This window comes from Pseudoalteromonas sp. 20-92 (assembly GCF_030847595.1).
Taxonomy (GTDB): domain Bacteria; phylum Pseudomonadota; class Gammaproteobacteria; order Enterobacterales; family Alteromonadaceae; genus Pseudoalteromonas; species Pseudoalteromonas fuliginea.
This window is the reverse complement of record NZ_JANJGQ010000009.1, coordinates 57,672-115,342: the sequence shown is the minus strand read 5'-3', so window position 1 is coordinate 115,342 and position 57,671 is coordinate 57,672. Positions and strand designations below refer to the sequence as shown.

Below are 57,671 nucleotides of genomic sequence, written 5' to 3'. Positions count from 1 at the left end.
TCCGTAAGTAATGGCTCAATAGAAACACCTTCGTGCTGGCGAATAGTAATAAAGCTATCCACAATTTTATTCCAGCTATTACTCAAGTTTTGCTGCCAATCACTTACGTCACCACTTAAAGCATTCTCATCTATTGCAGCTGCTTCTTCAGGTAAATTAACCGCATTAAAAACTAAATTATCAACGTTATTAAGTGCACTGTTTAGCTGTAAATAAATAGCTTCTGTTGCTATTGGTTTGAGGCTATCAAGTGTTTGTATGTCTTGCATAATAGCTTGGCGAACTTCAACTGTTCCTGGGTGCTCACTAAGTAATCCATCTAAGCGTTTTAAAACAGCACTAGTTCCTTGGTAATCTTTTTCAGCCCATAGCTTAAACTCAGCCATACGTTGTAAACTGGTTACTTCTTGTGGGTTTAGAGACGAGCCTTGTTGCTGCGCCTTTTGCAAAGCTGCTTTCAATTCTTGCTGATTTTGAGCTGCACTTTCACTGAGGGCTGTGGCAATTTTTTTCTCACTATTAAACAGCGCTTGCTGTAAATTAGATTGCGCCGATTTAAGTGCTTGCAGCTCTTGAACGAGTAACTTATTTTGCTCGCTTAACTCATTAACGGCTAGGTTTTGCGCCTTACCAGCATTTAGTTTTTGATAAAACTCGTATCCAACACCAGAGGCCACAATTAACGAAATCAAAAGCGCAAGTGCTGCAACCTTACTTACCTTTTGTTTATTTTTGTCTGCCGTATTTTTTGTAGCTGCAGGCTCTTGCTTTGTTGATTTAGCTGAGGCTGTGTTAGCTGTTGTTGGTGTGGCTTTTTCTGCCGTAACTGGCTTTGACTGTTCGCTCATGTTGCTACCTTGCTGATTTATGCAGGTAAACATAGCATCATCGCTAGCCCCTGCTGCAATATGTATATTAGCCAAGCTTACTTGTTGCAGCTTTAAATAAGCGGCTATCCGCTCGCTGGCAACATAAAATTGGCACTGTTGTAACCATTGTAGTTGGTGTGCAGCAAGGCTCTTAAATATAGCATCAACTGCAGCATTACTTGTTATGACTATACCGTGTACATTCTGGCTTTTCCAGTGGTCTGTCCAGTTAGGGGGAATACTCTCTGTGGGTTCACGTTTGTACACAACACAATTATTTAAAAAAGCACCGCGCTCTTTGAGCGTTTTAGCTAACTCAGGGCGGCCACCTTGCCCCTTAACTAACACTATATTGCTGCCATCAACCTCTGCGAGTGATTTAAGCGCAAGCAACCCTTCTGAATCATACTGTTTTGGTAATGCTGCGCGTACACCAAATTGCTCATATATAATGTCGGCTGTTTGTTGCCCAACCGCATAAAATTGAGCTTTAGTATTTATATCGGGTTTTAATTGCGAAAGTGCACTAACTGCATCTTGCGATATAAATATTATTTTATCTGCATTTAACAGCGGACTAAGTTCAGTGCTAGAGGGTGTTAAATACGTTATTTTTAATACCGGAAACAAAGACGCCTGATAACCCGCCTGCTCAAGTTGCTGAGCAAGGGCTGCGCCTTTTCCTTCGGGCCGAGTTATCAGAATATGTGTCATTTATGCGTCTCTATAAACTTCAGCTAATATTTTATCTGCACCTTGAGCTAGTAATTTTTTAGCAAGCTCAATACCTAATTTTTCTGCGTCATTTACATGACCTGTTACTTCGTCACGTAAAATTTCACTGCCATCCACAGCGCCAACTAAACCACGTAAATGTACTTGCTCGCCATCAACTAATGCATAAGCACCAATAGGAACTTGGCAGCCACCTTCTAAATAGCGGTTCATAGAGCGCTCTGCGTTTACGCGAATACGTGTTTGTGTATGCTCAAGTGGTGCAAGTAATGCTTTTGTTACTTCATCATCAATACGACACTCAATACCTACAGCACCTTGACCATTTGCTGGTAATGACACTTCTGGCTCAATGTAATCAGCAATACGCGACTCCATTTCTAAGCGAATAAGCCCCGCTGCCGCTAAAATAATAGCATCGTATTGGCCGTCATCTAATTTACCTAAACGCGTATTTACATTGCCGCGTAAATCACGAATATCTAAATCAGGGCGAAGCGCTTTAATTTGACACTGACGACGTAAGCTCGAAGTACCAACAATAGCGCCCTGTGGTAACTCGCCTAAATTAGCAAAGTTATTTGATACAAACGCATCACGCGGATCCTCACGCTCACAAATAGTATGTAGTTCCAATCCTTCTGGGAACTCTACTGGCACGTCTTTCATAGAATGCACGGCAATATCAGCGCGACCATCTAACATAGCTTGCTCTAGCTCTTTAACAAATAAGCCTTTACCGCCAATTTTAGCCAATGGCGTATCTAAAATTATATCCCCTTGCGTCGACATAGGGACTAATTCTACGCACACATCTGCATGAAAACGCTCAAGCTCTGCTTTCACAAATTCGGCCTGCCAAAGTGCTAAGGCGCTTTTACGCGTTGCGATACGTACTAATTTTGTTTTTTCTGTCATAAGGGTATCCAATTAATTACTGCGTTTAGCTAGTTTTAGTCTGCTAAAATTCTAAATTCTTTTTGAGCTATCAAGTTACCTTGCCCATCAACGACATCTACACGCCAGTGACCTGTTTGCGTGGCCATAATATTTTTCGTTGAGTATGTTCTGTAGCGAGTAGAGGTTACATTGAGCGAAATTTCAGCCATCGTAGTGCCCTCAAAAGACCACACATGCTTTACCTGCTGACCTTGTAAGCCTTTAAGTTCACTAAAAAATGATAATGACTCCTCAAACTGACTTAAACGAATGTCAGCAGCAAACACATTAGTAGGCTCACGTCGGCTTACTTTTCGAGTAAGTACTGCACGGCTAATTTTACCCGTGTCTATTTGCGCGCCCAATGCCACACTTGCAACTTGCGCGGTAGGCGAAAAACCTTCAGTGCCACTCAATGCGCCATCATCGTTTTCTAGCTCTAAGAGTAAGTCGCTCTGATTGGCTAGCTCAGCTTCATTTTGAGCTTCTGCGATTTCTTCTTGTACTTCATTATCAATATTTGAGTTTAACTCTATATTAATGCTTTCGCTTTGATCAGTAACAATATCGTTGTTAGCTAATAAAATCGTATTATTATTTACAAGTTCGACTTCGCCTAGTGTTTTACTTGAGATGTTTTTTTGATTTTCGTTTTGCGCAGCTGACAACGGTTCGATACTCGTCTGCGTTATCTCCACAGACTCATCAGGGATATTGTTTACCGATAATTCTGGCTCAACATCCGTTACTTCATCGCTTGTCTGGTTCTCTGCGTTATTACTAAAACTTAAAAAGTGCTCTTGCTCATTTGGATGCTCGCCTTGTTCTGCACTGACTGACGTTGTTAAACCATACACAACAGCTGCAGAGGTCATTAATACCAACATAGCAATACTCACAATACGACGCCAATTCCACTCGTAGCTTACCGTTGGTAAGCTCTCTTGTAGTTCGCGTTTAACATTTGCTTTAATAACTATTTTTTGACTCATATTGACCTCAGCGATTCCAAAATTAACTTAAACGAGCAACCAACCATTGGCGAATAGCTTGCAGTTCTTCTGCGCAAACTTGATGAGCCATCGGATATTCTTGCCAGCTTACATCCATGTTATGTGCTGTTAATACTTCAAACGCACTTTTACCTGCGCTATAAGGTACAACATTATCTTGACTACCATGCGCCATAAATACATTTAAATCGGTATGTTTTGCTTCATCAGCAAATTTTTGTGGCACACACATATAAGTAGAAAGCGCCATAACACCGCCAAGCTTTTGCTCAAAGCGCGGCGCTAAATGCAGCGACACAACACCACCTTGAGAAAAACCAGCTAAAATAATTTTATTAGCAGGTATGCCATTTGCTATTTCTGTGTTGATTAATTCTTCTACTTTAGCAGCCGAATCTCTCACACCTTGCTCATCAGCGCGTTTATCTAACTCTATAGATTTAATATCGTACCAAGAGCGCATTTCCATACCACCATTTATGGTGACCGGTTGCACTGGCGCATGCGGAAAAATAAACCGTATACCAAGCTCGCTTGGTAGGTTTAATTGCGGTGCTACTGGTGCAAAACCATCACCAGAGTCGCCTAAGCCATGTAACCAAATAACGGTCGCTTTGTGCTCACCTTGGGCTGGGTATTCTACAAATTCTAAACTCATAGTGTTGATTGCCATTTAACTTCTTGGCCAGCTTGGCGCGTTGACGCTTCATTAATAAATGCCCAAAATTCAGCGCCAGAGCGATTATCAATCCATAACCCATCGCGCATTTCAAAATGATGTCCGTTAAACTTAGTTGCAACCCATACTTGATGAAGAGGTGCTTGCTTATTGATCACTATTTTACTTTTATCAGGAAAAATAATTTCTAAAATACCTTGTGCCGATTCGTAGTCTAAATCAGCTTCGCAATCATCAACCTGCTCTTCAATAGTGAACATAAGAGCTTCGGCTAATTGGTGATATTCGTGTTCAGTCATTGTTATTTCCTTTGCAGGCGAGCCGCCTAATATTGGGTACGTTTTAGCTTTAAAAATGTGCAGCTAGTGTAACAGGAATAAAATCATCCGCGAATAGCTGCATTTTTTAGATATTCTGTTACTCTGCGATTATAAAGCCAGCAACCGTATTAATCTAATGAAAGCGACACATACCTTACAATTAAAAAGACTATTAATAAGCACTGTACTGTTAAGCGCCTTAGCTGGCTGCGGACAAAGCGGTCCGTTATATTTACCAGAGCCACAAACAGAGCAAAACCAACCTCAAAATACAGCTCAGCCAGCCACTACCGCAGAGCAAGCCAAAGCACAGCAAAGTCAGGAGCAATAAATGGATTATTTTAATTACAAAAACAACCAATTATTTGCCGAAGACGTCAGTGTGGCAAGCATAGCGCAGCAATACGGTACGCCATGTTATGTTTACTCGCGTGCTACATTTGAGCGCCATTACTTAGCGTTTGCTAACGCCACTAAAAATCACAAAAGCCTAGTATGTTACGCTGTAAAAGCAAACTCAAATATTGCCGTACTTAATATATTAGCGCGCTTAGGTTCGGGTTTCGATATTGTATCCAAAGGCGAACTTGCGCGTGTAATTAAAGCAGGTGGCGACGCCTCTAAAGTGGTTTTTTCAGGCGTGGCTAAAACGTCTGACGAAATAGCGTATGCATTAAAGCTGGGTATTAAATGTTTTAACGTTGAATCTGCCTCTGAGCTTGAACGTATTTCTGAAGTGGCTTGCGAGCTTAACCTAGAAGCGCCTATTTCTATTCGCGTAAACCCCGATATAGATGCAAAAACACATCCGTATATTTCTACCGGTTTAAAAGAGAATAAATTTGGTATTGATATTCAAACAGCAGTGAGTGTTTATCAACAAGCAGCGGCTTTACCTGGTTTAAAAGTAATTGGTGTCGATTGTCATATTGGCTCTCAATTAACGCAAGTCAGACCTTTTTTAGAAGCCCTTGATAAACTAATGGCGCTTATTGATGAGCTAAAAACTAACGGTATTGAGCTAACTCATTTAGATATTGGTGGCGGTTTAGGCGTACCGTACAACAACGAGCAACCACCGCACCCAAGTGAATATGCAGCGCAAGTTACCGAGCGCTTAGCTAATTACAAACACCTTGAACTAATTTTTGAACCAGGGCGCGCTATTGCAGCTAACGCAGGTATTTTAGTTACTCAAGTTGAATTTATTAAACAAAACCAAGACAAATTTTTTGCCATTGTCGATGCTGGTATGAACGATATGCTTCGCCCTGCGCTTTATCAAGCGTGGCAAAAAATCATTCCGGTATCCGTGCGCGATGACGAAACACCTACTCACAACTTTGATATTGTGGGGCCGGTGTGCGAAACCGGCGACTTTTTAGGAAAAGACCGCGAACTTGCCCTAAAACAAGGCGATTTACTCGCACAAAGAAGTGCGGGGGCATATGGCTTTACCATGAGCTCAAACTACAACTCGCGCCCGCGTGTTGCAGAAATAATGGTAGATGGTCAGCAGCAGCATCTTATTCGCGAACGCGAAACTATTGAAAGCCTTTATCAAGGTGAGAAAGTTTTACCATAAACGTTTTTGTCTACTAGCTGCTCTGTGGCATGATTAGCACAGAGCAAAACCGAATTAGAGCGCTATGTTAGTTAATTTTTCCAAAATGCACGGCTTAGGCAACGACTTTGTTGTGATTGATAACATTACACAAAATGTTTTTTTGTCGCGAGATCAAATCAAAAAACTGGCAGATCGCCATTTTGGCATTGGCTTTGACCAATTACTGATGGTTGAAGCGCCGTACTCTCCCGATCTCGACTTTCATTATCGAATTTTTAATGCCGACGGTACCGAAGTAGAGCAATGCGGCAACGGCGCACGCTGTTTTGCCCGTTTTGTACGTATGAAAGGCCTTACTAACAAGCACAAAATTAGTGTATCGACCAAGTCGGGCAACTTAACGCTCTACATAGAAAAAGACGGTCAAGTAACGGTTAACATGGGCCATCCTAATTTTGAGCCAAGTAAAATCCCTTTAAAAGCCAGCAAGCGTGAGCTTACTTATATTATTAGAACGCAAGAGCACACGGTATTTAGTGGCGCGGTATCTATGGGTAATCCGCATTGTGTGCTGGAAGTTGACGATATCACTACCGCCCAAGTTGATATATTGGGTCCATTGCTTGAAAACCATGAACGCTTTCCGCAAAAAGCGAACATTGGCTTTATGCAGGTTGTATCGCAAGAGCACATTAAATTAAGAGTTTGGGAGCGCGGCGTTAACGAAACCCTAGCGTGTGGAACTGGCGCGTGTGCAGCAATGGTTATTGGTCATATTCAAAATAAATTATCAACAACCGTTCAAGTCGATTTGCCAGGTGGAAGTTTGCAAGTGCGCTGGAGTGGCGAAGGTCACCCAGTACGTATGACAGGCCCAGCAGAGCATGTATTCGATGGACAAGTCGCGCTATGACCGAGCTAAATAAAGAGCAAGTTATTGATTACTTGCAGCAACACCCTGATTTTTTAATTCAGCATCCAGAACTACTAGTCCAACTTGAACTGCAGCAGCAAACTCAAGGTGCAACATCGCTAGTACATATTCAACAACGCCAGCTACGCGAGCGTAATACGCTTTTAAAAAACCAAATAGAGACCATGAGCCAACACGCTACTCAAAACGAGTTTGTTTATCGCTTATTTAGTCAATGTCATCGCCAGCTTTGGAGTAACTACGACTTCAATACATTAGCAAGTAACTTACAAAATATTATTTGCACAAACCCAACAATAAGCAATTGTAAATTATTAAAGTACAACAAAAATTATGATGAACTGATTGCTCACCGCCTAACTAATTCAAGCCATTATTTAGGCCGCATAGATCAACAAGAAAGCCTGTTGTTATTTAATGAAACAACACAATCAACGGCTATTTACTTAATTGGAGAGGCTGTAAACCCAATCGCCATATTGGCTTTTGGTAGCAATAATGCTAACCATTTTGAGCCCACACAAGATAATTTATTTGCTCTCGATTTTGTACGTTCATTACAACTACGTTTACTTGAACTAGCATGAGTGAAGACCCGCCTAACATTACCCAATTAAGCGACAATTGGCGCACACCCATAATGCTATTTAGCGACTATTTAAAGTTTGAAAAACAATATTCAGCGCACACAGTTAATCAATACGTAAGCCAGCTTAGCTTTGCAGCTCTTTATTTTAACAAATTATGTGATGACTGGTTTGGCGTGCAAGGCGAGCATATTCGTCGCTACAGCATGGCACTGCGTTCAAAACAATTAAGTGGCCGTACTATTAGCTTAAAGCTCAGCTGCATTCGCAGTTTGTATAAGTTTTTAAAAGCAAAAAACATTGCCGAGCAATCGCATTACCATAATCCGGCAGTGGGTATAAAAGGCCCTAAGTTTGCAAAGCTTTTACCTAAAAACCTCGATGTAGATCAAATGGCACGCTTGCTCGAAATACCCGACGACGAACCTCTCGCTATTAGAGATAAAGCAATGATGGAGTTGATGTATTCATCAGGGCTGCGTATAAGCGAGTTAGTTGGCGCTAACATGCAAGATATTAGCGCTGCCAATGGCGAAATTTTAGTGCGTGGTAAAGGCAATAAAGAGCGGTTAATTCCGGTGGGTAAAAAAGCGTTAGACGCATTAAAAAAATGGCTCACAATACGCCCTCAGTTTACAAAGCCCGATGAAATAGCCGTTTTTTTAAGTAGCCAAAAAAATCGTATTTCGATTCGCCAAGTACGCCTGCGTATGCAAGAGTGGGGAATAAAACAAGGCATTAGCTCGCAGGTTCATCCGCATAAGCTGCGCCACTCGTTCGCGTCACATATTTTAGAATCATCTGGTGATTTACGCGCTGTGCAAGAATTACTAGGGCACAGCAGTTTGTCGGCTACACAAGTGTATACACATTTAGATTTTCAACATTTAGCCAAGGTGTACGACAACACTCACCCTCGTGCAAAAAAACGAACTGATTAGGTAAATAAAAATGATCCGATTTAATCGTGCTATTAAGCCATTTTCTGTCATGAGCTTTGATTTAGACGACACTCTTTACAACAATCACCCCATTATAAAAGCAGCGGTTAAAGCGCAGCAAGATTATTTAAATGCGCTCCCTAGCTACTTAGCCCAAGGCCCAAAATACTGGCAACAATGCCGCAATGAGGCCGTAGTACAGTTACCTGAACTTGCTAATAACGTCACTAAATGGCGCCAACATACATTGCGCTTAGCCCTTTCTAAACTAGATTTGAATGAGGAAGAGGTAGAGCATCATGCCGATGCTGCCTACAAAGCCTTTGCCGATGCGCGCAGTAAAATAGTGGTAACCGATGACGTACTAAAGCTGCTAGATAACTTAGCCCAGCACTTTACGCTGGTTGCTATAACTAATGGTAATGTTGAAATTGAACGCTTTAACTTACACAATAAATTTTCGCTCGTGTTACAAGCCGGTATGCACGGTAAAGCAAAACCTCACAACACCTTATTTGATAAAGCCGCCGAGCACTTAAACGTTGCTAAAAGTGAAATTTTACACATTGGCGATAGCCTAGATACCGACGTACAAGGCGCAAATAATGCCGGTTGCCAATCGGTATGGTTAAACGATCAAGACGCCAATTATGCTTATAAAGGGCTAGCTGATATTGAAATAGCCAATATTCATGCCCTAACGCACTTTATTAAATAATACCAATTGCATTAAATAAGAGGTCACAATGAGCCACTATACCAAGCCAATTACCTTGTTATTAATTGGCTCACTTAGCCTTAACGCTTATTTATTGTGGCCGCAGCCCGCGCCAACCAAAGTACAAAAAACGCAAGGTACTGAAAAAAGCATATCGCCTAAACAGCAAAATACGCTATTAAATACGGCAAAGCAGCAGTTTAAAAAACACCAATTTGAAGCCGCACTTAGTAGCTATCAACAACTCAAAAGCAGCAATCCAGAAATCGCAATAAACCTTTATTCATCGTGGCTAGTGCAGCTTAAAACATGGCTAAATAGCAATTTATTACTCAGCGAATCATTTCTCAATGCGCTATTAAATAACAACCCTTATAACGTAGAGTTACTTAATTTACAGGTTGAGTATTTAAAAAATAGCGAGCAAACACAAAATGCCATTATTGCTTTATTTGAGCTTAATTCATTACTGCCTGCTGATCAGCAAAGTAACGTAAATACACGTTTAAATACGCTCACTCAAAACGAATTACACACATTAACTGAGCAACAAAATTGGCAAGCTATTATTGAGCAAACACAAATTTGGCTCGACTATAAAAGCGATAACGCACCGTTTTTATATCCGCTTGCGTATGCCTACTATCAGCAAGGCGATTTAATTAGCGCACAAGCAACCCTTGATCGAATGCCAAACCAGCACAATCTGAAAAGCCAAGTGCAAACACTGCAAGCTATGATCAATAAAGCACAATCGCAAGACGACTTCGTTGCTTTAACGCCTTACGGCGCGCACTACTTAATAAACACCGAAATAAATAATAATCTATCGACCGAATTAATGATTGATACAGGCGCAAGCATAACCTCGCTACCTACTAGTATAATTGAGCAAATTTCGCCACAACCCTTATATTTAGGCGATGTAACGGTCAACACAGCTAATGGTCAAATTGTTGTAAAGCGTTATCAAATTGAATCGTTTAGAGTGGGCTCGCAAATTATTTATGGTTTTGAAGTGTTGAGCATTGAAAACACACGTGGGCAAGGTTTGCTAGGAATGAACTTTTTATCGCGATTTAAATTCAATATAAATCAGCAAACAGATGAGCTAGAGTTGAGCGCTAAATAATTAAAAATCCAAAGGTAACACATGACACTAAATAACTATTTAAAAGCACTTGCTGAAAACCCAAAAAGTATTCAATTTACCGATACAATGGCGGTGATAGAAGCAAATTACGACTTTACTGCATGTGGCTTTAATAACCATGGATTACTTAGCGCTGCGAGTGAGAACAACGGCTCGTGTAAAATTTTTGCGTTTGCTAAATTAAACGATTTAAGTAAACAAAATACGTTGGATTGTTTTGGTAAGTTTTACCGAGAAGACGTACTGCAAAACCCTAAAGGGGATGATCACCTAAATATTCGCACCTTTATGTTAGCACCAGAGACAACACCTTTTTTAGGTATTACCTTTGAAGGCGAGCCACTAAAAGAAAAATAGCCAGCAAAAATTAAAGTGGCTTTTCCATAAAGTAACGCGTACCTGAGCGTGGGTAATTATTAAGTTGATACTTAACACTATAACCGCGCTTTTCGTAAAAAGGTTTTGCTTGAAAATCAAGTGTGTCAAGCTGAGCAGTTGTTGCTCCTAGCTCAATAGCAGCTTGCTCAAGTGCCGTTAGCAATTTATCTGCAAGCCCTTTACCTCGCGCAATATCGCTACACCAAAGCCAGTTAATCATTAGCCAATTACCAAACACACACCCACTAATACCGGCAACAAGCTCGCCTTGCTCATCAGTAAATTTATAGCCTAGTGGCAGCCTTTGCACATCAAAATGCTGGGCGTTAAATTCAACCATTTGCGCGCGAAGCGCTACGTTTAACGCATCAGTATTATCTGCTGTTAATTGATACATTTATCGCCCTTAAAAAGCAGATACTAGCAAACTAGCTCAATCAAAACAGATTATTTTTTCCAAATGGGACTTCAAGCATATTACTGGCTGTTTTTTCGGGTTGACCGCACATTTCATCGTAAGCACTTGTATGGCGTAGCATCATTTGTACATAGGCTATTTTTTCAAAACGCTTTTGAATATGCAGTGGGCTTAGTGCTTTTATAAACTCACCATTTTCCTCTGTCACATAGTATTCGACATTATTTATAATTACAGAGACTTGGTATAATGCCATTTCAAGAGAATGCGCAACCACCTTTTGTAATGGCTCATGTTTTTTTAATTCTGAGAATTTCATACCCATAACAACCACCTTTTTTAAAAGTAACCTCATAGATACGCAGCTTTGCTATAATCGCGATCAAATTTTTATTAGCCGCTGGCATCACACGTTATGAGCACAAAAATCCGACTCGCTAAATATATTGCCCATGCAGGTATTTGTTCTCGTAAACAGGCATCGCGTTTAATTGATGAAGGTGTGGTGACTGTAAATAATCGCCCAGCGAATCATATTGATCACGTTGACGAGCAAGACACGATAATAGTGAACGAAAAAGAAATTAAAGGCGCGGCCGATTTAGTTTATTTTGCGTATCACAAGCCGGTAGGCATTGACTGCAAATTAAATATTGATGACCCTGCCAGCCTTATTCACCACTTGCCTACACTTACCCGTGTTTACCCTATTGGTCGATTAGATAAAGACTCTCGTGGTTTGCTTATTTTGACCAACGATGGGGATTTTTGTAACCAACTAATACATCCTGATTTCCACCAGCCTAAACATTATTTAGTCACCGTAAATAAGCCTTTAGACGATGCTTTTTGTGACAAAATGGCAGCAGGCGTACCCGTTGATAAACACATAACCCTGCCTTGTGAAGTAAATAAAATAGCCAGTAATCAGTTTAGTATTGTTTTAAAACAAGGGCTAAACAGGCAAATACGTAAAATGGCGCATTACTGCGGATACAAAGTTATTGATTTATATAGATCGCAATTTAGTGACCTCACCCTTTCAAAACTAAACCTACCTGAAAACCAATATATACAAATTAATAAAACCGACATTTCAAAAATCTAATACCAAGTCACTTAACTACATATCAAAAAGTTAAAAATAAACTTGCAATTATAGATTACAGGTGTAGTCTTTAATTAAGGATTACATTTGTAGGCAATAGCATGATTGAGTTATCAAAAGCAGAGTTTGACGTGCTCGACGCACTTTGGATTAACTACCCCGCCACCGCGAGCCAAATAATTGAGCGCTTAAGCGACGATAAGCAATGGCACGAAAAAACCATTAAAACCCTGCTAGGTCGACTAGTAAAAAAAGGCGCACTTACATTTGAAAAAGAAGGTCGCCAGTATATTTATACTCCCTGTATGGAGCGCGCCGACTACACCCTAAAAGAAAGCCAAAACTTTGTTGAGCGATTTTTTAGTGGGCGTATTGCGCCACTTGTGAGTGGATTTGCTAAATCGGAGCAGCTTTCTCAGCAAGATATAAACGAGCTTAAAAAAGTTATAGATGACTGGGAAAAAAACCAAAAGTAAGGGATTAACATGGTTATTCAAACAGGGTTTAATTGGTTGATTGAGCAGCAACTACTATTAAGTATTTTGTTTTGTGGATTTATTTTACTCGAGCGATTTGCTTTAAAAGCCCTTGGCTCGCGATTTGTATATAAATTAGCATGGCTATTACCTGCAGCATTGGTTATTGCTAATTTACCAAACGCAATTAAACCACTGCAAAACAGTAATATTAGTCACTACTTAATCACCCCCAACCAACCTTTTACAAACGAGGTAGGTATTAGCTGGGCGCTCATGTATGCACTTATTACTGCTGGGTTATTAATAGCTAGCTTTATTACGCATACCCGCTTTGTTAAAAGCCTGCAGTTAACTGAGTTAACCCAATTTGAAGGCACTCTTACCGCTGATGTTAAAACTTACACCAGTCAACATGTAGCCACGCCAATGGTGATCGGGATTTTAAACAGCAAGCTAGTGTTACCGAGTAACTATAATGCGCAATTCGATAAAGCCACATTAGCGCTTATTTTAGAGCACGAAAACGTACACATTAAACGCAAAGACAACCTAACAAACGCACTTATATTACTGCCTACTATTTTACTTTGGTTTAACCCACTAGCTTGGGCTTGTTACGCAAGCATGCGCCGTCTACAAGAGCTGACTTGTGATGAACGGGTACTTGCCAATAAAACCACACAACAACACATTTTATACAGCAAAGCCTTAATAAGCTGTGCGGCAAATGCGCCCACAGGACTTATGGCTTATTCACACTACGGAGATAAAAAAACGATGTTACAACGACTTACTAATATAAAACACAGCGGAAAACATTCAAAGTTTGCTAAAGGTGGCTTATTACTTGTAGCAGCAAGTATGCTAAGTGGATTGGCGATTGCAAAGCAACCAGAGGCAATGACTAAAGAGGATCACATTTCACCGACAATGCGTATTGAACCCCTTTATCCGAAACAAGCAGCTCAACAAGGCATCAGTGGCTCAGTGGTATTAAAGTACGATATAACTCCCAATGGTGAAACCGCTAATGTTTCTGTTGTTAGTGCAAAGCCTGAAGCCATATTTGACCGTGAAGCTAAAAAGGCGCTAAGACAGTGGCAATATAAACCCTCATCAATGGGTTATCAAAACGTACTTGTACAGCTCGATTTTGCAATAAACAATGAAGTTGCTAATACCGATTTAATAGAGCGAATTAAAGTATCGCACTAACTTTATTAGATTTTTCAAGACTACAAAGCAAGCGCCCTTTTAGGCTGCTTGCTTTGTGGTTTTACGCTATAAAGTTATAAGCTCACCACAATCATGGCAATGGCTGACCCCAAACCAATAAACCACATAATTGAGCGAATAATATCAAGATTTAAGTAATAAAAAACACAAAATAAAACACGTGCAATAATATGTGTCATGGCAAGGGTTTCAGTCACTGCATTTGCATTGTTAGTACCTAAAACTACCGCAAGCGCGACCGCAAAAACAGCTAGCGATTCAAAGCAATTTTGATGAGCTGCCAAAGCACGTGCTCCCAAACCGATTAATTGAGTTTGTTGTTGTCGAGGATGTTTATTATCGTATCCGCCGAGTTTATTTAACTCAATTACGGCAGGGATTCTAGCAATGTATGGCATTAGTACAGCCAATAAAGCACAAACAATTAAAATAGTCATAGTGGTATTCTGAGTTATTGTTAATTAGATAAAATAACACAACCAATGTAAAAAAGCCGCCAGATGCGTTTTATGGCAAACTCTAGCGGCTAGCAATAACATCAGGCTTACTATAACTAAATTTATCTTCAATCTTGTGCGACATAATGTCGCAGATGATGAATATTCAATATCACGGTTAATGCATCGCTTTACTTCTCAAAGCTTGTTAACTTTACTGCCTTACATTTTAACGATGACGACCATGACCTGGATATTTTTCACTTTTTTAGCCGCCTTCATGCAAGCCTGGCGTAATGCCCTGCAAAGTAAATTAAGTAACGATGTGAGTGTTGCTGGCGTAACCCTCTCTCGCTTTATTATCGCAGGCCCTATTGCTGGCGTGTATTTATATGGTTTGTATCAATATCAAGATACCGCCATGCCTACGTTTAATAATGCCTTTTGGGCATTTATTGTAGGCGCAAGTGTGATGCAAATACTTGCCACTGGTTTAATGGTTAAGCTATTTAAAATGAATAATTACGCCGTAGGTGCTGGGCTTGCCAAAAGCGAGGCGTTAGTAGCTGCCATTTTAGGCGTATTATTTTTTGGCTCGGCACTTTCTTTACTCGGTTGGCTTGGTGTGTTTTTTGGCGCTATTGCCGTATTGCTACTCAGCGGCATAACAAGCGTTAAACACTTTAATGCTAAAACAGCATTACTAGGACTGGCTTGTGGTACTTGCTTTGCACTTACCTCGCTGTGGGTACGTGAAGCGAGCTTAAACTCAGGATTACTATTTCCTCACTCAGCTGCTTGGGTTTTGCTGTTTGTAATTAGCCTACAAACACTAATACTACTGGGCTATTTATTATTAAAAGAGCCGCAAACACTTAGTAAACTGTGGCAATACAAAGGCACTACAGCCGCAATTAGTGTTTTTAGTTGTGTCGGTTCTATTGGCTGGTTTAGTGCAATGAGCTTACAGCACGTTGCTTACGTTAAAACACTTGGACAGGTTGAAGTGTTTTTTACCATGCTAATTGCTGTGCTTTGGCTAAAACAACCGCTTAAAAAGCAAGACACCGCAGGCTTAATCCTCATAGCCATTGCCGCTGTTTTGGTTATGTTGCCGAATTAAGGGCACAAAAAAGCGCAGGCTTTTATACCTGCGCTGTTATAATTTTTTATAGCTTTAAGAACTGATTCTAAGAGCTGATTTTTAGTGTTATCACACCACTAATAATCATTAATACTCCCGCAATACGACCAAATGTAGCGGCATCGTTATAAAACAATATCCCCACCAAAAACGTACCTGCAGCGCCAATACCTGTCCATACGGCGTATGATGTGCCCATTGATATTTGCTTTTGCGCAAGCCACAACATAAAGCCACTAGCGACCATAAATGCCACAGCTATTGCTATACCCTGCCAGCGAGTATCATCGTTTTGCGAAATTTTTAAACCTATCGGCCAGCCAATTTCAAGTAACCCAGCAATAATTAAGTACACCCACGCCATTAAACGTCTCTCTTTTTCAAAATAACTTCGTATAAATCTTCGCGGCGATCTTTTAAGTTACGCACAGTGCCTTCGCTGTGAAGAATTTTAAGTTTATCCATATCAAGGTCACTAAATAATAGCATTTCGGTGTTTGGCGTGGCTTCGTTAAGTGTTGCATCGTGCGGGAACGAAAAGTCCGATGGCGTTAATACAGCTGATTGCGAATACTGCACATCAAGGCTTTCTACTTGTGGTAAGTTACCTACCGAGCCTGCAATAACCACATAACATTCGTTTTCTATTGCACGCGCTTGTGCACAATGGCGCACACGTAAATAACTATTTTTGGTATCGGTCCAAAATGGCACAAACAAAATATCTAAACCTTGTTTGGCCAATATGCGTGAAAGCTCAGGAAACTCTACGTCATAACAAATTTGAATACCTACACGACCGGCATCGGTATCAAACACGGCAATTTTATCGCCGCCTTGAATAACCCAATCGTTTTGCTCATGCGGGGTAATATGTATTTTACGTTGCTCGTCTATTTTACCGCTGCGGTGGCATAAATAACTCACGTTATAAATTTTATCATCCTCGGCAAGTGGCATAGAGCCGGTAATAATATTGGCGTTGTATTCTATTGCCATACGCGACATCGCGTTTTTAAATGTTTCGGTATATTCAGCTAAATAACGAATTGCTTCAGTTTGGTTGCTTTGATTTCCTAAGCCCATTAATGGCGCGTTAAAAAACTCAGGGAAGAGTATAAAATCACTTTTGTAGTCAGATACGGTATCTACAAAGTATTCAACCTGCTTTAGCATTTCTTCAACCGATTCAACACAACGCATTTGCCATTGCACTGCACCTACGCGCACTATCGATTTAGTTGACTCAAGTACCGTGTCGGTTGGCTCATACATAATGTTATTCCACTCAAGTAAAGTGGCGTAACCAACTGACTCTTGATCCTCTGGTAAGTACTTTTTAAGCAAACGCTTTACCTGAAAATCGTTAGATAACTGAAAACTTAAAATAGGATCGTATAGCTCTCTCTGATCTACTTTTGCAATGTATTCCATTGGCGTCATTTCATTACTGTGATTGTAATAACGCGGAATACGCCCACCCGCTAAAATAGCGCGTAGGTTATATTGGCGGCACAGTTCTTTACGGGCATCATAAAGGCGACGACCTAAGCGCATGCCTCTGTGAGTTTCGCTAATGGCAACATCTAAGCCGTATAGCGCATCGCCATCGGTATCGCTAAATACACGGTCGTGACCATCTGCAATGTCTTCGTATGTATGCGGGTTTGAAAAACGTGTGTAATCAACTTGTACGCTCAGCGCTAAGCCCACCAGCACGCCGTCATCTACAATACCTATTTGCCCTTCAGGAAATTGGTCTATTAATCTAAAAATGGTATGACTTGGCCACGCACCACCTAAGTCGGGATACGCTTGATCCATCAAGGTTTTAATTTGCGGATATTGCTCTCTGGTTAAGTTACAAATTTCAAGATGGGTTTTTTCTGCCGACATACACAACTCCTTTAGGCATAAGAAAATAAAAAGCCGAATGCACGCTCGATTAAATCAAGAATACACTCAGCTTTGTATCATGTTTTTTACTTTAGATGTACTACTTTAAACTGCGATAAAAAAGTGTGGTTACTTTCTCTTTTGGTAACCACCCTGCGTATTCAAGACCAAGTTCTGCCAAAGGATCGGCTTTAAGTACTTGCTCTAAGCTTGCATTATTTTGCATTGCTTTTAGCATTACGTCTTTCGCGTTTTGAACTAGCTTACCATACGCTATCAGTCCTGAACGGTCACTTACCTTACCGTGTCCTGGTATTACTTTAGTGTTGTCGTCAATTTGATTAACTACATCGTTTACTGCTGCTAAAATACCATCAACGCTGCCGCCGCTATCTACATCAACAAACGGTAAGCTGCCAAAATTAAAGTAAATGTCGCCCATGTGCACTATGTTGTCGTTACTGAAAAAGATAACTGAGTCGCCATCGGTGTGTGCATGTTCATAATGCACCACATGGGCGTGTTCGTTATTAAAATGCAATTTTAAATCGTGACCAAAGCTAATGCGGGGTAAAAAATCGGACCCTTCTCCATGCTTTTCTTTTAAGCGTTTATGTACGTTGTCGTGCGCTATAACGTGCGCGCCCGCTTTAGCAAAGTTCTCGTTGCCACCGGTATGATCGCCATGATGGTGCGTATTAATAACAAACTCTGCGCTACCTGGTTTTAAATCGCTAATGGTTTTTTTGATGTTGTCTGATAACTTGGCAAACTGATCATCAATAATATATATGCCATCATCGCCTACACTTGCTGCAATATTACCGCCTTGCCCAAATAGTACGTATACATGGTCACTTAATTTTTGTGCTGTTACTGGACCTTCATCTGCTTGCACTGCTGTACTTAGTAATAAACCTGTTATTAATGCGGGTAATATTTTTTTCATTTTAGTTCTCTGTTGTTTTATTAGTAATTATATAGAACGTGTTTAGCTATACTTTAGTTCATTGCGCAGGCTCTATTACTATTTGATGTATTAATTCTTGCGGCAATAAAGGTGTATGTTTGCCCTCAACGTAATCACTAAAACCCGCTCTATAAAATTCAGATAATGGATGCCCCGATTGCCCACCAGGAATAGCCATAATTGCATGCTCTAAATGCCCAGGTTGAGCAATAAAGCGTTGCGATGCGCCAAAACTACGCCCTTGTACAGCAGGCATGTAACTATCACCAAAACCCGTAGCTGTAGGCATATTTAATAACTTAGCAAGTAACGGCATTTGCTTTGCAAATGGATGCTCTATCACTAACTCATTTACCTTGCCCCACTGCCAGCTTTGTACGTTATTGCCAAATTGTTCTGTAAGCTTAGTGATAGTTTGGCTAAATGCACCGTGTAATTGTGCATCCCAGCTCTTAAATTGTGGGTTTATCCATGTGTTGGGTTTGTTGTTAATAAGCTGCCAAACTGCGGGCTCTAAATCTCGTTTTACGTATTTAAGTGTGCCTTGTTGTTTATTTAATTCGTCTTCCATATTACTAAATAAAATATTAATCACTTCATCGCGGTAGCGCTTAACTAAGGTATACCCTATGGAGTTTGAACATGCACATTGCTGCCAATTTTCGAGTTCTGTTATATATTGCTGATTTTTAGTTGTATCGGTTTTTAATTGCTTTAATAGCAGAGCATGCCAAGGCATTAAAAAGCGAGCTTGATTATCAAGTTGTAATGCGTAAAAGTCGCTCTCAGCAAATGTTTGTTTTTCAAATAATCTATCGCGAATTTGACTTGAACGCGCACCGAGTGCATAACCACCATTACCAAAACGCGCGTTATCTTCAGCCGATACCACGCGAGAATTACCAGTCCATAATCGCCCACTTTGTGGATTTTTAACAAAGGGCCGTTGTAATTCGTTTTGCTGCCAAAGCACGCTGTAATCATCGGCATTTACGCCAAGCTCACTTGGTGTTTTACGAGCCGGTATACCACCGATATTTTTCCACGCGGCGCTACCTTGGCTGTCTACCACCATTAAATTTTGCACCGGAATGCCCACATCGCTTGCTACAGCAAGTGCATCATCTACTGTTTTGGCTTGTTCTAACTTCACTAGCTGCATATTAACGGCATAAGATTGATGTGCAGTCCAGCTAAGTGCGTAAGGCTTTTCGTTAATGTATTTTACAGGGCCATATTCACTGAGTATTAATGAGTAGTTTTCGACCTCCCCACCGGGTAATGCAATCGATTCATCAACTTGCCATGTTTTACGCTCGTCATTTAAAGCAATCCAATCGGCAGTATCTAAATAGCCATTCGTAAATCCCCATGCAATATTATTGTTTGTGCCCACTACAATGGCAGGTGCGCCTGGCAGCGATACACCAGTTACTTGGGTAGGCGCTCCATTTTGCATGTAATTTAGCTGTGTTCTGTACCAAATTACAGGCACTGCCATCGATAAATGCATATCATCCGACACCATACCTGCGCCTGTTTTAGTCAGCGTTCCCGTGACTGCCCAGTTATTACTGCCGCGCTCTTGATTGGCTTCAATACTTTTAACTGTGTGTTGTGTTTGAGTGGGCAAAGTAGGTATGCCGCCGCTATAAGGCGCTAATCTACTGCCATTAAGCGCGGCTTGGTACTTACTTGGTTGCGTTAAAAAATCAACCATTTGCTTTGTATACGCTTGCTCAATTTGAATGAGTGCTTGGTCGCGCTCAAATGTGGCGCTTTGTAAATCTAGGTACATGCTAAATATCACAAGTAGGCTGTCTTCACTTTGCCATGGCTTTTGTGTTGCACCGGTTAGTAAATACTCAAAGCTCGAATACCCTACTTGCGCTAAACCTTCGTTTACACCTTGAGCGTAACTTTTAAGTAATTGCTTATCTGCCTCTGGCAGCGTTTGTAAAATCATTTGGCTGCGTTTACGTAATTGATGAAAACGCATTTTTTTGTCGAGCCCCAGCGCTGCTTGGCCAAATAATTCACTTAACTCACCTGCGGCATTACGCCTTAGTAAATCCATTTGAAAAAATCGGTCTTGCCCATGTGCATAACCTAAACCATAGGCAGCGTCGTTTCGGCTATTAGCGTTTATTACTGCTTGCCCTAATACATCGCGCGAAATTTTTACAGGCTCTACTACCGCGTTACTACGCCCGCTTCCGTCAAGAGCCGGTAAACTTAAACTAAGTACGCCATAAACAACGGCGGTACTCGCCAACCCTAAAATAACAGTCAATAACAGTAACCATTTGATTAATTTAAACATCGGCCTTTCCTTTGATAATTTTCACCAAGCGTTGAGAGCATATAATAACCACAGTTTTATTAAATAATAATGTTCTTGCTCGCAAAGGGTGAAATAAACATCAAAATCCACGATAATGTCAGCTCCACACATCGTGCAGAACTAGTTGAGATCAATATGACTGAAAAAACATTTATCAAAGGTAAAGACCGCGACCTAGAATCGTCAATCTCTACCATGCAAAACAAGCTTAAAGCCCTAAATATTAATGTTGAAGAAGCGCTTTGGCTTAACCCTGTAGCTAACTGTTATTCGGTTCATATAAAAGACAGCGACTGCGGTGTTATGTTTACCAATGGTAAAGGCGCAACCGACAAAGCCTCTATTGCCTCAGCACTTGGTGAATACTTTGAGCGTTTAAGCTGTAACTACTTTTTTGCAGACTTTTATCTAGGTGAAGAATTTGCTAATGGCGAATTTACTCATTACCCAAGTGAAAAATGGTTTAAAGTTGAAGGCGATGAAGTACCACAAGGTATTATGGATGAAAGCTTATGGGATTACTTTGACCCAGAGCGCGAACTTAACGCATCACACCTTTTTGATTTTAACTCAGGCAATATTGATCGTGGCATTTGTACCCTGCCCTACACTCGCCAACGCGATAACCAAGACGTATACATCCCGGTAAACGTTATTGGTAATATTTTTGTATCTAACGGTATGAGCGCTGGTAACACGAAATTTGAAGCGCGCGTACAAGGTTTATCAGAAGTATTTGAACGCGCGATTAAAAACCGCATCATCGCCGAAGGTATTTGTTTACCAATCGTGCCTGAAGACGTTGTTAAGCAATACCCTAAAATTCACGAAGCGTGTGAAGAACTTCGCAGCCATGGCTTTCATTTACGTATTGCCGATGCATCACTTGGGGGCAAATACCCTGTAATGAGCGTAACGCTTATTAACCCAACAGATGGTTCTGTATTTGCTTCTTTTGGTGCTCACCCATCATTTGAAGTTGCGCTTGAACGTACCGTGACTGAGTTACTACAAGGTCGTCGTCTTGATCAGCTAGATGTATTCCAACCTGCAACATTTGATAACGATGAAGTAGCAACACCAGAGAACATTGAACTGCACTTTATTGATTCAAGCGGTTTGATTTCGCATGATTTCTTCCGTGCAGAACCTGACTTTGAATTTGTCCATTGGGACTTTAGCGGCACAACAGAGCAAGAATATAACTTCTGTACTGACCTAATTCACAGCATGGATCATGATATCTACATCATGGATTACACGCATCTAAACGTATACGCATGTCGTATTTTAGTACCGGGCATGTCAGACATTTACCCTGTTGATGAGCTTATTTGGCGCAACAACAACGAAGGCGCTAAATTCCGCGAAACCTTCTTATCGCTTGATCAGTACGATGCAGAGCAATGGATGGACATTTACGACAGTCTTGAAGAAGCAGGCCACAGCGATATTATCCGCGCCGCAGAATTTATTGGCCTTGCAACCGATGCCGACACGCCATGGCACACACTGCGCATAGGTGAGCTTAAAGCACACCTATGTTTAGCTGCAGGCAGCGAAGAAGCCATTGATTGGGTTGACTGGATACTTCATACAGGCCAAGTAAACGAAGAGGCAATGCGCCACTTCCGCTGTTTAAAAGCGATTCTTGAAATTAAATATGATGACGAGCGCGAATACGCCGATTACCAAGATGCATTAGGCTTAATGTTTGGTGCTAATAATGTAGCCCTGGCTATAGAAATTGCCGAAGGTGAAAAGCAGTTTAACGGTTTAACTTTTCCTGGTTTATCGCTTGAAGGCTTTAAAAAGCATGCGGCGCTACTTGATGGTTACCGCAAGCTACATGTAGCAAAGCAAAATCATTGGGCGCGTGAAGTTAGCGATGCGTAACTAGTTAAACAACTAATTATAAAAAATAAACGGCGTATTTAAGGGCATGTTGACCTTTCAGGATTAATTTTTTAACCTCGAAAGACCAACAGGCTCTAGCGCTGTTTTCATTTTCGTAATAAATTAGCTATAGTTAATTTGCCTTAATTAACGCCAACATGCAGCTAATGCCACCATCGATTAATAATAAAAAAACGAATGTTCATAACTTTAAGCTGACCTTTTGGCTATCGCTTACATTAACTGTATTGGTTTGTGTGGTACTTGAGCGTATTAACTATAATCGAGCAAAAGACGCCCATCGATTGCAAATCCTCTCCGAAGTAAGCACCTATCGCGCCCAGCTTGAATCGACTTTAGTTTCTAATATCCAACTAGTGCGTGGCTTAGGTGTTGCTGTAGCCGTAGAGCCAAACTTAGAGCAAGAACGCTTTGCACAGATTGCCGCCCCTCTTTTCAATACCTCAAAAGAACTGCGTAATATTGGCGGCGCCCCAAATATGGTTATTCAAATGACTTATCCTTTAAAAGGAAATGAAAAAGCGATAGGTCTTAATTTTTTAAATAACAAAAATCAACGTGCAGATGCAATTAGAGCCCGCGACACAAACACGATCATCATGGCTGGGCCACTCACTTTAGTGCAAGGAGGTGAGGCATTAATAGCCAGAGTCCCTGTATACACCCCTCCTAAAAATGAATTTTGGGGTTTGTTATCAGTTGTGCTCGATATTCAAAAAATTTATACCAACTCTGGAATCTATGAACTTGAAAAGGAGTATCTCGTTGCCATACAAGGTCGCAATGGTTTAGGTAAAAAAGGGGAGTTTTTTTATGGGAACTCAAATATTATTGAACAAAACCCTCTTGAATTCACTTTGAACTTCCAAGGTGGAAGCTGGCAACTATACGTTACCCCAAAGCTCGGTTGGAATCCGCCTCATTCAGCTATTTGGCCATTGCGTTTGGCTATTATTATTATTTGTGGATTACTGACTTGGGCGTTTTTATTCTTTTTAAAAATGCTTAATCGCCAACAACAAAACGAGAAAATGCTCGAAACAATGAGTGATTTAGCACAAATCGGCGCATGGTCATTTAATTTAGAAACTCAGCAAGTGTATTGGTCAGATATGACCAAAAAAATATTCAAATACCCATTAAATACCCAACCTAAGTGGCCAATAGATTTGAGCTACTTTAAAAAAGGCACGAGCAGAGAAACCATTAAACCTTTGATTGAACGTGCTATAAAACACGGCGAAAAATACGAAGTTGAGCTGGAGGTAATGAATGCAGAAGGAGAGTCAATTTGGGTGCTTGTGCATGGTGAGGCAGAGCAAAAAAACGGACGATGTGTAAGAATTTTTGGATCATTGCAGAATATAGATACCCGAAAAAAAGTTGAATTAGAAAGTAGCTCTATAGCGTTGCATAACGAAATTTTAGCCTCGCTTACTATAAATAAATTAATTTTAAACGGCCAGCTAAGCCAATCCAAGGACATAATTACACAATCTATTTGCCAAGCATTTCAAATTGAGCGCGCCAGCATACGGTTTTTTGATAAAGGCAAAAGCCAACTAATTCCATTTGCCGTGCACAGTGAATTGAACTCAGCAGATAAAATAGAGTTACTTTGGCTTAGGAAAAACCTCCCAGACTTTTTTAATACTATTGACCATCAAGCTGTATTTAATGCTTCTGATGTTTTACAAAATTCAACCTTGGCGCCTCTCTCCACACATTATTTACTGCCGTTAGAGATCAAATCTATGCTGTGTGTAATTATACCTGCAGGCAGTGGTGTATTGGGTATTATTTGTGCTGAGCAATGTAGAATTAAACGTAATTGGACTAAAAATGAGGAAAGTTTTTTAATCGCTGTCGCCGCATTGATAGGTAGCCTACATTCTAGCCAGCAACGTATTGAAACTGAACAAGAGCTAGTAACGGCTAAAGAAACAGCAGAACAAGCAGTTGCCGCAAAAAGTGAGTTTTTAGCGAGTATGAGTCACGAAATTCGCACCCCAATGAACGGCGTGCTCGGAATGTTAAATATAATAAAGCAAACCAAATTAGATCAACAACAAGAACACCATATAGAGTTAGCCCAATCTTCTGCTCAATCATTACTTAATATAATTAATGACATTTTAGACTTTTCAAAAATAGAAGCCGGTAAACTCGATATCGACAATGTACAATTTAACTTACCTAAATTATTAGGTGAGGTGGTTGAATCGTTCGCCTTAAAGGTAGAGCAAAACAATACCAAGCTTATTTTAGATGCCACTCAAATTACAGTCAGCGAAATAATTAGCGACCCAAACAGGCTACGTCAAATTTTAAATAACTTGATCGGTAACGCTGTTAAATTCACCTTAAATGGTGAAGTAATAATTGTGGCAAAAATACATGACACAACCAACGGTTCATTTTTACAATGCTCTATTATTGATACTGGTATTGGTATCGACTTTACAAAACAAGCGACATTGTTTAACTCCTTTACACAGGCAGATGCCTCAACAACGCGTCAGTTTGGTGGTACAGGATTAGGCCTTGCGATAGTAAAACAGCTTTGTGAACTCATGAACGGAGAGGTTAGTGTAACCAGCGTGAAAGGCCAAGGCAGCACATTTTCTTTCACAATAAAGATACAACCTCGACTCAGTAAAGAGCAAGATCTACCGAGTCATTTAATTAAAGATAAGCATATTTTAATAATTGATGAATGCAGCTTAAATGCTAATACAGCAAGTAAGCAGCTCTCTGTTTGGGGCGCTAGTGTAGATTGCATCAATGACTATCAACAAATATTGAATTACTCACATAATGAGGTTCAAAATACTGATGCCATTTTAATTGATTACTACTTTTTTGAAAAAGCGTCGCCAGAATGCATTACTGCTCTAAAAGGATTTATAAATATACAAGGCTGTAAATTAGTAATAATGGCACCTATGAGCTACTCAAAAGAGGAATCAAAGCTAGCGATAAAGATTGATTGTATGATTTTCAAACCGCTAACGCCTTCTGATTTATTTGATTCACTCACTAATGATCAGTTTATAGAACTACAACAAAAGCAAGCTCAGTTGCAAAACAAACTCACAAAAATGGTCGCCACTAACTTTTCTCAACCACAAATTTTATTAGTGGAAGATAATAAAGTAAACCAAGTAGTCGCCTCAGCGTTATTAAAACAGGCTGGAGTGAGCTTTGATATTGCACAAAATGGGTTTGAGGCAATTGTTAAGCTCAATACAAAGCAAGGCGAGCCTTATGAGCTTATTTTAATGGACTGCCAGATGCCAGAAATGGACGGTTATCAGGCAACACAAGCGATAAGAAAAGGCGATGCAGGTAAGTATAATAAAAATATTACTATAATAGCCTTAACCGCAAATGCTATGCAGGGCGATAAAGATAAATGCCTTGCCGCTGGAATGGACGACTATTTGAGTAAACCTCTCGATCTAGCCGCTTTACAACCTAAACTTAGCCAATGGCTTGATACCCAATAAAAGTGTAAGCTAATAAAATACGCTTACTAATTTGAGATTATTTATGCAGTTATCAGCAAATCAACAACGTGTTATTGGTTGCTTACTAGAAAAGCAAAGTACGACGCCAGAGCATTATCCGCTATCGTTAAATGGCCTTACAAATGCATGTAATCAAAAGTCTAATCGCGATCCTGTTGTAAATTTCACTGAAAACGACGTACAAAATATACTTGATGAACTAATCGAACTGCGTTTGGTTACAATAGACGAAGGCCTTTCTGGTCGCGTAAATAAATACGACCATCGTTTTTGTAATACTGAATTTAGTAATTTACAATTTTCACAGCAACAGCGCGCTATTGTTTGTTTACTGCTATTACGCGGCGCACAGACACCAGGAGAGCTGAGAACTCGAAGTACTCGACTTGCTGAGTTTAATAATGTAAACGAAGTAGAGAGTGCACTAAATGAGCTTATTGAAAATGATTACGTAATAAAGTTAGAACGAGAACCTGGTAAGCGAGAAAGTCGCTATATACATCAGCTCGCAGACCAGCAAACTAACTTAATAAATAATACTCATGAGCCAAAAGTTAATGCACTTAAAAATAGTGAGTTAGACGAACTACTCGCAGAAGTTGAGCAACTAAAAACAGAACTACGTCAGATTAAAGCCCATTTAGGGCTTTAATTATTAAACGCTTAATCACATAATAAGTTTATATAAGACTATAGGAGCTGGCCATGCGCGCCGAAATTATGGCTGAAATGAAAGTTCAGCCAACAATTGATATAAACGCAGAAATAATCCGTCGAGTTAATTTTATAAAAGCACGCTTAGTGGCAGCTTACTCAAGGTCGTTAGTGCTCGGTATAAGTGGTGGCGTTGACTCATCAACTTGTGGACGTTTGTGCCAATTAGCAGTCAACCAGCTAAATGAAGAGCTAGACACTGATAAGTATCAATTTATTGCTGTTCGCTTGCCTTATGGCGTACAAGCCGATGAAGACGAAGCCCAAATGGCGGTTGATTTTATTCAGCCAAGTAAACGTATGACCGTTAACGTACAACCGGCAGCCGATGCACTGCATGAGCAAGCGCTTGCAGCTATAGTTGGTAGCAGCGAAGCCCTTCCTGAGCAAGCTCAGATAGATTTTATTAAAGGCAACGTTAAAGCACGCCAACGTATGGTTGCTCAGTATGAAATTGCAGGTTTTTGCCAAGGTTTAGTCGTAGGTACTGACCATAGTGCTGAAAACATTACTGGTTTTTATACCAAATTTGGTGATGGTGCATGCGATTTAGCGCCGCTTTTTGGTTTATCAAAACGCCAAGTTCGTGCGCTTGCAACTGCACTAGGTGCGCCAGCTTTATTAGTAGATAAAGCACCTACAGCTGATTTAGAAAGTGACCGCCCAGGCTTAACAGATGAAGAAGCACTTGGTTTAAGCTATGAGCAAATTGATGACTTTTTAGAAGGTAAACCTGTGTCTAATGATGTTGAACAAAAGCTTGTGAGTATTTACACGCGTACACAACATAAGCGCCAACCAATTCCGACAATTTACGATTAATGTTTTAGTAAATAAAATAAAGCAATTAATACCATTAATGATTAATTGCTTTTTTGATCGACAGATCAAGAGACTGCGTATATTTTACTAAATTAACACGCTAATATTTATTAATTACCCGCCAAAGAGAACACTGCATTATATGACATCGCCCATTTTAATTACCGGCGCAGGCCAACGTATTGGTTTAGCGCTAGCTCAGCATTATATAGCCCAAGGGCAGGCTGTTATTATTACGTATCGTACTCGTCACGGCGCTGTTGATAAATTAGAGCAACAAGGCGCTGTATGTATTTATGCTGACTTTAGTACCGATGACGGTATTAGTGCATTTATAAATACGCTTAATATGCATACATCATCGCTGCGCGCTATTGTACATAACGCATCAAGCTGGGACTGCGAAGCTAACAATCCTGACTTCGCAGCACTGTTTGATAATATGATGCGTATACATGCCAAAACACCGTATTTAATTAATTTAATGTGCGCAGAGCTGCTTTTAAAATATCAGCAAAATGAAAAAGTACCTGCCGATATAATTCACCTCACTGATTATGTAGTTGAAACAGGCAGCCCTAAACATTTAGCTTACGCAGCAAGTAAAGCAGCACTCGACAACCTAACCAAATCGTTTAGCGCTAAATATGCGCCAAATATAAAAGTGAACTCGGTTGCTCCATCGCTCATTATTTTTAATGAACATGACGATGAGCAATATCGAGCTAAGACCCTTAAAAAATCATTAATGGGCATTGAACCCGGATGCCAAGAAATTATCAATAGCATTGATTTACTATTACAAAGCCAATACATCACAGGGCGCTCTTTGCCTATTGATGGCGGTCGTCATTTAAAGTAAATATAAATAAACTGAGATATTTATGCACAATGAATTAAAAGAAAGTTATGAAAAAATCATCACCGCTGTAGGCGAAGATGCTAACCGCGAAGGCTTACTTGATACGCCAAAACGTGCTGCAAAAGCAATGGAATATTTAACGCAGGGGTATCGTCAAACACTTGATGAAATAACTAATAAAGCGGTATTTACGTCTGATGCTGACGACATGGTGTTAGTGCAAGACATAGAGCTTTACTCTATGTGTGAACATCATTTACTGCCTTTTATTGGCCGTTGCCATATTGCTTATATACCAAACGGTAAAGTATTAGGCTTGTCTAAATTTGCCCGTATTGTTGATATGTTTTCACGCCGTTTTCAAATTCAAGAACAGCTAACGCATCAAATCGCTAAAGCAGTTGAAAAAGTGACAGGCGCTAAGGGCGTAGGCGTTATTGTTGAGGCAAAACACATGTGTATGATGATGCGTGGTGTAGAAAAGCAAAATTCAAGCATGCGTACATCAGTAATGTTAGGTAACTTTAGAAGCGATCCTAAAACGCGTAACGAATTTTTGCAGCTTATAAAAGGTTAACCTATGGCTAATGCAATTATTAACGTTACTAATTTGAGACTGCGTACATTTATTGGCTTTAACCCCGATGAGCGTGAAAAAAAGCAAGACGTAGTGATCAATCTGGAGATTCACTACCCTGCTGATGATGCCTGTAAAACGGATGAAGTAGACCAAGCACTAAATTATAAAGTGATCACCAAAGAAGTGATTAGTTTAGTAGAGCAAGGGCACTTTTTACTGCTCGAAAAATTAGTTGCTGAAATTCTTGCGGTTTGTCACTCGCACCCAAGTGTTCATTACGCTAAAGCACGTGTTGATAAACCGCATGCACTGCGTTTTGCCGACTCAGTGTCGTTAACACTTGATTGGGCGAAATAACTTTTGTATCTAAATGAGTTTTTCGAATCCAACGGCAAGGGCGATAACCGCTAAATAGCGCGCGCCTTTGCCTAGCATTACTAACAACAAAAAAGTACTAAACTGTACTTTAAATATGCCTCCAATTACTGTTAGCGGATCTCCCACAACCGGTAACCAAGCAAATAACAAACTATATACACCATATTTATTAAATTGTTTTTGTGCGCTATCAAGCCCTTTTTGCGATACAGGAAACCATTTTTTATCTTTAAAACGCAGTACCTGCGTGCCTAACCAGTAATTAACACAGCTTCCCAATACATTTCCAAGTGTTGCTACGCACCACATAAGCCATAAATTAGCTTCACCTTGAGTAATCATCCCCACCATGATTACCTCAGAAGAGCTGGGCAATAATGTGGCAGATATAAATGCGCTAATAAATAACGTGAGATAAAGCATAATGCCCTTATGGCTAAACGTAAAAACCCAGCCTATAGCTGGGTTTATAATACCAATTTTATTAAAAACATGATCATTCTAGCGTATTAAATAACTCACTAACGGCGTTAAAAATTATTTATATAGAACAAGTATCTGTCATAATTTTAGCCTGGTTATTGAGCTATTTTCTTATCGCTATAATAGATCACTAATTTAATGCAATGGGTATAAAAAGAAACTGTGTGTTTATTTTATCAAATTTAAACTAAACGGGTAATTAAACGCTTTACCTTCATTAGCTTTAATACTTGCCAGTACAACCATTACAAACCCAAAAATTGCCACTAAAGGCAGTAATATTAAACCTATCACTGCAAACATCAGTACAAAACAAACTACATATGCAATTGCCATCGTTATTTGAAAGTTAAGCGCCTTTTTACCGTGCACGTCAACAATTGGCATCTCATCTCTTTTAATTAACCACACAATTAATGGCCCAATAATTGAGCCAAACGGCACAATAAATCCGGCAAGTGCACTTAAATGGCATAACATAGCCCACATACGGTCATCTTTATTAACTGGTTCAACCTGTTGATTTTCTTCCATAACATTCTCTTTTTTGTTTCATGTATGTTGCCTCTTAACTAAACAAATGTCTACAAATCAACTAACGTATTTACGTTTAAAAATCACAGCGCGAAATCCTGTGATAAAAAAGTGATAAGTTTGTGAGAGTTTTTGGAGACGATTATTCAATACTTAACTCGAATCATCACTTACAGGAAATAATAATGAAAGCTTCAACATTAACAATCGCAATTCTTTTAGCAGCAGCTAGCCAATCAACTATGGCCGCAGAGCTAGAACTAAAAATTACAAATTTAACTCAAGGTATGCACTTTACACCTGTGTTAATAACAGCCCACAATACTGAAGATAAATTGTTTCAAGTAACAACCGAAGCCTCATCAGCATTACAAGCGATGGCTGAAGGCGGAGATATTTCAGGTCTTATTGCACAAGCAAACGCTGCTGGTAGCGATATTGCTGCAAACCCGGCTGCTGGTTTACTTGCACCATCAACATCAGCAATGACAACATTAACAACATCAGACGGTAACAATTACTTATCAGTTACTGCAATGTTATTACCAACAAACGATGCTTTTGCTGGCTTAAACAGCTGGAAGATTCCTACAGAGCCGGGTACATATAGCGTTAATTTAAATGCTTACGATGCAGGCACTGAGCAAAACAATGAGCTTATAGTTGAAGGTTCTGGTGCGCCAGGCATTCCAGGTATGCCTGCGGCTCCAGGTGGTAATGCAGGTACTGGTGGTACTGGTTTAATCAGCAACGACACTAACACACTTGTTCATATTCACCCTGGTAACCTAGGTGACGACGATTTAACAGCTGGTAGTAGCGATGTTAGTAATACGGTACACAGATGGTTAAACCCTGTTGCAAAACTAACCGTTACGGTTAAGTAGGAGCACCATTATGTCATCTTTTAAAAATTTAAAAAGAAGCGCGATAGTACTTGCGCTTGCAACAACGCTTGCTGCATGTGGCGGTAGCGACAGCGATAATAACGAACTAGAGCAAGTAGCAGTACCAGAGCCAACCGCTGTTATTTATCAATTTGATGTAACGGTAAGTAACTTAACTGCTGGTCAGCCGTTTTCACCAATTGCTGTTATTGCGCATAAAGAAGGTGCGCTATGGCAAATTGGTAGTCCTGCTTCTGTAGGATTAGAGTTAATGGCTGAAGGAGGCGATAATAGTCAACTTTTAACATTTGAAAATGGGATTGCTAATGCATCAAGTGAAAACCCTGTTGGGCCAGGCGGAACGACAACCGTTACAATCACGACAGATACACTAGACGCATTAAAATTATCATTTGCTACAATGATGGTGAATACAAACGACGGCTTTACCGGTCTTAGTGCTTTAGATGTATCTGCATTAGCTGTTGGTGACTCAATTGCACGCAATACCGTTGCTTATGATTCAGGTACAGAAGCGAATACAGAATCGGCTGGTACATTCCCAGGTCCTGCGGATAATGGCGAAGGCTTTAACGAAGTACGCGATGATGTTAATTTTGTAGCAAGGCACCAAGGCGTAGTTACTAATGAAGATGGTCTATCAAGTTCAATACTAAGCCCTGAGCATAGGTTTGATAATCCATTGGCCAGAGTTGTTATTACCCGGACTCAGTAATAAATATTATTAATACTTAAATATTAATATACCAGCTTGTAATGGGGAAGTAAGGGAGCATGGACGCCCCCCTTTTTACGAGGATATATTATGCGTCATGAAAAACTACTTATCGTAGAAGACGATCGAGAAATAGGTAAATTAATTACTACACAATTAGCTTCACTTAACTTACATGTTGATCATGTTGTGAGTGCCGAGCTTGCTTTAAAAAAAATAGCTAAGCACCCCTACGGACTCATTTTACTCGATATAAACTTACCGCAAATGGATGGTTTAAGTTTATGCAGAAAAATAAAAGAGCACCACCCAACTACATCCGTTATTTTACTCACAGCGCTTAGTAGCGATATGGACAGAGTAATTGGCCTTGAAATGGGCGCTGATGACTATATTTGTAAACCCTTTTTTGCACGTGAGCTACAAGCCAGAGTAAAGACCCAATTGCGCCACAGAGCACAATTACTTGCCAGTCAGAATAACGATAACTCACCCGTTGATAGCGAACAAACGCTAAACGTAGGCTCACTCCACATTGAGTTCAGTTCGCACCAAGTTTATTTAGGCAAGCAAGCACTCAATCTTACTGCAACCGAATTTGATCTACTCGTATACTTTGCACGCCATCCTAATCATGTATTTAGCCGACAACAATTACTCGATAAAGTATGGGGTTACCAACATAGTGGTTACGAGCATACTGTTAATTCACATATAAACCGCTTACGCGCTAAACTAGAAGAACATCAGCAAGCGCCGATCATAGAAACCGTTTGGGGTGTGGGTTATAAACTAAACCCGAGCCAACTAAATTAAGACACCTACTATGAAACTATCTTTGTACCAAAAATTAGCTGTATCGTTAGTGGTCATTTTTTGTTTTATTTGCGCCCTAGTTTACGGCTGGAGCAAGCAACTAGAACTAACATCAAAACATCATGCAGAACAAAACCTACACCTAGCTTTAGCGGAGCATTTAGTACAAGATAACCCACTAATAAAAGAAGGTGTTTATGACTACAAAGCGCTTGAAAACCTTTTTCATACTTTAATGTTATTAGGCCCCGCGTTTGAGTTTTATTTTGTAGACGAAACGGGAAAGATTCTCACTTATTCGGCAGAGCCGGGTAAAGTTAAACGCACTCATATTAGCTTGACACCTTTAAAAAGACTTATTAACGACCCTAATGCAACACCTATTTATGGAGATAACCCTCGCAACCAAGAACAACAAAAAATATTTTCGGCTGCGCCTGTGTTTAATAAAGATAAGCTGCAAGGTTACCTGTATGTCATCATCGGTGGCGAGGCTTATGACACCTCTCTAAGCACTATAAAAAATAATGACAAGCTATGGTTGGCCGCTTTGTGGCTTGGATCTGCGCTGGTATTTTTATTTATTGCTATGCTCATTTTATTGCGCTTTTTTACGAATCCGATTCAACGACTTGCCCGTGACGTAAGTAATATAGAAGCCGCTAATTACAGCCTTACCGATACTAGGCTTAGTGACTATTCAACGCAGAAAAGCAACGAGGTACATAGCTTAGGTCGAAGTATTCAAGCCATGCTTACCCGTATTAACGAGCAATTTAAAGCACTTGAACAAGGCGATAAACAACGCAAAGAGCTACTGACTCATTTATCACACGACTTACGTACACCTCTGGCATCGCTGCAGGGCTTTTTAGAAGTGTTAAATCAGTCGGGCCAGCAATTAAGCCAAAAAGAACAACAAGAATACTTACAAGTGTCGCTTAATAATTGCGGACAATTAAAATTACTCATAGAGCAAATATTTGAACTTGCCCATTTAGAAAATGGCGAAATAAACATAAATAAAGAAACCTTTAATTTAGGCGAGTTAATTTATGACTGCATTGCTAAATTTAGCTTAGCTGTAAATAAAAAGGGTATTCATTTATCGGTAGAACCTGCAATTTGTGATTTCCCCGTTGTAGCCGATATCGCAAAATTAGAACGCGTATTAAGTAACTTAATTGATAACGCTATTAGGCATACGCCTAGCGGTGGTAGCATTGCAGTACATGTAAAGCGCAGTGGCGACAATCAGCTATTCGTGCATGTTTCAGATACTGGCGTTGGAATAAAACAAGATGAACTGAGTGCTATTTTTAATCCTCACTATCAAGCAAGTAATTCTAATAAAGCGGGTCGTCAGCAAGGTGGTTTAGGACTAGCTATTTGCAGAGGATTATTAAAGCTTATGGATAGCGAAATATACGTGCAAAGTGAAATTGGCAAAGGCACTATGTTTAGCTTTAATTTGCCACAAAAAAAGGTGCTTTCTTAAAAAGCACCTTACATTTTTATTTATTTTAAATATATAAATTAACTACTTTTTAATACCCGCTAAATCAAGCATAAATGCATAGTTTAGCGCGGTATCTTCTAAGCGCTTAAAGCGACCCGATGCACCACCGTGCCCTGCTTCCATATCTATTTTAAACAGTAATTTATTGTCATCAGTTTTATAGTCACGCAGCTTAGCAACCCATTTAGCTGGCTCAAAGTATTGAACTTGTGAATCGTGCAAGCCAGTCGTTACTAGCATATTAGGATATGCTTGCTTAGATACTTGGTCGTATGGCGAGTAAGATAGCATGTAATCGTAATACGCTTTTTCGTTCGGATTACCCCATTCGCCATATTCATTTGTTGTAAGCGGAATACTCGCATCAAGCATCGTGGTTACTACATCAACAAACGGTACCGCAGCAACCATGCCTTTATAAAGCTCAGGCGCTTGGTTTGCTACTGCGCCCATTAATAAGCCACCAGCACTGCCACCTAACGCAAATATTTCATCTTTTGCGCCATACTTTTGAGAAACCAATGCTTTGGTTACATCAACAAAGTCATTAAACGTATTCTTTTTAGTAAGTAGCTTGCCGTCTTCGTACCAAGGACGACCTAGCATTTGCGAGCCACGTACATGGGCAATTGCAAATACAAAGCCACGGTCTAACAAGCTCAAGCGTGAGCTGGAGAACGTTGGATCCATCGTTGCCCCGTACGAACCATAACCGTACTGCAGCAATGGATTTGTACCGTCTTTTTTAAACGCATCTTTACGATAAACCAAACTTACCGGTACTTTTATACCGTCACGCGCAGTTACAAAAATGCGCTCTGAGGCATAGTTGTCAGCACTAAAGTCGCCCAATACAGTTTGTTGTTTAAGTAATGTTTTGTTGCCTGTTGCTAAATTTACATCGTATGATGAATCAGGCGTTGTCATGCTTGTGTAGTAAACACGTAACGTGCTGCTATCTATATCGTTATTGCCATAAGTACCAATTGTATAAGCGCTATCGTTAAAGCTCAGTGGTAACTCTTTACCTGTTTTTAAATCACGCGCAATAAGTTTTGACTGACCCATTTCACGCTCTTGGTAAACTAAGTAGTCATTAAATAAATCAATGCCTTCGAGTTTAATACCGTCGCGCGCTGGGATCACACTTTGCCAATTAGCTTTGTCGCCTGCTCTATCAATATCCACTTTCATCAGCTGAAAATTTACAGCATCTAAGTTAGTTACAATATAGTAGGTATTCCCTAGTTTAGATATTTCATATTCAAGCCCAGCTTCACGCTCAATTAAGCGTTTAGGCATTGCCTTAGCATCATCAGCACTTAATACCGAGACGCCGGAGGCGGCTGTGCTGCTGTGCCAAATATAAATTTCTGACTCATCTTTACTTTTACTCATACCCATGTAGTAACTGGTATCAGTTTCTTCGTAAATTAGCTCATCATCAGCTTGTGGTGTACCTAATGTATGACGATAAACTTGATAACCTAGTAGAGTTTGTAAATCTTTTTTAATGTAGTAAACCGTTTTATTATCGTTTGCCCACACAATGCCACCGTTAGTGCCCTCAAGTGTGTCTTCGAGTAATTTACCGGTTGTTAAATCTTTTATTTTTATACTATAAATACGACGACTAACAGTATCTTCGCCATAAGCCATTAAATTGCCATTCGGGCTTACATCTAAGCCACTTACCGCATAATAATCATGGCCTTTAGCAAGCTCATTTACATCTAAAATAACTTGCTGATCGGTACCTGCAAAATCGTTGCTGCGTAAATAAGTAGTGTACTCGTTATCGCCACGTGTTTGCGTTGAGTAAAAATAATCACCGCTTTTAACTGGGACTGAATCATCGTCTTTTTGAATACGCCCTTTTAGCTCCTCAAACAATTCACTTTGCAGCGTTTTAGTATGTGCAAGCATTGCATCTGTGTATGTATTTTCAGCTTCTAAATAGTTAATCACCTCTGGCGCTTTACGTTCGTCATCACGTAACCAATAGTAATCATCTATACGTGTATCCCCATGAATAGTCATTTCATATGGCACTTTTTTAGCAATGGGTGCAATAGCTTGGGCTACTTGAACAGTTTTAATTTGTGTATTATTTTTTTGAGTCTCTTCTGGGGCTTGATTACAACCACTTAAGATAGCTATCGACAGTGCAGCAAATGCAAAGGGGGTACGTTTCATCAGTCAAAGTCCTTGTTGTATTTAATTTTTATTAAGTAATACCAACTTAATCAATTTGAGAGATTAAACCTGACGTTAACTGTGTCAAAATTTCTGATATAGAACAACTAAATAACGAAATTTTTGCCTTGTTATCGACAGGATTTTCTTAACTCAAAGTAGCTCATTTAATTAAGCAGATTGGTATAAATATATCTAAAATTAGAATTTGTCGTTATTTAATTTGAGAAGCCATGTAAAAAGGGAGCCGAAGCTCCCTTTATATAACAGTTAAGTTATAAAATTACTTTTGTTTACGACGACGCATAAATGCAAACGGCGCTACTAGTAATGTTAACCATGCAAGAGAACCAGAAGAGCTTTTCTTCTTAGTCTCAACAACTGGAGGTACTACCACTTCAGCAACGCTAACGTTAACCATTACAGGTTCAGAAACATTACCGCGTACATCAATTGCCACAACTTGAATTTCAGCTGATGAATTTCCAACTAACAACTCTGTATTTACAACAACTACTTGACCTTGCTCATCAACACCTAGACCAATATTGGTATTAGACTGAACGAAGTACTCCGAAACGTCTAAGTCAAAATCAGACTCCGTAATTGTTAATTTACCAACAACTGTGCCATTTTCTGCATCTTCAGAAACTGTAAATTCACCACCAACTAACATTGGAGCTTCAATTGCAGGAAGCTCTAAATCAGCACTTGCCATTGCTTTAACAACACCCAGGCCAGATGTTTGCGATAATGCAAATGGACCGCTAGCTTCAACAATCGCTTTTTCACCAGGTTTAAGTGATGAAACCACTTCGCCTGTCTCTAATGACGTTAATGCTACAGTAGGAGAAGTACCAAATAACGTTGAACCTTCAACGCTGTCTGTTTCAGAAAACACACCCGTTTGATAAGCAGGGCTACCTACTGAAGCTTTAAAGTTCATTTGCTCGCCAATTAGCGAAGCATCTACGTTAAATAAGTTTGTACACGCAGAGAATGTAACCGTGTTCTCACCCGCTGAATGAAACATCGGAGTAACCCATGCTAAAGAGTCGTTACCCGCACCATCTGTTGTTCCAATTACTGTACGGCTACGACCTGGGAATGCAGTTTGACGACCACGGTCGTTATAGTTTTGCATAATTTGATCATATACGCCGTCATTATCTGTATCTATTTCAAGTCTAACGCCAGCTTGGAATACATGAGTTAATGGGTCACGTAATTGGATAGACGATGTTACAAAGATACCCGAATCACAAGAGTCATCAGCAAAAGCAGAGAAAGTAGTCGAAATAATATTAAATTCAGCTTCTTCTCGTGTTTTTTCAGTACCCATTGCAATAATGGTTTCTGCGAACGGCGTAATTTCTGTTTGACCACTATTTTCAACGATAAGTGCCATCTCGTTGTCTATAATTTGAGATGAAACACTTAGCGCTGTCGCTGCTTTTGGCATTACGTGATACACAACGTGTAAATCATGATCTGTATCTGTACTTGCATCATCAAATACTAATGCACCATCAAACTCTACTGAAGTAAGTGCTGCGCTTCTTGCTGCAATATCGTCAGCACTAAACGGGTTTTCTAATTCCCATACTGGCAGTTTTGTAGGATCAACAGTTAGTACCACGTCAAAATTCATTGACTGACCTGCAGGAATTGTTACTGATGCAGGGAAATCCCAACTAATTGCAGCTGTATCTTCATCATTCTGGTAACGCGCTTCAGTGCGTAGTGCATACGTTTTAGCGTCTGATGAAAAGTTTTTAACCGTTACAGTCTGCGTTAACGACTCTGTTTCAGTCATAGACACCAGACCAAAAGAAAGCGCAGCTTGCTTAGTATTAAATTGTGTATTATTAACCCATGCAGCTACTGGTAAATTAACTGCTTTAGTTACGTCAACTAAGCCTGAACCAATCATACTAATTGGAGCAAGCTTTGAGTCAGGGTTAGTTGCTAGCGGCTCGTTGGTTACATTTAGGTCAGCTGCATTCATGATCGTAGCTTTAATTTCAAATGCATTACGCTCAGGGTGAGCTTCGCGAATCATCGCAACGGCACCGGCAGTTATAGGGCCAGAGAAAGACGTACCATCTACTGGTGATAGTCCATCTTGTGTGCCTGCGGCGGCGACTAATATAGCCGTTCCTGGTGCAGTAATTTCAGGCTTTAATAAACCATCCATAGAAGGACCACGAGAAGAGAAAGTTGCTACGGCTCCCGATGTTGTTTTAACTTTAACATCAATATCAAATGTTGCCGTATCACCTGCCGCTAATTGCGCTTTTAAAGCAACACCTGCGGCAAAATTAATACCTACATTTTTAATCGTAACAGCAGCGTTACTGCCACCCATAGGTGCAGGGGTACCATCATCTGTATTATTAGCAATCAGTACAAATTCAGCACCTTTTTTCTGTGCATTAAGTACTTTAACTGTAAATGCACACGTGCCACGGTCAATTAATACTGCTTTACCTGTAAAATCAACATCAGCGGTAAACTCATCACAACCATTTTGGTTAGCATCAGGGTAAACTAATTCAATATCAGCGCCTGAAATAGCATAGTCAGCCTGCAAACCAAACCCTGAACCTTGGATATTACCTTCAACGCCCGCAACAGTACCAGTAGCTATACTAACTTGAGCTGTTGGGTGCGTCATCGCGCCTACAGATAGTGCATTCGGTGTTGTACTTGGGCCACCAACACGAAATGGGTTATCGCCGTCATTACCAGCAGAAATAACCATATTTACACCCAAATCAACGGCGCGTTGAATTAGGTACTGCGCACCACCACCTGTGTATGTATCACCAAACTCGCCACCGAGTGACATATTCATTACATCGACACGATCAGAAATGTCACCATCCCCATTAGGATCCATAGCAGCTTCTAATGCTGCAACTTGTGCCGCACTTGGACAGCCACCACCACATACAGAATAAACATATAGCTCTACATCCGGTGCAATACCATTAACTGAGTGTGAAGAAGATGTACCGTGATTTGTTGGCTCATCAACATCAGCAATAACAACAACAGGATCGTTTTCAATTGGATCAGCATCATTGCGAATAAAATCGAAACCACCTTTTACAATACCTTGTGGCCAAGTAACTGCAGCTGGATCTGCTTGAGCAGCATCATATGCCTCAACAGTACCCGCGCCATCAAATGCTTTGTGAGTATAATCAATACCTGTATCTAAAACAGCTACTCGCTGGCCTTTACCGCTTACAATACCCTCATCGATTAAAGGTTTAGCATGAATATAGTCCGACGTTGCAGCTACATGTAACTCGTTATCAAACATAGGTAATACTTTAGCTACACGTGAGTCTTTTGCTATTTCAGCTAATGCTTCTGGTGATGCTTGAACTATTAATGTTGGTGCTAGTATTTTAGTTTTACCAATTACTTTCGCATCAAAATCTAAGCTATTGAGCTCTAAAGTCATTGTATCTTGAAGCTGCTCAATATTTGCCGTAATTTCACGGTTGTTTGATGCCTGATAAGTACCATTTACAAATCCATCAACAGAGGTCGTCGCACGAAGTACGATCATATATGCTGATGGTTCTTTCTGTGCAGAAACAGTGTCTTTAACTTGCTCTGCTTGGTGATGAGCAATAGTAACTGTAGGTAAAGTTGTTGCACTTGCGAATGTTGCAATAAACGCACTTGATACTGCAGTTGCTATTGCAGTTCTTTTTATTATGTTCTTAGACATTATTTCCCCTGGGACGAGTTTTATATTATTGTGCTTATACCAATCGTAATTGGCTTGTAACTAGAATATAAAACTTTACACCCACCCTGAGCAACACCTTGATTACAAACAAATTACAATGCGTCTACACAAAGACCAAAAACAAGCCTAAGCAATTGATTTGAAGTAACAATAATTCAATTTAAATTTGTAAACAAGTGTAAACAAACCGACCTTTTTGAGACAAATATGAATAATGAAGTGATTAACATATTAACTATGGCTAAAGTAATTCAAACCGCAGTGGCTCCTGTGTTCCTCATAACCGGGATTGCTGCCACACTGGGTGTTTTATCTAATCGCTTAGCACGAATTACCGATAGGGCACGTCAATTAGAACGCAGGTTAAAGGTAAGTACAGATGAAGATTTCAATAAGTCACTGGCTACAGAACTTCGCGCCCTTTTAAAGCGCTCTCGATGTATACATATCGCTTTTAGCTTGAGTGTTTTAAGTGCTTTGCTTGTATGTGCCGTTGTTATGCTGTTGTTTTTATCACATATTCAATCTGTAAATTTAGGCGTTACAATTGCCTGCTGCTTTGTTGCAGCAATGGCATTGCTTATATGTGCCTTTATGTCTTTACTTGGCGAGGTATTTTTAGCAACTCGAAGCATGCGTCGCGGGATGATATTTGCTGACATAGACATAAACGATTAAATTTTAATTAAACCCATCGCATTTGCTTGAATAAATACGATGTTAGATACAATATACTTAATTAATAATTAAAATTTTCAACAGGGGCAAACATGAAATTAAAAAACGTATTAGCAACAATAGCGCTAGCAACGTGTGCATTTAGCGTATCGGCAAATTCTGCATTTAAAGAGCCAAGTGACGCCATTGAGTATCGCCAAGCTGCATTTTCAATGATCTCAGTACAAATAAGCGATATGGGTGCAATGCTAAAAGGCAAAGTACCTTTTGACGCAGAGCAATTTAAAAAGCGTGCTAACAACGCAGCTGCACTTTCAAAAATGCCATGGGAAGCGTTTTACGAAGGAACAGATAAAGGCGACACAGCTGCACTTGCTGCTGTTTGGGCTGAAAATGCAACCTTCGTTGAAAAAGCGAATGCTTTTGCAGCAAATGCAGATAAGCTAGCGTTAGCTGCTCAATCAGGCGATAAAGCCGTAATCGGTAAAGCTTTTGGTGCATGGGCTAAAGGCTGTAAAGATTGCCATAAACAATTTAAAGATTAATTATTATTGTTTTAGCTGCTTGATGAAGTAACAATAAGTAATAAAAAAGCACGGAACGGTTAACCGTTCCGTGCTTTTTTGTATCTATTTTTGAAATACATATATTACTTATTAAACTAAACCTTAACTGGGCTGCGTTTAAATATACGCTTAATAAGCCCCGACAAGCGCTTAAACAAATTACCAACATCGCTTAATATGATATACAAACATGGTACCAATATAAGCGTTATTAATGTTGCAAACATCACTGCAAAACCAAGCGCTACCGCCATAGGTATTACAAACTTAGCCTGCAGGCTTGTTTCAAACATAATGGGCAATACGCCTGCAAATGTAGTGATTGAAGTAAGTAATATAGGTCTGAATCGAGCACAACCGGCATCTATTACAGCATTTTTAATACTAACACCTGCTTTACGGGCTTGATTCACATAATCGGTCATAACGAGTGAGTCGTTTATAACCACCCCAGCTGCAGCAATAATACCAAAGCCTGACATTAAAGTTATATCCAAACCAAACCAGTAATGCCCCCATATTGCTCCCGTTAAGCTAAATGGAATCACCGACATAACAATAAGTGGTTGCGCATAACTCTTAAGGGGTACGGCTAATAAGATATACACCAAAATCATGCCGCCGAAGAAAAACATCTTCTGCTGATTAGCTTGATCTTGTTGCTCTTCAATGGCGCCACCAAGTTCAGACTTAACACCTGGGTACTCTTCTTTAAGCTGTGGTAGTAATTTTTCTTTAATTTGATCTACAACTTCGTTTGGCTCAATCACTTCCTCATCAATGTTGCCATAAACATACACTGTACGATAACCCCCTTCGCGGCGGATATAACTAATACCTGGTGTTTCTGTTAGCTCTACTACATCACCAAGAAGCACTTCTCGACCTTGCGGGGTAGTAACAACCGCATGCTTAAGTGACGAAAATGCCTCTCGAGTCAGTTTAGGGTAACGCACCATTACACGTACTTCCTCGCCTCGGCGAATAACACGTTGAGCCTCACCACCGTAAAAGCTTGCCCCAACTTGATTTGCAATAGAAGCTAAGTCTAAACCTAAATCGTAAGCGACAGGTTTTAGGCTCATTTGCACTTCTTTACTGGCAGGATCTATTGTTGAGCTAATATCAAACAAACCTTCTTGCTGTTGCAGCAACTCTATAAAACGACGTCCTGCATTATTTAATGTATCAATATCAGAGCCATATAATAAATAACCAAATTCGCCGTCACTCCCCCCTCCATTTACATCATCATAAATGGTTAATGATTTAACACCGGCAATATCAGGCATGGCTTCGCGCCAACGGCGTGATAATTCAAATGCGTTATAAGGCCGTACACTTTCATCAACAAGAGGTACAAGCACTTGTGCTTCAGTTCGGCCTTGGTTATAGACTAAAATATCTCTTATGAGCTTTTGACCATATTTGCGCTCGGTATCTTCATCAATCGCAATCACCATCGCTTCTATTTCACGAATAGCATTTATTGTTTGTATGTCAGATACATTGTCATTCATTTCTAGATTTATTTGCGGGTAGTCATGCGGGATTTTTGGCATAAACCCGGTACGAACTTGATTTGATGAGATTAAAGCAAAGGTTACGATTAATAGAGCAATAAATGAAAATAATACTGACCAACGCCATTCAACACAACGTACAACAAAGCGCTTATATGGGCCATTTACTAAACCAAAAAATCGCGTATTAAACCGATCTCGCCAGCCCCCCTCTTTTATTGGTGAAAAATGAGTGTGGGCAATATGGGCAGGCAAAATCAACTTTGATTCAATCAAACTAAATACCAAACACAGCATTACCACCACAGCTATACCATAAAAGAAGGCACTTTCTGGACCTGTAGATAACGTAAATGGAGCAAATACTGCAATGGTAGTTAGTACACCAAAAGTTGCGGGGGTTGCTACGCGTTTTGCGCCATTAACCACATTAACAACACCGCCGCCTTTTTTCTCTATTTCGGTGTAGGCACTTTCGCCTATGACAATGGCATCGTCCACCACAATCCCTAGCACCATAATAAAAGCAAAAAGTGATAAAATATTAATGGTTACACCAAACAGTGGCATCATCATCATTGCGCCCAAAAAGCACACTGGTAAACCAATCATTACCCATAATGCCAACTTAAAGCGTAAAAAGATTGATAGCATAATTGCAACCAAAATAGCGCCCTGAATGAGGTTTGTAACCATCATATCTAAGCGGGCATTTAAGTAATACGTGAAATCCATTAATGGCTCTAAACGAACCCCCAGGGGTAGCTCTTTGTTTTTTAATTCTATAAATGCTTTTACTGAATCAGCAACTGGGATAATACTTTGCTCTTCAGTCGCTTTTACCGATATATAAACCGCATTTTCACCATTGAATTTAAAGTAACGCTCACCCTCAGTGAACTGATCTTTAATCACGGCAATATCTTGCAGTAACACTTTAGCGCCATTAGCCCCTATTTTTACCGGTATTTGTCTAAATTCTTCACCAGAGTAAAACTGATTTTCGACGCGAACAGAAATAACACCTGCGTCTGTTTTTAGCTGCCCCGCCGAAAAGTTAGCTGAGTAACGACGCACTGCATTCATTACATCACTAAGGGTTAGGTTATATTGACGCAGCGTATCGGGTTCGATTTCAATTGCTATTTCATCAAGAGGAACATCGTTTACCACTAACGACACGTTAGATAGCTGTAGTAACTCATCTTCTATTTGGTTTGCTATAGGCTTAAGCTCAGTTAGCGGTATGTCAGCAACGAGCGTCATACCTATAACATCTTGCCTAAACTCAACTTGACTTATGGTGACCGGTTCCATACCGGCTGGAAACGTTGCTATACCATCAACCCGTAATTTAACTTTATCGAGTATATCGGTCAGCTCTACATCAGTATTAATTTCAAGACTTGCTGTACCGCCATTTCTAAATGCCCTGTACACGCCTTTTTTAATTTCGGTCACATCTTTTAGCGACTCTTCAATTTTTATAAGTATGCTTTCTTCTATTTCTTGTGGTGAAGCGCCAGGATAGTTAGCTTCAATATTAATGTAGTTAATTTCTACATTAGGGAACATTTGGCGTTGGATATTTAGAAAGCTAATGATCCCCATCACCACAATAAAAATCATCATTAGGTTGGCAGCAACGGAGTTATTGGCAAAATAAGCAATAATACCGGTTTGTTTTTCAGCGTTAGACGCTGTATTTGGTAGTTCAGTGTTACTCATAACTCAGCCTACCTTTATAATTTTTCAGTGGAAGCATTTTCAAGTGCCTCTGTTTTTTTAGTATCTTGAAGGCCCGCAATTTTTACAGCCATACCTTTTTGCGGATACTCTGGCAACGTAATCACTAGCTTGTCATTAGCTTGCAAACCATCACTGATGTAAAAGTACTCACCCTCTTCACGAATAACTGTAACTTTGCGCGGCTCAAGTTGCTGCTCTTCATTAACGATCCATACGGTTTTGTTATTAACTAACTCTTGCGGTAAACGGTAAATATTATTAAGCATTGCACCTGCAAAATTCACCTGTACGTAGCTGCCAAACTTAATGGCTGGTTGTATATTCTTAAGACCGTATGGGTCTTCTATACGCACTACTAAACTGCTCATACGCGTAGCGTTATCAACAATCCCTAGGTCGCGGTCAATTACACCTTCTCGGGTAAAGCTGTTTAGGCCTTTTTGAATAATCGTTGCGGTAATACCTTTAATACGTTCTGGCAAAAAAACGCTATCGAACCCTGCGATAGGAATAATCACTTCAGCGGTCTCAATATTATTGAGTTCAGCAACTTGCGAACCCATAGTGACAAACTGTCCAACACCTATATTTCGACTAATCACCAATGCGTCGTAAGGGGCTGTAACATCACAATTATCCAAATCACGTTGCGCGCGCTTTAATGCTGCTTGCGCCGACTTTACAGATGCTTTTGCACTGAGCACTTGAGGCTTACGTAAAAATAAATCTGTGCGCGCTTTACTTGGAAAGCGCTTGGCTTCGTCTTCGGCTACTTGCGCTTGAGCTTGTTCTTCAATTAAACCGGCTTGCGCGCGGGCAAGCTCGGCCTCTGCAACAAGTACTGCTGCTTCGTAGTTATCTTTTTCAATAGTAAATAGCGTCTCGCCACGAGCAACTACACCACCGGCTACAAAATTAGGATGCCAACTTAACACCTCGCCCGACACCTGCGCCGAAAGCTGTGTATTTTCAAGTGGTCTTACTTCGCCGTAGCTATTAATGATAACTTGGTGATCATTTGCTGCCACAGGCTCAACTTGCACCGTTGGACGAGCATCAATAACTTCTTTTTTTTCTGATTCTTTTGCAATAGCGTTAATTGCCATAAAACCAACGATACCTAAAGCAAGCGCGACGAATGGAAAAACCCATCTAAGTGAATTTGATTGCATATCTTATTTATCCCTAAAATTCTATTAACACCATAATACCAGAGCTATACGAAACATTAAGATGACATTTGTAAGCAACTGTTGCAAATACATCCAAATTACAACTTTATATAAGTATAAAAGATGAATAAAATGGTGATTCATCTCATTCGTTATATTTTGTTACAAACTTTTATTTATTTATATCAATTAATTAGCTTTGAACGCTTAAATTTCATCGCGAAGATGTGCGAAATTAAATTAATTTACGTACAGTCCAATTAAATTAACAAATATTAAAAGTCTCAAAATGAAATTAACGTCCATCACCCTTGCGCTTAGCTTAGCGTTTGGCAGCCATGCATTTGCAGCCGATAAAAAAGACGAAAAAGAGTCAAAAACACTTAGCGAAATGATCAAAGGACAAACCGAATTTGCCGGTATATTTAGCCTCTATCAAGACGAAAAAACCGGTAAGCACCTTATGGTGATTAACGAATCCCAACTCAATACGCCGTTTGTGTATTTTGCGCACACTGTCGATGGCGTTACAGATGCAGGCCATTATCGTGGTGCATACCGTGAAACTAAGTTAATTGAATTTAGAAAATACTTTGACCGTATCGATATTATTAGCAAAACACCTCGCTACAAATTTGACGAAAACAGTGCTATTTCAAAAGCGAGTGATGCCAATATTAGTGAAGCGGTACTTGCGAGCATTAAAATAGAAAAAGAAGAAGATGGAAAAATAGCATTTAATGTAAATAAGCTATTTTTAAGCGAAGCACTTCACAAAGTATCACCTACGCCAAACCCAGCGGATAAAAATGCCAAAAAGCGCTTTAAAGTAGGTAAATTAGACGATAAAAAATCACGCATTATTAAACAGCGTCCTTATCCTAACAACTTAGACGTGGTTGTTGATTACGTATTTACTAACCCAAGCCCAAGGGTACGTGGCTCAAATGCAGTAAGCGACCCGCGTAGCGTATCGGTAAAAGTTCAGCACTCGTTTGTCGCTCTACCTAGCAATAACTACGCACCACGTATGGATGATGCGCGCATTGGTTATTTTACAAATCAATTCGATCAAATGACATCTACCGATTGGGCACCTTATCAAGATGTTATAAAACGCTGGGACTTACAAAAGAAAGACCCAAGTGCAGCGCTTTCAGAGCCAGTAAAACCAATTACTTGGTGGATAGAAAACACCACACCCATTGAATGGCGCGATACTATTCGTGACGCTGTTTTAACGTGGAATACCTCTTTTGAAAAAGCCGGCTTTAAAAATGCCTTAGAGGTAAAAGTACAACCAGACGATGCAGACTGGGATGCGGGCGATATCAATTACAACGTACTGCGTTGGACTTCGTCACCTAAGCCTCCATTTGGCGGATACGGGCCAGCACTTGCTAACCCATTAACAGGCGAAATACTGGGCTCAGATATTATGCTTGAGTTTGTATTTATGAAAAACCGCTGGATTTACGACACACTTTTCACACAAGGAACAATGAGCCACGGTGAAACAACAAATACCGGCGAGCTAAATTGCTCTCTTGGGCATGAGATTCAACAAAATCTAATGCTTGCCAAAGGCCTTGCTAGCGGCGACAAAATTGAAGATAAAGAAATGCTTCGCCAAGGTTTAACGCAACTGGTACTTCACGAAGTAGGCCATACTTTAGGTCTTAACCACAATATGAAATCATCTATTTTGTGGGATGAAAAAGAAGTACACGACAAAAACAAAACCCAAGGCATAGTAACCGGCTCTGTTATGGATTATGCACCGGCTAACATTGCCCCAATTGGTGTGCAGCAAGGTGATATTTTTCAAACAAAACCAGGTCCTTATGATGATTGGGCAATTAATTACGGTTATAGCGTATCACTTGCAGATGAAGCGGCTGAGCAAGCTCGACTTGAAAAAATACTTGCTCGTTCAAGTGAACATGCCCTTGCCTTTGGTAACGATGCAGACGATATGCGCGCACCAGGTCGCCATATCGATCCACGTGTAATGATTGGTGATTTGTCGTCAAACCCTGCTGCCTATGGCGCAGATCGTATGGCACTTATCAATAAACTATTTACTGAACTAAAAGATAAAGCAACGGTTAAAGGTGAGTCCTACCAACAGCTTGTTACCTCTGCTAATAACTTATTTGGTCAGTACCGAGCTCAAGCAGGTGTGGTTTCTCGCCAGATTGGTGGCGTATACGTTGAGCGCGCTGTAGTAGGTGATACAAATGCAGATAAACCATTTACACCGGTATCGCTTGGGCGTCAAACACAAGCAATGGATATACTAGCAAAGTTTGTATTTGCGCCAGATGTACTACAAAACATGCAACCTCTTTATAGCTACTTACAGCTGCAACGTCGTGGCTTTAATCACTTTGGCAAAAATGAAGACCCTAAAGCACACCAAATGATTTTAGGGATGCAAAAGTCTGTACTTGCGCAGCTATTACACCCTGCTGTGTTACTGCGTATTTCTGACACAGCTCTGTACGGTAATGAATATAGCCTAACTCAGTTTATGCAAGATTTAACTGCCAGCATTTTTGTAAAAAGCAAAGACGCCAACTCTATTAGCCACAACTTACAAATTGAGTATGTTAACCAGCTAATCGCGATTGCAGGCCTTGGTAAAGCAAGTAAATTTGATAACCTAGCTAAAACCGCTGCGTTATATCAGCTAACTCAAATAGCCGATACCAGTGTTGCATGGGGTGCAGATACAGCAACTAAAGCGCATAAAAAATATATTGATCGCTTAATTGCAAAAGCGCTAGAAGCGTAAAGCAGCTCTAACAATTGAGTAAAACCAAGGCCACGTTTAACGTGGCCTTTTTTATAACAAGAACAATAAAGATTAAATATAAATAGTGCCTTCTAAATACCTTACAGCATGCCCGGTTAAGGTGACGGTTGTATCACCCACTTCGCAAGTTAGCTGCCCGCCTCTGCTTGAAGCTTGATAAGCGCTTAACGTAGTTTTACCTAATTGCAGCGCCCAGTAAGGTGCCAAGCCAGTATGAATAGAACCTGTCACATAATCTTCGTCGCCACCGCTTGCAGGCCAAAAATAACGAGATATAAAATCATATTCAGCACTTGGAGCAGTGGCCACTACATCAAGTGGATAAAGCGTTTTTAAAAGCTCTGAGCTAGTTTTTAATTCAAGTATTTGATCGGCATTTTCATAAATAGCAAAGTAAGCTTGGCGGTTTTTAAGCACTTTACTCGGTTGTATAGACAAGCCATCAAGCAATTGCTGCGGTACATTTTGCACTTCAACCGGTGCTTGTTTCGGAAAGGTCATTGCAAAGCTGCCATCAGCGTTTTTATTAACGATTAGCTCGCCCACCGCATCAGCAATAAAGCGAATTTGCGATATATTATGCTCTTCACATAAAACATAGGCAGCCGCAAGTGTGGCATGACCACAAAAGTCAATTTCCATTAACGGCGAAAACCAGCGAATAACAAAACTGCCATCGTCTTGCTGGCAGGTAAAAGCCGTTTCAGATACGTTATTTTCAGCGCCAATTTTTAGCATTAAATCGTCACTTAGCCACGATTTCAATGGGATCACTGCCGCATAGTTACCTTTAAATAACTCATTCGTAAACGCATCAATTTGATGAATAGTTAATTGCATTGTTTAAACTTTGTAATGATTAATAGCTTAAAACTGCCACACCTAAACTCAATTAGCACTTTTATTTTAGCTTTAAGCCATTACAGGTCGCACTCTATAATATTGCATACAGCCAAATTGCACAGCGTTTGTAAGCAACAACATAATAAACATAAGTAAGTGCGCAGTACTTGTGGCTGCATTTGAAAGCTCAACAACTAAGCCGCAAATACCAGCAATAAACTGCAAGCTAAAGTAGCGCGCGCTTAAATTACTTACATTACCCGTACGCAATGTTTTATAAGTTTGCGGCATAACACGTACCGAACTCATCACAAGGCCAACATACGTTAAAGCGCTTAATACCGTTGCAGTATCGAGGTTTGAATTCAAAAGCAGTGAAAAAGGCAGTAACGAAAAACCTAACATAGTAACCAGCTGTACACGCTCTCGTTTAGCTGCGTTGAAACGTGCAAAAAAATACAAAATAAGCCCGCTTAACGCACCGGTTACAATAAATGGTAATGCAATATAATAGCGCTCAAAGTAAATATTGTAGGTTATAAAATAAAGGCTTTGCGCTAACCCAAACGTCATCATCAATAGTGATAAACCTGAGACACTACGATTTTTTCGAATTTTGTTTAGTAGTGGTAAAAAACTAAAAACCAAAATAAAAGAAGACAATATAGGCAAATAATGCGCCAAAGCAACCTCACTCGTTACATAAATGTTAACTAGAAATGGAAATAAAAACATTTATTAAACATATGTTTTAAAAGGCTTTTACTATGAGCGCGGCATTGTAGAGCCGCGTAAATTTAACTCAACTAAATAGCAAAAACTTATTTTAGGTACTGGCAAGCTGAGTATACAAAAACCGTAGAATTAAGTTCACAGTTTGTTTGTTTTATTGAAATTCATTACTGAAACTTACAAATAAAAATGATAGTTGTTATCATGCGCAGGTCATTAGCTACTGCATATAAAACCATCCATGAGAAAAATACTTTTTAAGATCCACAGCTGGATTGCCCTTATTGCAATCATTCCACTCATTGTCATTAGTATTACAGGCAGTGTATTAGTTTTTAAAAGTGAAATAGATGGCTTACTTATGCCTGATAGTCACTTTGTTGTAAAAGCGTTGCCAGAGCGTATAGCAATCGATAAATTAATCGCTAAAGCAGAACATGCTTACCCTGAGTATCTAGTGGGTAGCTGGGAGATTTTTAACAATGATACTGCTGATCGGGTTTACTTAGTTAAACGCGGTACAGAGCAATGGTATAAGTTTCATTTAAACCAGTACACAGGTGATATTTTATCGGAGCCAGTAGACACTAGCCATTACTTTACTGATTGGTTTTTAGAACTACATTACACATTTTTACTAAATGACTTAAAAAGTTTACCTGGGCAAACAGGTACTGTTTTAGGCTTCTTTTTTGCTTTGTTTTTATTAATCTTAGGCATTACAGGCCTCATTATTTATCGCAAGTTTTGGCAACGTCTGTTTAGTGTACGCTGGCGTGCGACACTACAAATAGTCCTTAGCGATATCCATAAAATGACCGGTGTTATTGGCTCCCCTATCATTATTATTTTAGCGATTACAGGTGGCTACTTTAACTGGGCTGTTTGGTATCACGAAGTAATAGAGCACGCAGAAGAAGAACATTTTGTGCTAACCAAAAAGCTACATAGTGCAGATATCTCGTTTCAAGATATTTTAGATAATAGCAAACAACAAATAACTACTTTTAATAGCACTTTTTTGGTTATGCCATTAGAACCGGATGAAAATATTACCGTATTTGGAGAAGTTAAAACTGCCAACCCGCTTGCCAGTGAATACGCCAATACTGTTACCTACAATAAATTGACTGGTGACCACATGGTCAACTGGGATATTCGTGAAGTTGGTATTGGCTGGCAAGTAATTGATAGCTTCAGAAAACTTCACTTTGGTTATTTCGCAGGTCTTACTAGTAAAATACTGTGGTGTGTAATTGGCTTAAGTCCAGTATGGCTAGCCGGAACCGGCTTTTACTTATGGTTTACCCGCCGAAAACGTAAAAAACAGTCACAGGTAAATCGCTATAAAAAACGACATGCCACAAACGCTTAATAAAGAAACACCTTGTTGTTGGTTTAACAATAAGGTGTTTTATCTAAGAAAAGACGAAATAACAATTGGGACGAGCAGGTAATAGTTAATTATTTTTAATTAATCTTCACACATCCAAAAAAAAGTTACCGCCAACCTTTTAGTATTTAAATCGTCTCCAAAATACTTTGAAGCGCTATGAACAATATTACCTTTAAATACAATTAAACGATTAAAGCGGTTATCAATGTCGATGTCTTTATACCATGCACTATAAGGTAAACTAGTTACATTCAAAGCATCAACCAGATTAGCGAACGGAGGATCTACAATATTCCCACCAGCCGCTTCATTTGCATATTTTAAACGATAAAAAGAGGTACCTGCAGAGGGTTTAGGGTTCGGGCTTAAATATAAAACGGCTGCATATCTGCATAAAAAACGATTATCTACATGAGGTCGAGATGCCCCTTCATCTGCACCCACTAATATTGCAGTATTCGTATCCACTACAACTTTATCTGACTTAGCAACCCATAATTTATCTTTTTTTATAACTGACTTAACATATTCTTCTACTTTATTAAGCTGTAAATCACTTAACGCATCGGGCGTACGCATTCCTGGCCAAAGCTCTTTTGTATAAGGTTTGCCGAATTTCCAAACTTCACTGTTTAAACATGAAGAGCGAATACTCATCGCCTCTTCGCTATCAAAAAAGTCATCAACAACCCAATAGTTGTTACCAATTGATGGCTTTTCATACCTTAAGCCTGGTGCGTCGGACGGGACGCTTGGAAGTACCACATCCAGCGGGACTTTCAAGTGTTTAAATGACATTGTTAAAATACTTATTTTATTAAACTAAATCAGAATATAACACTTACTTAATAACCATTCAAAGCGAATAATAGAAGCTCAGCCAAGCACGCATTTCATCTTCAAAACTGTCGCCTTCTACTCGCGACAGTCCCATATTAAATGTTAAATCATTTACGCCCGCAGGCCCCATCCCAAAACTAAAATCACCTTGGTATTTTAAGCCGTAGCTTTGTGCGTATACGGTGTCGTCGAGTTGATGTTGCTTATAATAAAGCCACGGCATGCCTTCTTTAAAGCTAAAGCCGCCACCGTAGCCTTGATAGCGCTTTGCAGTTGCGCTGTAAAAGGGCAGAACAGATGAAAGTACATGTTCACTACTTTGTTGCTGATTAATAAGATTTGAGCTAAAACCACCTAATGCAAGGCTATTGTCATCACGCTGTTTTTGATCAAAGTTTGCATAAAGAGGAATACCAAACGCCCTACCAAAAATTTTGGCGGCTAAATCGTAACCTTGCCAATTACTACTTTTACTACTGCCATCGTACCAACTCGCATAAACACTTTGGCCTATCGCAAAATCTTGACGATCATATTGCCAATTTTGAGCAACGCCTAAACGCGTCCAACTTTTATGGCTTAGCTTATAATCAGTGTAACTGTAGGCAATCTCTGGCGTTAAACTTAGCTGCCCAAATTTAACTGGGTAACTTACTGCAGCAAAACCACCACGGGCATCTATGTCGGTATTTAAACTTGCTTGGTACTGGCGCGATGTATTTAAATCATAGTCAAACAGTGCAAGTTTCAGTTTTACATCAAGCGCATTATATTTTGCCTGCACATAACCACCGTGCAGTGCCCCATCGTGTAAATCAGTGCTATAACCCGCTTGTAAGTCGAGCTGCTTTAATAAGTCGCTACTTTTAATGCTTAAATCTAACAAACTGGTAGAAGCCGAATAATACTGTGTTCCTAGTGCAAAGGTAGCGTGCTGGTCGAGCACGTTGTAATTTGTTTGCTCTGTAGTTTCGTGCGTATATATTTTAGCTTTTGGAAGTTTATGTTCGTTTACAATTAGCAGCGGTGCTTTTTTGTTAGCTGCAAACTCAGTAACTACAGTGCTTTTTATAGCTTTTGGCAGTGTTTTTACATTTGGCCCATCTGCGGTTATCGAAAAATAGAGTAACGAGCCATCAGCCCTTTCAATTGGGTGGGCAAGTGCCTCTTGCCCTTGGGTTAACTTGGTGAGTGTTTTACTCTCTATGTTGTAGTTATAAATATCAGTAGCGCTATTTAAACCTGCAACAAAGTAAAGTGACTCGCCATTAAGACTAAAGCTCGGCTGACTTAAATATTGATACCCGTTTGGCATAGGTACTAATTGCTGCTGATTGCCGCCTACACCTTGTATATACAATTGCCAATTTTCATTTAATGATGTTGATAAATAAGCTAATTTAGTCTCATCAGGACTGAGAATTGGGTAATCGTAAGTTGTCTCAAGGCTTTTTGTAAATAATGGCGTGATGGTTTGCGTATTTAGATCAACCTTCACTAACTCAGAGTAGCCATCTCTTATTTGTTCGCCATATAAGGTTTCACCGTTACTGGTTACGTTAAAGCGGCGTATACCAGCAAGTTCGGTAAGTTGTGTAATATTTCCAGTGTCAGTGTTATAGCTAAATATGTCAGACACTTTGTTATAAATACCCGACTCTTCATTGCTGTACGCATTAAAATATAACGTTGTGCTATTTACCCATTGAGGGTTTGCAATACCAGCTCGATTAATTTGATTAAGCACTTGTTTTTGTTCGCGCTTAAACACACTTGGCGCTGCATCGGGAATGTCTTGTGCATCATTTTCGAGTAGCTCTTTTTGCGCTTTAGTAAACTCTTCTTGCGCTTTAATGTTGTCATCCGTGCTATAAATTATAAGCTTGGTATTACTCTCTTTGTCTCGCTCAACAATTGCAATTTTACTACCATCTTTTGAAAGTGCGGGGTTACTTGCATATAAATTAAGCTCAAGCCAAAGTTCACTATTAAGTAACACCTCTCCTTGCTCTATTTGCATTGCTTTATAGGTATATTCAGCTATAAATCGACGATATAGCTTGGCTGCACTTTGCCCAAACACACCGCCAAATGCCTCATCAAAATCCCGCGTTTTTACGCCTTGCATTCGCGTCCAAACACTATCGAGTGTTTGCTCTGAATAGTTTTGCTCTAGCCAATTTAAAAAGCGGCTCCCCATTAAATACGCCATTGAGCCGCCCATAAAGCCCTGCTCGCCATTTAATTGCCCATAGGTTGGCAAAGCACCTTGCTGAGCAAATTCTCGCAGTATTGACTCTGAGTAGTTATCAAATAAACGCCCACGGCCCGTCATTTTAGACTCAATCAATGTGGCATAACCTTCGGCTACCCAGCGCGGTGTATCACTGTAGGTTAAGTCGTATAAATCCCATATGACACGTACTTTTTGCTGCCAGTCATTGCGTGTTGGCTGTGCTAAGTGTACTAAGTGAATATATTCATGCAGTACAAGTAACTGCTGCCAGCCAGCGCTGTTTGATATAACGGTGTCGGATTGTGGTGGGGTTGTAAAAAGCGCCATTACAGGATTATTTGAGGTAGGTAGCGCAAAGCCATTTGCCGCATTTAGGGGATCAAACACCACTACATCAACTGTTTTATCAAGTGCTCGGTTTTGCTGCTCAAGCACTTTGATGCGTACTATTTCAAGCTCTGCTGCAGTTGATTTAGCAAAATCAGCATGCTCAACACTGTAGTGAACATTAAAATGTTCGGTATGAATAGTTTGCCAATCGGCTGCAAAGCTCGGTGCTGCTAGTAATAAAGCTGATACGATAAGTGTTTTTTTCATGAGCGTCCCTAAAAGAATTCCTTAATACCATCTAGAGTATTATTAAATGTCTTTCATGGGCAGTAAGAAAGTGTAATAAAACATGTGAAAATGAGTATTTACACATGTTTTATTAGGGTGATTTACATCCAGCTGCGAGTATCTGACTCAATCTGTTTGATTGTAAAATCAATAATAAAGTCAGCATCTTGCTGCTTTATATAGGGCATAAATGCAAAGCCCGAAGCAAGTTGTATATACAGGCTTTTCAAGCCTGATTTTCTCATTAAGTACGTACTTATACTGCGTGCACTTTGCGCTTTATAAAGCTCAAAAACACGGTAATGAACGCCAATCATACCTTTGCGTACAACCATGTAAAATCGGCCATTATCCTCATGCATGTAATAACCATAACGCTGATACGACAAAGTTACCAAGCCAGAAAACACCACCAAAACACCAAGGCTTATCAAAGTATTAATATCAGTAATAAAACAAAAGCCAAACACGAGTGCACTGGGTAACAATGAATAAAAGCCTAAATTTTTATACAAAAGCGCTCGTTCTGCGCGCTTAAAAGCGAGTTTTTTACTATTAAACCACGGGTAAATCCACTGGCATACACTATCAACTTGTTCGCTATTTAATACGGGTAATACTAACGTTTGTTTATTTTTTTTAGCTGCAACACCGGCTGCTATTCCGCCGCTACTTGCTTGTAAACACTCCACGGTAAATCGCTTTAGTAATCGCCCCATTAGGTTTTGTTTAATAACAATAGATTGCACTTTATCCATGCTCATTGAAAGCTGATGGCGCTCTAACAAGCCAGCAATACGTTTAAACTTTTGACCTTTAAAATAAAGCTCAAAGTTATAAAAACGAATAAGCGACATAGTCACCGATAGCATCACAGCGACCAAAACTAGCAAAACAATTAAGGTGATCATCGCAAAAGTAGCAGCGCTTGCCAGCATACCAAGCTCTTGTTGATAAAAGCCTTCTACTTTCGCAATAATTTGCTTCTCTAAAAAATCAACAATCAGGTTTATAAAAGGGGCAACAGCAGCGATTGCTAAAATAGCCATATTCGACATTAAACCAAATTTGGCTATTTCTTTATTACTAATGCTTAGGCTGTTTTCGATAGTGTCTGTTTCGCTTTGTTCAGTATTTTGTATTTCTTGCTGTTGCTGCGCTTTAAAATCAAATATTTGTTTACGCATTTGCTGTGCGTAATCTTGAGTGACGCCAGGTAAAACAACTTCTTGTGACACACTGCCTGCGGCATCAAAAATACAATTAACTAAGTTTACAGGGATAAAATAAAATGGCTCGGCAATATTAACGTTTTGCACACGGCCAAATTTAAGCGTAAGTCGCTCTTTTTTAAATACACCTTTGTTAAGCAATATTTCGTTGTCGCTACTAATAGAAAACTTAAAATTTAAATAATATAAAAATGAGTAAATAAATAGCAAAATCAGCGCAAGACCGCCTGCAACCTGTGCCCAAAATAATTTATTTTCTACTTGAGTAACAAACACCACAAGCATGGGCAGTAAGTTTAAAAGGCCATCTTTTACAAACCGCACACTAAAGTGCACAACAAAGTATAAAAGTGCCCAAGGCGATACTTTTTGCCAGTAAATAGGGCTCGCTTTATCTTCGATAATTGTATTACTCATCGACTAAAGTTGCCTGAGTAGTTGTGCCGTCTTGACGGTAATTTTGTACAAATTGGCGCATATTTTTACAATCATCATGGGTTAGCCCACTAATTTGTAAATCGGCACTTACACCGCCAGCGCTAAATAATTTAATGCTCGCAAGGCTAAGTTTTCGCTCTATTGGCCCTTGGTGTATTTCCATATGCTGTACACGCGCTAAAGGCAATACCGTCACTTGTTGCCAAATAACGCCTTTTTTAA

Annotated in this window: 51 protein-coding genes (2 of these 51 cut by a window edge); 27 read left to right on the top strand and 24 right to left on the bottom strand. The window is 39.8% G+C overall.

What is annotated here, in order from left to right:
* The 5 genes in view from NRL14_RS10505 to cyaY are tightly spaced (at most 35 nt apart) and all read right to left on the bottom strand, a layout consistent with a single transcriptional unit that may run on beyond the window.
* A protein-coding gene (locus NRL14_RS10505) for a uroporphyrinogen-III synthase (RefSeq protein ID WP_306724621.1) crosses the window boundary here: on the bottom strand, positions 1-1,583 show its 5' portion. 259 nt of this gene lie to the left of the window's left edge; only the first 1,583 of its 1,842 coding nucleotides appear in the window; it begins with the start codon at positions 1,581-1,583; its stop codon lies beyond the left edge, outside the window.
* A complete protein-coding gene (gene hemC / locus NRL14_RS10500; protein ID WP_007377338.1) occupies positions 1,584-2,522 on the bottom strand; it encodes a hydroxymethylbilane synthase in 939 nt (312 codons plus the stop codon).
* Between the two features lie 35 nt (positions 2,523-2,557).
* Positions 2,558-3,535, bottom strand: a complete 978-nt coding sequence (locus tag NRL14_RS10495) for a DUF2914 domain-containing protein (RefSeq protein ID WP_306724620.1) — start codon at positions 3,533-3,535, stop codon at positions 2,558-2,560.
* A 22-nt stretch (positions 3,536-3,557) separates the two neighbouring features.
* A complete protein-coding gene (locus tag NRL14_RS10490) occupies positions 3,558-4,214 on the bottom strand; it encodes an alpha/beta hydrolase (protein ID WP_007377336.1) in 657 nt (218 codons plus the stop codon).
* The gene (cyaY, locus tag NRL14_RS10485; RefSeq protein WP_007377335.1) at positions 4,211-4,534 is read right to left on the bottom strand and encodes an iron donor protein CyaY; all 324 of its coding nucleotides are present in this window, start codon (positions 4,532-4,534) and stop codon (positions 4,211-4,213) included. Before cyaY ends, NRL14_RS10490 begins: the two co-directional genes overlap by 4 nt.
* A 157-nt stretch (positions 4,535-4,691) precedes the next feature.
* Between cyaY and NRL14_RS10480 the strand changes: the two genes are divergently transcribed.
* The 8 genes from NRL14_RS10480 (at position 4,692) to NRL14_RS10445 (ending at position 10,812) form a co-directional block, all read left to right on the top strand.
* Positions 4,692-4,886, top strand: coding sequence for a lipoprotein (locus tag NRL14_RS10480; RefSeq protein WP_007377334.1), 195 nt, complete (start codon positions 4,692-4,694; stop codon positions 4,884-4,886).
* Positions 4,887-6,140: a diaminopimelate decarboxylase gene (gene lysA / locus NRL14_RS10475; protein ID WP_306724619.1), complete on the top strand. Its 1,254-nt coding sequence runs from the start codon at positions 4,887-4,889 to the stop codon at positions 6,138-6,140.
* A 64-nt stretch (positions 6,141-6,204) separates the two neighbouring features.
* Entirely contained in the window at positions 6,205-7,035 is an 831-nt protein-coding gene (gene dapF, locus NRL14_RS10470; RefSeq protein ID WP_007377332.1) for a diaminopimelate epimerase, read from the top strand.
* The gene (locus NRL14_RS10465; protein ID WP_007377331.1) at positions 7,032-7,643 is read left to right on the top strand and encodes a DUF484 family protein; all 612 of its coding nucleotides are present in this window, start codon (positions 7,032-7,034) and stop codon (positions 7,641-7,643) included. The genes dapF and NRL14_RS10465 overlap by 4 nt, the downstream gene beginning before the upstream one ends.
* On the top strand, positions 7,640-8,584 hold the full coding sequence (locus NRL14_RS10460; RefSeq protein WP_306724618.1) for a tyrosine recombinase XerC: 945 nt from the start codon (positions 7,640-7,642) through the stop codon (positions 8,582-8,584). The genes NRL14_RS10465 and NRL14_RS10460 overlap by 4 nt, the downstream gene beginning before the upstream one ends.
* 10 nt (positions 8,585-8,594) lie before the next feature.
* Complete coding sequence (locus tag NRL14_RS10455; protein ID WP_306724617.1) at positions 8,595-9,302, top strand: HAD-IA family hydrolase; 708 nt, start codon at positions 8,595-8,597, stop codon at positions 9,300-9,302.
* Positions 9,303-9,330: 28 nt separating this feature from the next.
* Positions 9,331-10,434, top strand: coding sequence for a retroviral-like aspartic protease family protein (locus tag NRL14_RS10450; protein ID WP_306724616.1), 1,104 nt, complete (start codon positions 9,331-9,333; stop codon positions 10,432-10,434).
* A gap of 21 nt (positions 10,435-10,455) precedes the next feature.
* Entirely contained in the window at positions 10,456-10,812 is a 357-nt protein-coding gene (locus tag NRL14_RS10445) for a HopJ type III effector protein (protein WP_306724615.1), read from the top strand.
* 10 nt (positions 10,813-10,822) lie between these two features.
* Here NRL14_RS10445 and NRL14_RS10440 read toward each other — a convergent pair whose 3' ends face one another.
* Both NRL14_RS10440 and NRL14_RS10435 read right to left on the bottom strand, forming a co-directional pair.
* On the bottom strand, positions 10,823-11,230 hold the full coding sequence (locus NRL14_RS10440) for a GNAT family N-acetyltransferase (RefSeq protein WP_306724614.1): 408 nt from the start codon (positions 11,228-11,230) through the stop codon (positions 10,823-10,825).
* A gap of 40 nt (positions 11,231-11,270) precedes the next feature.
* Positions 11,271-11,576: a DUF6482 family protein gene (locus tag NRL14_RS10435; protein WP_306724613.1), complete on the bottom strand. Its 306-nt coding sequence runs from the start codon at positions 11,574-11,576 to the stop codon at positions 11,271-11,273.
* A gap of 90 nt (positions 11,577-11,666) precedes the next feature.
* Here NRL14_RS10435 and NRL14_RS10430 point away from each other — a divergent pair, with 90 nt between their 5' ends.
* The 3 genes from NRL14_RS10430 to NRL14_RS10420 all read left to right on the top strand — a co-directional run bounded on the left by NRL14_RS10430 (position 11,667) and on the right by NRL14_RS10420 (position 14,053).
* A complete protein-coding gene (locus tag NRL14_RS10430; RefSeq protein WP_007377324.1) occupies positions 11,667-12,359 on the top strand; it encodes a pseudouridine synthase in 693 nt (230 codons plus the stop codon).
* 101 nt (positions 12,360-12,460) lie between these two features.
* The gene (locus tag NRL14_RS10425) at positions 12,461-12,835 is read left to right on the top strand and encodes a BlaI/MecI/CopY family transcriptional regulator (protein ID WP_008136143.1); all 375 of its coding nucleotides are present in this window, start codon (positions 12,461-12,463) and stop codon (positions 12,833-12,835) included.
* Positions 12,836-12,844: 9 nt separating this feature from the next.
* Entirely contained in the window at positions 12,845-14,053 is a 1,209-nt protein-coding gene (locus NRL14_RS10420) for a M56 family metallopeptidase (protein ID WP_306724612.1), read from the top strand.
* A gap of 74 nt (positions 14,054-14,127) precedes the next feature.
* On the opposite strand, the gene NRL14_RS10415 is transcribed toward NRL14_RS10420, so the two are convergent.
* On the bottom strand, positions 14,128-14,511 hold the full coding sequence (locus tag NRL14_RS10415) for an MAPEG family protein (protein WP_149605518.1): 384 nt from the start codon (positions 14,509-14,511) through the stop codon (positions 14,128-14,130).
* Positions 14,512-14,755: 244 nt separating this feature from the next.
* Here NRL14_RS10415 and NRL14_RS10410 point away from each other — a divergent pair, with 244 nt between their 5' ends.
* Positions 14,756-15,634, top strand: a complete 879-nt coding sequence (locus tag NRL14_RS10410; RefSeq protein WP_373462530.1) for an EamA family transporter — start codon at positions 14,756-14,758, stop codon at positions 15,632-15,634.
* A gap of 67 nt (positions 15,635-15,701) precedes the next feature.
* On the opposite strand, the gene NRL14_RS10405 is transcribed toward NRL14_RS10410, so the two are convergent.
* The 4 genes from NRL14_RS10405 to NRL14_RS10390 all read right to left on the bottom strand — a co-directional run bounded on the left by NRL14_RS10405 (position 15,702) and on the right by NRL14_RS10390 (position 20,844).
* On the bottom strand, positions 15,702-16,019 hold the full coding sequence (locus tag NRL14_RS10405) for a multidrug efflux SMR transporter (RefSeq protein WP_007377319.1): 318 nt from the start codon (positions 16,017-16,019) through the stop codon (positions 15,702-15,704).
* Entirely contained in the window at positions 16,019-17,551 is a 1,533-nt protein-coding gene (locus tag NRL14_RS10400; RefSeq protein ID WP_306724611.1) for a bifunctional GNAT family N-acetyltransferase/carbon-nitrogen hydrolase family protein, read from the bottom strand. Before NRL14_RS10400 ends, NRL14_RS10405 begins: the two co-directional genes overlap by 1 nt.
* 100 nt (positions 17,552-17,651) lie before the next feature.
* Positions 17,652-18,500: an MBL fold metallo-hydrolase gene (locus NRL14_RS10395; RefSeq protein ID WP_306724610.1), complete on the bottom strand. Its 849-nt coding sequence runs from the start codon at positions 18,498-18,500 to the stop codon at positions 17,652-17,654.
* A gap of 58 nt (positions 18,501-18,558) precedes the next feature.
* Complete coding sequence (locus NRL14_RS10390) at positions 18,559-20,844, bottom strand: penicillin acylase family protein (protein ID WP_306724609.1); 2,286 nt, start codon at positions 20,842-20,844, stop codon at positions 18,559-18,561.
* 156 nt (positions 20,845-21,000) lie between these two features.
* On the opposite strand from NRL14_RS10390, the gene ycaO reads away from it, so the two are divergent.
* The 7 genes from ycaO (at position 21,001) to folX (ending at position 29,647) form a co-directional block, all read left to right on the top strand.
* Positions 21,001-22,761, top strand: a complete 1,761-nt coding sequence (gene ycaO / locus NRL14_RS10385) for a 30S ribosomal protein S12 methylthiotransferase accessory factor YcaO (RefSeq protein WP_149613702.1) — start codon at positions 21,001-21,003, stop codon at positions 22,759-22,761.
* A gap of 167 nt (positions 22,762-22,928) precedes the next feature.
* Complete coding sequence (locus NRL14_RS10380; protein ID WP_306724608.1) at positions 22,929-26,291, top strand: ATP-binding protein; 3,363 nt, start codon at positions 22,929-22,931, stop codon at positions 26,289-26,291.
* Between the two features lie 43 nt (positions 26,292-26,334).
* Entirely contained in the window at positions 26,335-26,964 is a 630-nt protein-coding gene (locus NRL14_RS10375) for a YceH family protein (RefSeq protein WP_306724607.1), read from the top strand.
* A gap of 53 nt (positions 26,965-27,017) precedes the next feature.
* Positions 27,018-27,848, top strand: a complete 831-nt coding sequence (gene nadE, locus NRL14_RS10370) for an ammonia-dependent NAD(+) synthetase (RefSeq protein ID WP_306724606.1) — start codon at positions 27,018-27,020, stop codon at positions 27,846-27,848.
* 142 nt (positions 27,849-27,990) lie between these two features.
* Positions 27,991-28,710 (top strand): dihydromonapterin reductase, encoded by a 720-nt coding sequence (gene folM, locus NRL14_RS10365; protein ID WP_306724605.1) that lies wholly within the window; start codon positions 27,991-27,993, stop codon positions 28,708-28,710.
* A gap of 22 nt (positions 28,711-28,732) precedes the next feature.
* Positions 28,733-29,287 carry a GTP cyclohydrolase I FolE gene (folE, locus tag NRL14_RS10360; RefSeq protein WP_306724604.1) on the top strand — a complete coding sequence of 185 codons (555 nt, stop codon included), beginning with the start codon at positions 28,733-28,735 and terminating at the stop codon, positions 29,285-29,287.
* Positions 29,288-29,290: 3 nt separating this feature from the next.
* The gene (gene folX / locus NRL14_RS10355) at positions 29,291-29,647 is read left to right on the top strand and encodes a dihydroneopterin triphosphate 2'-epimerase (RefSeq protein ID WP_007377309.1); all 357 of its coding nucleotides are present in this window, start codon (positions 29,291-29,293) and stop codon (positions 29,645-29,647) included.
* Positions 29,648-29,656: 9 nt separating this feature from the next.
* Here folX and NRL14_RS10350 read toward each other — a convergent pair whose 3' ends face one another.
* On the bottom strand, positions 29,657-30,091 hold the full coding sequence (locus NRL14_RS10350) for a YqaA family protein (protein ID WP_306724603.1): 435 nt from the start codon (positions 30,089-30,091) through the stop codon (positions 29,657-29,659).
* A 228-nt stretch (positions 30,092-30,319) separates the two neighbouring features.
* On the bottom strand, positions 30,320-30,685 hold the full coding sequence (locus tag NRL14_RS10345; protein WP_306724602.1) for a DUF4870 domain-containing protein: 366 nt from the start codon (positions 30,683-30,685) through the stop codon (positions 30,320-30,322).
* A 185-nt stretch (positions 30,686-30,870) separates the two neighbouring features.
* Here NRL14_RS10345 and NRL14_RS10340 point away from each other — a divergent pair, with 185 nt between their 5' ends.
* From NRL14_RS10340 to NRL14_RS10325, 4 genes are all read left to right on the top strand, one after another.
* Positions 30,871-31,572 (top strand): spondin domain-containing protein, encoded by a 702-nt coding sequence (locus NRL14_RS10340; RefSeq protein ID WP_306724601.1) that lies wholly within the window; start codon positions 30,871-30,873, stop codon positions 31,570-31,572.
* A 10-nt stretch (positions 31,573-31,582) separates the two neighbouring features.
* Positions 31,583-32,308: a spondin domain-containing protein gene (locus NRL14_RS10335; RefSeq protein WP_306724600.1), complete on the top strand. Its 726-nt coding sequence runs from the start codon at positions 31,583-31,585 to the stop codon at positions 32,306-32,308.
* Positions 32,309-32,398: 90 nt separating this feature from the next.
* Positions 32,399-33,124: a response regulator transcription factor gene (locus NRL14_RS10330; RefSeq protein ID WP_306724599.1), complete on the top strand. Its 726-nt coding sequence runs from the start codon at positions 32,399-32,401 to the stop codon at positions 33,122-33,124.
* Positions 33,125-33,134: 10 nt separating this feature from the next.
* Entirely contained in the window at positions 33,135-34,622 is a 1,488-nt protein-coding gene (locus NRL14_RS10325; RefSeq protein ID WP_306724598.1) for a cell wall metabolism sensor histidine kinase WalK, read from the top strand.
* Between the two features lie 42 nt (positions 34,623-34,664).
* Here NRL14_RS10325 and NRL14_RS10320 read toward each other — a convergent pair whose 3' ends face one another.
* Both NRL14_RS10320 and NRL14_RS10315 read right to left on the bottom strand, forming a co-directional pair.
* Positions 34,665-36,839, bottom strand: a complete 2,175-nt coding sequence (locus NRL14_RS10320) for a S9 family peptidase (protein ID WP_306724597.1) — start codon at positions 36,837-36,839, stop codon at positions 34,665-34,667.
* Positions 36,840-37,122: 283 nt separating this feature from the next.
* The gene (locus tag NRL14_RS10315) at positions 37,123-40,587 is read right to left on the bottom strand and encodes a S8 family serine peptidase (RefSeq protein WP_306724596.1); all 3,465 of its coding nucleotides are present in this window, start codon (positions 40,585-40,587) and stop codon (positions 37,123-37,125) included.
* A gap of 228 nt (positions 40,588-40,815) precedes the next feature.
* Between NRL14_RS10315 and NRL14_RS10310 the strand changes: the two genes are divergently transcribed.
* Complete coding sequence (locus tag NRL14_RS10310) at positions 40,816-41,286, top strand: DUF2721 domain-containing protein (RefSeq protein WP_306724595.1); 471 nt, start codon at positions 40,816-40,818, stop codon at positions 41,284-41,286.
* Positions 41,287-41,378: 92 nt separating this feature from the next.
* Complete coding sequence (locus tag NRL14_RS10305) at positions 41,379-41,831, top strand: cytochrome c (RefSeq protein WP_149605531.1); 453 nt, start codon at positions 41,379-41,381, stop codon at positions 41,829-41,831.
* Positions 41,832-41,947: 116 nt separating this feature from the next.
* Here NRL14_RS10305 and NRL14_RS10300 read toward each other — a convergent pair whose 3' ends face one another.
* Together NRL14_RS10300 and NRL14_RS10295 are read right to left on the bottom strand one after the other, a co-directional pair.
* Entirely contained in the window at positions 41,948-45,103 is a 3,156-nt protein-coding gene (locus tag NRL14_RS10300) for an efflux RND transporter permease subunit (protein WP_149605532.1), read from the bottom strand.
* Positions 45,104-45,117: 14 nt separating this feature from the next.
* Positions 45,118-46,296, bottom strand: a complete 1,179-nt coding sequence (locus tag NRL14_RS10295) for an efflux RND transporter periplasmic adaptor subunit (protein WP_306724594.1) — start codon at positions 46,294-46,296, stop codon at positions 45,118-45,120.
* A 289-nt stretch (positions 46,297-46,585) separates the two neighbouring features.
* Here NRL14_RS10295 and NRL14_RS10290 point away from each other — a divergent pair, with 289 nt between their 5' ends.
* Complete coding sequence (locus tag NRL14_RS10290) at positions 46,586-49,093, top strand: zinc-dependent metalloprotease (RefSeq protein WP_306724593.1); 2,508 nt, start codon at positions 46,586-46,588, stop codon at positions 49,091-49,093.
* Positions 49,094-49,165: 72 nt separating this feature from the next.
* Here NRL14_RS10290 and NRL14_RS10285 read toward each other — a convergent pair whose 3' ends face one another.
* Both NRL14_RS10285 and NRL14_RS10280 read right to left on the bottom strand, forming a co-directional pair.
* Positions 49,166-49,954, bottom strand: coding sequence for a PhzF family phenazine biosynthesis protein (locus NRL14_RS10285; RefSeq protein WP_306724592.1), 789 nt, complete (start codon positions 49,952-49,954; stop codon positions 49,166-49,168).
* Positions 49,955-50,026: 72 nt separating this feature from the next.
* On the bottom strand, positions 50,027-50,641 hold the full coding sequence (locus tag NRL14_RS10280; RefSeq protein WP_033015705.1) for a PQ-loop repeat-containing protein: 615 nt from the start codon (positions 50,639-50,641) through the stop codon (positions 50,027-50,029).
* Between the two features lie 289 nt (positions 50,642-50,930).
* On the opposite strand from NRL14_RS10280, the gene NRL14_RS10275 reads away from it, so the two are divergent.
* Entirely contained in the window at positions 50,931-52,064 is a 1,134-nt protein-coding gene (locus tag NRL14_RS10275; RefSeq protein ID WP_306724591.1) for a PepSY domain-containing protein, read from the top strand.
* A gap of 99 nt (positions 52,065-52,163) precedes the next feature.
* On the opposite strand, the gene NRL14_RS10270 is transcribed toward NRL14_RS10275, so the two are convergent.
* The 4 genes from NRL14_RS10270 to NRL14_RS10255 form a co-directional block, all read right to left on the bottom strand.
* Positions 52,164-52,883 (bottom strand): DUF6445 family protein, encoded by a 720-nt coding sequence (locus NRL14_RS10270; protein WP_096793986.1) that lies wholly within the window; start codon positions 52,881-52,883, stop codon positions 52,164-52,166.
* A 58-nt stretch (positions 52,884-52,941) separates the two neighbouring features.
* Positions 52,942-55,758, bottom strand: a complete 2,817-nt coding sequence (locus NRL14_RS10265; protein ID WP_306724590.1) for a hypothetical protein — start codon at positions 55,756-55,758, stop codon at positions 52,942-52,944.
* A 122-nt stretch (positions 55,759-55,880) separates the two neighbouring features.
* A complete protein-coding gene (locus tag NRL14_RS10260) occupies positions 55,881-57,428 on the bottom strand; it encodes a PH domain-containing protein (RefSeq protein ID WP_306724589.1) in 1,548 nt (515 codons plus the stop codon).
* On the bottom strand, positions 57,421-57,671 hold the final stretch of the coding sequence (locus NRL14_RS10255; RefSeq protein WP_306724588.1) for a PH domain-containing protein. The gene runs 283 nt beyond the window's last position; only the last 251 of its 534 coding nucleotides appear in the window; its start codon lies off the right edge, out of view; the stop codon is at positions 57,421-57,423. The genes NRL14_RS10260 and NRL14_RS10255 overlap by 8 nt, the downstream gene beginning before the upstream one ends.

Excerpts from the sequence above, each read along its gene's own strand:
- hemC (WP_007377338.1), bottom strand. The coding sequence starts at position 2,522 with ATGACAGAAAAAACAAAATTAGTACGTATCGCAACGCGTAAAAGCGCC.
- NRL14_RS10495 (WP_306724620.1), bottom strand. The coding sequence starts at position 3,535 with ATGAGTCAAAAAATAGTTATTAAAGCAAATGTTAAACGCGAACTACAA.
- NRL14_RS10490 (WP_007377336.1), bottom strand. The coding sequence starts at position 4,214 with ATGAGTTTAGAATTTGTAGAATACCCAGCCCAAGGTGAGCACAAAGCG.
- cyaY (WP_007377335.1), bottom strand. The coding sequence starts at position 4,534 with ATGACTGAACACGAATATCACCAATTAGCCGAAGCTCTTATGTTCACT.
- NRL14_RS10480 (WP_007377334.1), top strand. The coding sequence starts at position 4,692 with ATGAAAGCGACACATACCTTACAATTAAAAAGACTATTAATAAGCACT.
- lysA (WP_306724619.1), top strand. The coding sequence starts at position 4,887 with ATGGATTATTTTAATTACAAAAACAACCAATTATTTGCCGAAGACGTC.
- dapF (WP_007377332.1), top strand. The coding sequence starts at position 6,205 with ATGTTAGTTAATTTTTCCAAAATGCACGGCTTAGGCAACGACTTTGTT.
- NRL14_RS10465 (WP_007377331.1), top strand. The coding sequence starts at position 7,032 with ATGACCGAGCTAAATAAAGAGCAAGTTATTGATTACTTGCAGCAACAC.
- NRL14_RS10460 (WP_306724618.1), top strand. The coding sequence starts at position 7,640 with ATGAGTGAAGACCCGCCTAACATTACCCAATTAAGCGACAATTGGCGC.
- NRL14_RS10455 (WP_306724617.1), top strand. The coding sequence starts at position 8,595 with ATGATCCGATTTAATCGTGCTATTAAGCCATTTTCTGTCATGAGCTTT.
- NRL14_RS10450 (WP_306724616.1), top strand. The coding sequence starts at position 9,331 with ATGAGCCACTATACCAAGCCAATTACCTTGTTATTAATTGGCTCACTT.
- NRL14_RS10445 (WP_306724615.1), top strand. The coding sequence starts at position 10,456 with ATGACACTAAATAACTATTTAAAAGCACTTGCTGAAAACCCAAAAAGT.
- NRL14_RS10440 (WP_306724614.1), bottom strand. The coding sequence starts at position 11,230 with ATGTATCAATTAACAGCAGATAATACTGATGCGTTAAACGTAGCGCTT.
- NRL14_RS10435 (WP_306724613.1), bottom strand. The coding sequence starts at position 11,576 with ATGGGTATGAAATTCTCAGAATTAAAAAAACATGAGCCATTACAAAAG.
- NRL14_RS10430 (WP_007377324.1), top strand. The coding sequence starts at position 11,667 with ATGAGCACAAAAATCCGACTCGCTAAATATATTGCCCATGCAGGTATT.
- NRL14_RS10425 (WP_008136143.1), top strand. The coding sequence starts at position 12,461 with ATGATTGAGTTATCAAAAGCAGAGTTTGACGTGCTCGACGCACTTTGG.
- NRL14_RS10420 (WP_306724612.1), top strand. The coding sequence starts at position 12,845 with ATGGTTATTCAAACAGGGTTTAATTGGTTGATTGAGCAGCAACTACTA.
- NRL14_RS10415 (WP_149605518.1), bottom strand. The coding sequence starts at position 14,511 with ATGACTATTTTAATTGTTTGTGCTTTATTGGCTGTACTAATGCCATAC.
- NRL14_RS10410 (WP_373462530.1), top strand. The coding sequence starts at position 14,756 with ATGACCTGGATATTTTTCACTTTTTTAGCCGCCTTCATGCAAGCCTGG.
- NRL14_RS10405 (WP_007377319.1), bottom strand. The coding sequence starts at position 16,019 with ATGGCGTGGGTGTACTTAATTATTGCTGGGTTACTTGAAATTGGCTGG.
- NRL14_RS10400 (WP_306724611.1), bottom strand. The coding sequence starts at position 17,551 with ATGTCGGCAGAAAAAACCCATCTTGAAATTTGTAACTTAACCAGAGAG.
- NRL14_RS10395 (WP_306724610.1), bottom strand. The coding sequence starts at position 18,500 with ATGAAAAAAATATTACCCGCATTAATAACAGGTTTATTACTAAGTACA.
- NRL14_RS10390 (WP_306724609.1), bottom strand. The coding sequence starts at position 20,844 with ATGTTTAAATTAATCAAATGGTTACTGTTATTGACTGTTATTTTAGGG.
- ycaO (WP_149613702.1), top strand. The coding sequence starts at position 21,001 with ATGACTGAAAAAACATTTATCAAAGGTAAAGACCGCGACCTAGAATCG.
- NRL14_RS10380 (WP_306724608.1), top strand. The coding sequence starts at position 22,929 with ATGCCACCATCGATTAATAATAAAAAAACGAATGTTCATAACTTTAAG.
- NRL14_RS10375 (WP_306724607.1), top strand. The coding sequence starts at position 26,335 with ATGCAGTTATCAGCAAATCAACAACGTGTTATTGGTTGCTTACTAGAA.
- nadE (WP_306724606.1), top strand. The coding sequence starts at position 27,018 with ATGCGCGCCGAAATTATGGCTGAAATGAAAGTTCAGCCAACAATTGAT.
- folM (WP_306724605.1), top strand. The coding sequence starts at position 27,991 with ATGACATCGCCCATTTTAATTACCGGCGCAGGCCAACGTATTGGTTTA.
- folE (WP_306724604.1), top strand. The coding sequence starts at position 28,733 with ATGCACAATGAATTAAAAGAAAGTTATGAAAAAATCATCACCGCTGTA.
- folX (WP_007377309.1), top strand. The coding sequence starts at position 29,291 with ATGGCTAATGCAATTATTAACGTTACTAATTTGAGACTGCGTACATTT.
- NRL14_RS10350 (WP_306724603.1), bottom strand. The coding sequence starts at position 30,091 with ATGCTTTATCTCACGTTATTTATTAGCGCATTTATATCTGCCACATTA.
- NRL14_RS10345 (WP_306724602.1), bottom strand. The coding sequence starts at position 30,685 with ATGGAAGAAAATCAACAGGTTGAACCAGTTAATAAAGATGACCGTATG.
- NRL14_RS10340 (WP_306724601.1), top strand. The coding sequence starts at position 30,871 with ATGAAAGCTTCAACATTAACAATCGCAATTCTTTTAGCAGCAGCTAGC.
- NRL14_RS10335 (WP_306724600.1), top strand. The coding sequence starts at position 31,583 with ATGTCATCTTTTAAAAATTTAAAAAGAAGCGCGATAGTACTTGCGCTT.
- NRL14_RS10330 (WP_306724599.1), top strand. The coding sequence starts at position 32,399 with ATGCGTCATGAAAAACTACTTATCGTAGAAGACGATCGAGAAATAGGT.
- NRL14_RS10325 (WP_306724598.1), top strand. The coding sequence starts at position 33,135 with ATGAAACTATCTTTGTACCAAAAATTAGCTGTATCGTTAGTGGTCATT.
- NRL14_RS10320 (WP_306724597.1), bottom strand. The coding sequence starts at position 36,839 with ATGAAACGTACCCCCTTTGCATTTGCTGCACTGTCGATAGCTATCTTA.
- NRL14_RS10315 (WP_306724596.1), bottom strand. The coding sequence starts at position 40,587 with ATGTCTAAGAACATAATAAAAAGAACTGCAATAGCAACTGCAGTATCA.
- NRL14_RS10310 (WP_306724595.1), top strand. The coding sequence starts at position 40,816 with ATGAATAATGAAGTGATTAACATATTAACTATGGCTAAAGTAATTCAA.
- NRL14_RS10305 (WP_149605531.1), top strand. The coding sequence starts at position 41,379 with ATGAAATTAAAAAACGTATTAGCAACAATAGCGCTAGCAACGTGTGCA.
- NRL14_RS10300 (WP_149605532.1), bottom strand. The coding sequence starts at position 45,103 with ATGAGTAACACTGAACTACCAAATACAGCGTCTAACGCTGAAAAACAA.
- NRL14_RS10295 (WP_306724594.1), bottom strand. The coding sequence starts at position 46,296 with ATGCAATCAAATTCACTTAGATGGGTTTTTCCATTCGTCGCGCTTGCT.
- NRL14_RS10290 (WP_306724593.1), top strand. The coding sequence starts at position 46,586 with ATGAAATTAACGTCCATCACCCTTGCGCTTAGCTTAGCGTTTGGCAGC.
- NRL14_RS10285 (WP_306724592.1), bottom strand. The coding sequence starts at position 49,954 with ATGCAATTAACTATTCATCAAATTGATGCGTTTACGAATGAGTTATTT.
- NRL14_RS10275 (WP_306724591.1), top strand. The coding sequence starts at position 50,931 with ATGAGAAAAATACTTTTTAAGATCCACAGCTGGATTGCCCTTATTGCA.
- NRL14_RS10270 (WP_096793986.1), bottom strand. The coding sequence starts at position 52,883 with ATGTCATTTAAACACTTGAAAGTCCCGCTGGATGTGGTACTTCCAAGC.
- NRL14_RS10265 (WP_306724590.1), bottom strand. The coding sequence starts at position 55,758 with ATGAAAAAAACACTTATCGTATCAGCTTTATTACTAGCAGCACCGAGC.
- NRL14_RS10260 (WP_306724589.1), bottom strand. The coding sequence starts at position 57,428 with ATGAGTAATACAATTATCGAAGATAAAGCGAGCCCTATTTACTGGCAA.